Consider the following 56,407-nt stretch of genomic DNA (forward strand, 5'->3'; position numbering starts at 1 on the left):
CTCGTCAAGTATCTGGCATACGGGTGGTCGAGCCTGCGCTCGCGGCCCGCGCTGCGCGACCAGGTGGCGGCCGCGATCGCCGGTGCCCGGTACACGGGCTGGCAGGGGCTTCTCGACGCGCAGCGCGAGTACCTCGACGAATTCTGGGACTGTGCCGACGTCGAGGTGCACGGCGACGCCGACTGCCAACAGGCGGTGCGGTTCGGGCTTTTCCACGTCCTGCAGGCCAGCGCTCGCGCGGAGCGTCGCGCGATCGCGGGCAAGGGGCTCACCGGAACGGGCTATGACGGACACGCCTTCTGGGACACCGAGGGTTTCGTCCTGCCGGTGCTCACCTATACGGCGCCGCGTGCCGCTGCCGATGCGCTGCGCTGGCGGGCCTCGACGCTGGACCTGGCGCGGGCGCGGGCCGCCGAACTGGACCTCAAGGGTGCCAGCTTCCCGTGGCGCACCATCCGCGGCGAGGAGTGTTCGGCCTACTGGCCCGCGGGCACCGCCGCGTTCCACGTCAACGCCGACATCGCGATGGCCTTCGAGCGCTACCGTGTGGTGACCGGCGACGATTCCATCGAAAAAGAGTGTGGGCTGGCAGTTCTCATCGAGACCGCCCGGATGTGGTTGTCGCTGGGGCATCACGATCGCTACGGCCGATGGCGCATCGACGGGGTGACGGGCCCGGACGAGTACACCGCCGTCGTGCGGGACAACGTGTTCACCAACCTGATGGCGGAAGCGAACCTGCGCAACGCCGCCGCGGCCTGTACGCGCCACCCCGAGGCGGCACGCGAACTGGGCGTCGACACCGAGGAGACCGCCGCGTGGCGTGATGCCGCCGACGCGGTGCACATCCCCTACGACGAGGAGCTCGGCGTGCACCCGCAATGCGAGGGATTCACCACGCTGCGCGAATGGAATTTCACCGAGAACACGGAATACCCTCTCCTGCTTCATGAACCGTATGTGCGTCTCTATCCCACCCAGGTCATCAAGCAGGCCGACCTGGTGCTGGCGATGCAGTGGCAGAGCCACGCCTTCACCAAGGAGCAGAAGGCCCGCAACGTCGACTACTACGAGCGGCGCACCACCCGGGACTCGTCGTTGTCGGCGTGCACCCAGGCGGTGATGTGTGCCGACGTCGGACACCTCGAGCTGGCGCACGACTACGCCTACGAGGCGGCGCTGATCGATCTGCGGGATCTGCACCACAACACCGGTGACGGGCTGCATCTGGCGTCGCTGGCGGGAAGCTGGACCGCGCTGGTGGGAGGTTTCGGCGGCCTGCGCGACGACGAAGGCGTCCTGTCGCTGGACCCGCAGCTGCCCAGCGGTATCTCCAAGTTGTGTTTCCGACTGTGCTGGCGCAACTTTCGCGTCACCGTCGAGGCCGACCACAAGTCGGTGACCTACACGCTGCGCGACGGGCCAGGAGGCAGCCTGGAGATCCGCCACGCCGGCGAGCAGCTGGAGCTGACCACCAAGAAGCCGACGACGGTGAAGGTCAAGCCACGCAAGGCATTGCTGGCGCCTCCGCCGCAACCGCCCGGCCGTGAACCCCTGCGCCGCCAGCGGCGCTCAGAACTCGAGTCGTGAGCCGATGAGCACCGTGCGGTCCAGCGGCAGCCCGAAGTGGGCGGCGGCGTCGGCCGTGATGTAGGACGTCGCGATGAAGAGGCGTTTGCGCCACGGCGCCATCGTCGGCGCATCGCCCTGGCACAACTCGAGGCGCGACAAGAAGTAGGTGGCCCGGTCCAGATCGAGCGGCCCCTCGGTCTGCGACGGATCGATCAGGCTCAGCGCATGGGGCACGTTGATGCGCTCCATGTACCCGAAAGCCGCTATCACGTGAGTGATTCCGTCGTCGGGCACGCCGAGCGCGTCGAAGCTGATGCGTTCGGAATCCGGAACGCGGGGCACTGGCAGCGTGTTGAGCGAGATGATGACGACGTGCTCGGCGAGCACGTGGTTGTGCTCGACGTTGGCGCGCATCGACAACGGCGCCGTGTCGTCACCGCGGTTGAGGAACACCGCGGTGCCGGGCAGCCGCACCAGTGGCGGCTCTCGGGTGCCGAGCCCCTCGATGAACTCCCGCATCGGTCCTTCGGCCGCGCGCCTGGCTTTCGTGACGAGCACACGCCCTCGCTGCCAGGTCGTCATGATGGTGAACGCGGCGATCGCGATCAGCAGCGGCAGCCATGCGCCGTGCACGAGTTTGGTCATGTTGGCCGCGAAGAACATCAGGTCGACGAACAGCAGTGCGGCGCCGCCGAGGAGCACCAGCCACAGCGGCGCGCCTGCGCGGGTGCGCGCCAGATACAGGAACAGCAACGTGGTGATCGTGATGGTGCCCGTCACCGCCATGCCGAACGCGTATGCCAGCGCCGAGGAGCTGCGGAACGCGAACACCAGGATCAGCACAGCGACCAGCAGCACGCCGTTGATCCACGGGACGTAGATCTGGCCGATCGTCGACGCCGACGTGTGCTGGATACGCAGTCGCGGCAGATAGCCCAGTTGCGCGGCCTGCGACGCCACCGAGAACGCGCCGGTGATCACGGCCTGCGAAGCGATCACGGTCGCCGCCGTCGCCAACAGGATCAGCGGGATCCGCGACCACTCCGGCATCAGGAGGAAGAACGGTGCGGTGACTGTGCTTTCGTCGTCGAGCACCAGCGCGCCCTGCCCGAAGTAGTTCAGCGTGCACGCCGGCAGCACCAGACCGAGCCAGCCCAGGGTGATGGCCTTGCGGCCGAAATGGCCCATGTCGGCATAGAGGGCCTCGGCGCCGGTGACCGCGAGAACCACGGCGGCCAGCGCGAAGAAGGCGATGTGGAAGTGCCCCGTGATGAAGCCCAACGCGAACGTGGGCGAGAGTGCGCGCAGGATGTCGGGATTGCGGGCGATGCCGCCGACACCCAGCGCGCCGATCGAGACGAACCACAGGATCATCACCGGGCCGAAGAAGCGGCCGACCGCCGCGGTGCCGCGGCGCTGCACCGAGAACAGTGCGACGATGATCACGGCCGTCAGGGGAACGACGAGGTCCTTGAAGTCGGGGTCGACGACCTCGAGGCCTTCCACCGCCGACAGCACCGAGATCGCGGGAGTGATCATGCTGTCGCCGAAAAACAGTGCGGCGCCGAACAGGCCGAGCGCGGACAGCGCCAGCGTGGTGTGCCGGGTCCTGGGTCGCGAGAACTTCCTCACCAGCGTGATGAGCGCCATGATGCCGCCTTCGCCGTGGTTGTCGGCGCGCATCACCAGCGTCACGTAGGTCAGCGTGACGATCGTCATCACCGACCAGAAGATCAGCGAGACGACCCCGTAGACGTTGTCGGACGACACCGGCACCGGATGCGGATCGGTGGGGTCGAACACCGTCGCCACGGTGTAAATGGGACTGGTCCCGATGTCACCGAACACCACACCCAGTGCACCGACCACGATGGCCGGGCGCAGAACAGTCGTCTTGTCTATGGGCACCATTGTCGCTGACGCGGCCGCGATTTCGCGTTAGAACGGACGTCATGGGATTTGCGGTGGAGGCAGCACTCGACGAGCTCTATACGGCCAGACCGGAGGACTTCACCGCGCTGCGCACCACGTTGGCCGCCGCGGCCAAGAAGAGCGGCGACGCGGACGCGGCGCGGCGGATCGCCGGCAGCCGCAAACCCACGGCGGCGGCGTGGGTGGTCAATGCCTGCGCACTGCAGGGGACCGCGCGGAAGGAGCTGACCGATCTCGGGTCGCGCCTGCGCGAGGCGCACGCGGCGATGGACGGCGAGGCGATCCGCGCGCTGACCGCCGAACAGCGCAAGCTCGTCGAGGAGTTGACGCGCACCGCGCTGCGGAACAGCGGGCTCCCGTCCCCGTCCGGTGCGCTGCGTGACGACGTCACCGCCACGTGGCAGGCGGCCGTGGCGGACCCGGACGTCGCCGCGCGGCTCGGTCGGCTGGCGAAGGCCGAGCAGTGGTCCGGATTCGGCGACTTCGGTTTCACCGCCGCGGTGGGCCCGGCTCCGAGAGCGAAGGCCGAGCCCAAGCAAGCAGAGCCCAAGAAACCCGAGCCCAAGAAAGCCGAGCCGGACCGGCGGGCAATCGCGGCCGCCGAGCGCGCCAAGGCCGACGCCGACGCCGCACTCACCGAGCTGCAGGCCGACCTCGCCACCGCGCGCATGAAGCACCAGGATGCGCAGCGCAGGCTGGCCGCCGCCGAGGAGGCGCTGAAGGCCGCCGAGGACGCGTATGCGGCGGGAAAGCAGGCCGGCAAGGACGCCGCCGATGCGGTCAAGGCGGCCAAGAAGGCCGTCCGGCGCTGAACTCCCGCCGGCGGCCGCGAGCGTACGGTTCGTGACGTTCGGTCCCGAACTTTCCGTCACAAACCGTGCATTCGCGGACCCCGCTGCCGTCATCACGAGTCGAGCGATATGTTCCGAGCAACGTCGCCTCCAAGCGACGCGTAAGCGAAATGCTCAGCGCCACGCTTAAATTCGGGAGTTCGCCATGGAGCACGACATTCGCCGGGTGGTGACGGGAGCCTCGATCGGCAACGCCGTCGAGTGGTTCGACTTCGCCATCTACGGGTTCCTCGCGACGTACATCGCCGCGCACTTCTTCCCCTCGGGCAACGAGACGGCGGCGCTGCTGAACACGTTCGCGATCTTCGCCGCGGCGTTCTTCATGCGTCCGCTGGGAGGGTTCTTCTTCGGTCCGCTCGGCGACAGGATCGGCCGCCAGAAGGTGCTGGCGGTCGTCATCCTGCTGATGTCGGGCGCCACGTTGTGCATCGGCCTGCTACCCACCTACCAGGCGATCGGCGTCGCCGCGCCGCTGCTGCTGCTCGTGCTGCGATGCCTGCAGGGTTTCTCGGCAGGGGGAGAGTACGGCGGCGGCGCTGTGTACCTCGCGGAGTTCGCCAGCGACCGGCGCCGCGGTCTGACGATCACGTTCATGGCGTGGTCGGGAGTGGTCGGCTTCCTGCTCGGCTCGGTCACCGTGACGCTGCTTCAGGCGCTGCTGCCCGCCGCGGCGATGGAGAGCTACGGCTGGCGCATCCCGTTCCTGATCGCCGGGCCGCTCGGACTTGTCGGGCTCTACATCCGGCTGCGACTCGGCGACACCCCGCAGTTCGCCGAACTGAACAGGGCCGACCAGACCGCGGACAAGCCGCTGCGGGAGGCGGTCAGCACGTCATGGCGCCAGATTTTGCAGGTGATCGGCCTGTTCATCGTCTTCAACATCGGCTACTACGTCGTATTCACCTTCCTGCCAACGTATTTCATCAAGACACTGCAGTTCTCCAAGTCCGACGCGTTCACCTCGATCACCTTGGCCTGCCTGGTGGCGCTCGTCCTGATCCTGCCGCTGGCCGCTCTGTCGGACCGGATCGGACGGCGCCCGCTGCTCATCGGCGGCGCCGTCGCGTTCGTACTGTTCGGCTATCCGCTGTTCCTGCTGCTGACGTCGGGATCACTCATCGCCGCGATCACCGCGCACTGCCTGCTCGCCGCGATCGAATCCGTCTACATCTCGTGCGCGGTGTCGGCCGGTGTCGAACTGTTCGCCACCCGCGTCCGCTTCAGTGGCTTCTCCGTCGGCTACAACGTGTGCGTCGCTCTGTTCGGCGGCACCACGCCCTACGTCGTGACCTGGCTGACCGCGACCACGGGGAACTCGATCGCGCCCGCCTTCTACCTCATCGCCGCGGCGGTCGTGTCACTGGCGGCGGTGCTCACCCTGCGCGAAACCGCTGGGCGTCCGCTGGCGCAGGTGCAATCCGCGGCGAGTGCAATAGAGTCGCGACCATGAAGCTTCAGGTGTTGCCCTACGTCACCGTCGTGGTGGACGACCGGCTCCGGCGCCGGTTGCGACGTGCAGGCGAGCGGTTCCGCGTGAATGTGCGCGCATATCTGCTCAGTGCCGCCGACGATGTCGACACCGCCGTCGACACCGCCATCCGCCGCGTCGACTCGGTGGTCGCCGGAGTCAACGACAAGATCAGTCCGGAGCGCACACAGCAGCCCGCCCAACCGCCCCGGCTGAGGGTGGTCGGGGGTCAGGAAGCCTCCTAGCTGCCGGACTGGGCGCTGCGCGGTGATCTGTGCTGTCCTTGTGCAGTGATCGGCCATGGTCTTACCGTCCTGCTGGCATTCCTGGCCGCGGTGTTCCTCGCAGTCGGCATCGTCGTCCGGCAACGGGCCACCCTCGACGTTCCCGCCGAAGACGGTGTCAGCGCCGTCATGTTCCGGACCCTGCTGCGCAGGCCGCTCTGGTGGGCGGGCACCGCGTCAGCTGTCGCCGGCTTCGTCTTCCAGGCACTCGCGCTGGCCAACGGCTCGCTGCTGCTGGTGCAGCCCATCCTGGTCTCAGCACTGCTGTTCGCCCTTCCGTTGAGCGCGCGGCTGGCGCACCGGAAGGTGACCCGCGGTGAGTGGGCATGGGCCGTGCTGCTCACGGTCGCACTCGCGGTGTTCGTGATCCTCGCCAAGGCCAGTCCCGGCGATTACGAGGCCTCGCTGACGACGTCGACGGTCGTGGCGATCGTGTGCACGGCGGCGGTGCTCGCCTGCGTGATCGTCGCGACGCGCATCATCGGCTGGATCCGCGCCGTGCTGCTCGCGGTCGCGGTCGGTGTGCTCTTCGGAGTGGTGGCGGTGCTGACCAAGCTCGTCATGCACATGCTCACCCATGAGGGCGTGGTCGCCGTCCTGACGACACCCGTTCTGTACCTGCTGGGGCTGCTCGGCGTGATCGCCATGTTGATTCAGCAGTCGGCGTTCCATGCCGGCTCGCTGCAGACATCGGTGCCGACGATGCTCGTGCTGGAGCCCGTGATCGCAGTGCTTCTCGGCGCTGTGGTGCTCGGCGAGCATCTGGACGTCGGGCGCTGGGATGCCGTCGCACTCGTGGTGTCGACGATCGCGATGGCCGCGGGCACCATCGCGCTGGGCCGCGACGAAGGGGCCTACGAGGAGCTCCTCAGCGGCGGTGAGGAGTCACCTCACGCCGCGTCGGGCAAGGGATAGCCGCGGGTCTGCGCCAGGTCGGTCAGCACGGCGCGCAGCTGCTTGCGGCCGCGGTGCAGCCGCGACATCACCGTGCCGATCGGCACGTTCGTCAACGCGGCGATCTCCTTGAATTTCCGTCCTTCGACGTCGGCGTAATAGACCGCCGTGCGGTACTTCTCGGGCAGCGCCCGCATCGCCGAGACGACGGCTGGGTCGGTGGTCGCGGCCAGCACCACGTCCTCGGTGGACCGAGCCCCGCTGACCGCGCGACCGTACTCCAACAGCTGGCCGTCGCTGAATTCGTCGGTGAACTGCAGCGCGGGGCGGTGCTGCTGTTTTCGGTAGCTGCTGATGTGGGTGTTGTGCATGATCCGGTACAGCCAGCCGATCAGGTTGGTGCCCTCCTGGAAGCTGCCGAAGGCGGCGTAGGCCTTGGCGGCGGTCTCCTGCAGAAGGTCTTCGGCGTCGGAGTGGTCGCGGGTCAACTTGATGGCGTGCCGGTAGAGCTCGGCAATCAGCGGAACGGCGTCGCGTTCGAAACGGCGGGTGAGGAGTTGGTCCTCGGAGAGGTCCTGCATGGCGGTGGGCATGGTTGAACTCTCGCGCTCGCGCGGCGCCGAGTCTGCCCTGCTGGCCCCCCAAACGGTTCCGGAGAACCGGACTCCCGACTACCGGTTAACCCCCATGCCAGGAGCTCCACCGACGGATCTCGACGGTGACCACGGGGCCGTCGAGCTCGACGCGCTGATACTGCGGATACTTCGCGCGCAGCAGAGCGTAGCCGGTCGCCATTTCCACGCCGCCGTGATGAATCGTCGCGATACCGTCGGCGCGCACCCACCACAGCTGCGACCAGTCGTCGTCGTAGTGGTCGACGAGCAGGGTCACCGCGGGATTGCTCTCGATGTTCACCAGCCGCCGCAGGCGTTGCGTGGACTTGGGTTTCGCGTCGATGGCGGTGTAGAGGACATCGCGACGGGAATCGGGCACGGCGAACACGACCGGAACGAGATGCGGCACGGCGTCGGCGCCGGCCGTCGCGAGCATGGCGACGGGTGCGGCGGCGAACGCGCCGGGAGCGTCGAACCCCTCGGGTACCGGCATGGAACCAGGGTAGGGTTCGCCCTGCTGGTCGGATTCGTTCACCACGCAGTCGTGCGGCGGTAACCGCCGGGCCACTACGTGGCCTCCTGCCCATCGGAAGGTTCGGCATGCCCTTCTCCAGAGTCCTCACCGCCGCGCTCGGCGCGCTCCTCGTGACCGGCGCAGCCGCCTGTGCGCCGCCGGAGAAGGAGAGCGAAGGCGCGCAGACCGAATCCGGCGTGAACGCCGCAGAGGCGACCTCGGCCGAGGACTTCGGCGGCATGGACGGCCTTGTCGAGGCGGCCAAAGCCGAGGGCGAACTCAATGTGATTGCGCTGCCTCCGGATTGGGCGAACTACGGAGCGATCATCACCGCGTTCTCCGAGAAGTACGGCATCACGGTGAACTCCGCGCAGCCCGACGCGTCGAGCCAGGACGAGATCAACGCCGCCAACCAGCAGAAGGGCCGCAGCAGCGCCCCCGACGTGTTCGACCTCGGGCAGTCGGTCGCGCTGGCCAACACCTCGATGTTCGCGCCGTACAAGGTCGAGACGTTCGACGACATCCCCGCGGCGTTCAAGGATGCCGACGGCACGTGGGTCAACGACTACGGCGGCTACATGTCGATCGGCTTCGACTCGTCGAAGGTGCCGCCGGTGACCAGCGTCAACGATCTGCTCAAGCCGGAATACCGGGGCAAGGTCGCGCTCAACGGTGACCCGACCCAGGCAGGCGCGGCGTTCTCCGGTGTGCTGATGGTGGCGCTGTCGCAGGGCGGTTCGGCCGACGACATCGCCCCCGGCGTCGAGTTCTTCCGGAAGCTCACAGAGGCCGGCAACTTCCTGCCCGTCGACCCGACACCCGCGACCATCGAATCCGGGCAGACGCCGGTTGTGATCGACTGGAACTACACCAACGCCTCGGAGACCAAGAAGCTGCCGTCGTGGACGGTCGTGGTGCCGCCCGAGCACCCCGTGGCCGGCTACTACTACCAAGCCATCAGCAAGGACGCACCCCACCCGGCCGCCGCGCGGCTGTGGCAGGAGTTCCTCTACAGCGACGAAGGTCAGAACCTGTTCGCGCAGGGCGGCGTCCGACCGGTGCGCGCCGACAACATGGCCGCCGACGGCACCCTGGATCCGACCGTGGCGGCATCGCTTCCCGTCGTCGACGGGCCGGTGACGGTTCCGACGCCACAGCAGACCGAGGCCGCCTCCCAATACTTGTCGCAGAACTGGGCGGCCGCTGTTGGCTGATGTGAGCGTGGCCCGGCGGCTGCGGGATTCCGTTCCGCTGCTGCCGTTCCTGATCGTCGTGGTGATCTTCCTGATCATCCCGACCGTCACGGTCGTCGTCAGTTCGGTCTACGCCGACGGGGTCTTCTCGCTGGACCGCATCGCCGCGCTGTTCACCGGCACCGCGCTCACCGCCCTGGCCAACAGCGTGCTGCTGTCCGGTGCGACCGCGCTGCTCGGGGCGTTCCTCGGCGCCGTGATGGCCTGGCTGATCGTCAGCAGTCCACCCACGTCGATGATTCGCCGCAGCGTGCTGGCGCTGTGTAGCGTGCTTGCGCAATTCGGCGGAGTCGCACTGGCGTTCGCGTTCCTGGCCACTGTCGGACTCAACGGGGTGCTGACCCTGTGGGTGCAGCAGGCGTTCGGGTTCAATCTCGCGGGGTCGGGCTGGCTGTACAGCCTGGCGGGACTGATCCTGGTGTACACCTACTTCCAGATCCCGCTGATGGTGATCGTGTTCGTCCCCGCGCTGGAGGGTCTGCGCGACCAGTGGCGCGAAGCGGCGGTCAGCCTCGGGGCGTCGACGTTCGCGTACTGGCGTGAGGTGGCGATCCCGCTGCTGACACCGGCGTTCCTGGGCTCGGCACTGCTGTTGTTCGCCAACGCTTTTGCCGCGTACGCGACGGCGGCGGCGCTGGTCAGCCAGGGCAGCCCGATCCTGCCGCTGCTGATCCGCGCGTCGCTGGTCAGCGAGGTGGTGCTCGGGCAGGCGGGATTCGCGTACGCGCTGGCGCTGGAGATGATCGTCGTCGTGGCGGTGGTCATGGTCGCCTACAACCTGCTGGTGCGGCGCAGTTCGCGGTGGTTGTCATGACGCGGCGGCAATCATGACAAGGGTTGCGCGGGGCGCACTCTGGGTCATGTTCGGGTTGTTCTTTCTCTTCCCGCTGTATGCGATGGCCGACTTCTCCACCCGCAATCTGATGGCCGGCGGCCGGACCTGGCAGGCGTGGGCGAACCTGGTGTCCAACGACGCGCTGTACCAGTCGATCATCGTGTCGCTGTTGCTCGCCGTGTTCACCGTGGCGGCGATGCTCGTGCTGCTGGTGCCGACGATGATCTGGGTGCGCCTGCGGGCACCGTGGGCGAAGGGCCTCGTCGAGTTCTTATGCCTGCTGCCTCTGACGATTCCGGCGCTGGTGATCGTGGTCGGCCTGCGCAACGTCTACCTGTGGGTCACGTATTTCCTGGGCGAATCGGCGCTCACGCTGACCTTCGTCTACGTGATCCTGGTGCTGCCGTTCGCCTACCGCGCGATCGATGCGGCACTGTCGTCGATCGATCTGCAGACGCTCTCGGAGGCGGCGAGGTCGTTGGGCGCCGGGTGGCTGACGACGATCACCCGGGTGGTCGTGCCGAACATCTGGTCGGGAATCCTCTCGGCCGCTTTCATTTCCATCGCGGTGGTGCTCGGCGAGTACACCATCGCCTCGCTGTCCGGCTACGAGACGCTACAGGTGCAGATCGTGCTGATCGGCAAGAGCGACGGGCCGACGTCGGTGGCGGCCTCGCTGGCCACACTGTTGTTCGGGTTCGCGCTGCTGCTCATCCTGTCGTTGATCACGCGCGGACGGCACCGACGAGCGCTTGGAGTGACGACGTGAGTACGCAAGGTGTGGCCGTCGAATTGACCGAGCTCACAAGGGTGTACGGGACGACCCGTGCGCTCGACGGGCTGACGCTGCACATCGAGCCGGGGGAGTTGGTCGCACTGCTGGGCCCGTCGGGCTGCGGGAAGACCACCGCGCTGCGCATCCTCGCCGGGCTCGACGAGGCGACGTCGGGAACGGTCTCGGTGGGCGGCGTCGACGTCAGCCGGGTGCCTGCCAGCAAGCGGGACATGGGCATGGTCTTTCAGGCGTACAGCCTGTTTCCGCATCTGACGGTGCTCGACAATGTCGCGTTCGGGCTGAAGATGCGTGGAAAAGGTAAGCAGGACAGAATCACCCGGGCATCCGAGATGCTCGATCTCGTCGGGCTGGGTGCGTTGAGCGGGCGCTACGCCAACGAGTTGTCCGGCGGCCAGCAGCAGCGGGTGGCGCTGGCCCGGGCGTTGGCGATACAGCCGAGGGTGCTGTTGCTCGACGAACCGCTGTCGGCGCTGGATGCGAAGGTGCGCACGCAGCTGCGCGAGGAGATCCGTCGCGTGCAGCTCGAGGTCGGGACGACGACGCTGTTCGTCACCCACGATCAGGAGGAGGCGCTGGCCGTCGCCGACCGGGTCGGGGTGATGAGCCAGGGCAAGCTCGAACAGCTCGCCGCCCCCGCTGAGCTCTACGCCAACCCGGCCACGCCGTTCGTCGCGGACTTCGTCGGCCTGAACAACAAAGTGCCCGCCAAGGTTTCGGGTGGGCACGCGGCGCTGCTGGGGACCTCGGTGCCCGCGCTTCCGGGTTCGGTCGAGGGTGACGGGGTGGCCATGGTGCGCCCCGAATCAATCACCGTCACAAGCGATTCCGCAGGGACGTCGACGGTGACCTCGGTGTCGTTCCTCGGTGCCATCTCCCGCGTCAACATCGCGCTGCCCGATGGTGCGGCGATCAACGCTCAGATGGCGAGCTCGTCGGCCCGGGGGTTCGCTCCCGGTGACCCGGTGACCGTCGGCGTGGAGCCGGGCGGAGTGCTCGTCACACGTCCTTAGCCGTCAGACATCAGCGACGGGCTCGATGCCGAGATCGCGGTAGGTCACCAGCGCGTGAAACGGAATGTTGCGCTTGGCGAAGCGGCCTGCCGCGATGTCACCGCGGTCGACCATCGGAATGACGCCGGTGACCACGACGCCGAGGGGGGCGATCCGCTCCAGCGCGAGCTCCGTCGAGCCGCCCGTGCTGATCACGTCGTCGACGAGCAGCACCCTGGTGCCCTCCTCGAGCCGGGTGCCCTCAACCCACTGCTCGCGCCCGCGCTTCTTCTGCTCCTTGCGCACCGAGAACCACGCCTTGCCGGTCACCATCGCGACACCGTGCGCGAGCGGGTCGGCGCCCATCGTGAGCCCGCCAACGGCGTCGAACTCGATTCCGTTGGCCGCGGCGAGATCGGCGACCGCCCTGGACACGATCGTCAGCCGCTCGCCGGTGTCGACGGCGTACTTGCCGTCGATGTAATCGTGGCTGAGCTGGCCGCTGGCGAGCTTGAACGGCTCCTCACGGCGCTCGTGCCCGCGGGTGCGGATCAGATCGAAGGCGGCTTGCCAGGACTGTGAGCGGTCGGACACGGTGGTCATCCTAGGGGCTCTGGCGTGCTCGACGCGCCAACTCGACGGTCGCCGAACGCAATTCGTCGATCGAATCGATCGGGTCGGCATAGCCGATCCGGGTGTAGGCGAGGCCGCGGTCGGTGGTCAGCCTCAGATCGAGCCCGTAGCGGTCGGCGCCGGTACACGTCGCGGCCGTGGTGTCCGGATAGCCGCCGAGGGCGCGGGCCATCGCCGCGAGCGAATCGGCGTGGTCGGCGTTGAGGTGGGCGATGGCACCGGCGGAGTGCGGCGCGACGGGATCAGGTTCGGCTTCGGCGTAGGCGCCGCCGCTCGTCGAGTCCATCCGGCCGTAGCCGCCCACCCAGCGCACCCGTGACACCCGCAGCACCCACAGCGAGAAGTCGCTGTAGTCGATGTAGTACTTGGCTGCCGCGACCGCGGCCAGGTGCGCCTCTCGCGCAGCGTCGCGCTCGTCGCCGACGGGCGCCTCGACGCGGCCGGCGAGCGTGATCCTCGCGTTGGCCAGCGGATCCGATTCGGTGGCCGGGGCGACGATCGCGATGCTCGCCCGCGGATCCCCCGCGAGGTTGCGTCCGTGTTCGGCCAGGTTGGACACACACAGCACGGGGGCTCCGGCGAGGAGCCCGTAGGTGACGAACGACGCCCACGGGTCACCATCGGCTGTCAGCGTCGCCAGGGTGCCGCTGTTGGTGGACGCGGCGATGGTGCGCGCTTCCTCGGCCGCCGACGGGCGGACCGTGTTGACCGGCTCGGTCAACGGTGGCGGGACGGTGGGTGCGTCACCCGGGTCGCCATGGTCACGAGTCGTGCTTCCGGTCGTCACGACGGCACCCTATCTGGTGGAGGGCCACTGACGTCGCCGTTGATTAGTTGCCTTTGCGCGGCATCTGCATCGGTACCTGCCGCTTGCGCGGATGTTTTAGAATTGCAGCGGTTTCCTCCCTCGTCGAGCAACAGAACTTCCGGAATCGGGTGCACCATGGTCGGGCCTGCGCTGCGTTCCTGTGCAGTTGCTGGCGTGCTCGCCGTGACCTTCGTGTTCGGCGGCGTGGCCGCCGCGGTACCCGTCGTGGCGCAACCGGCAGACGGCGACGCCACGAGCCAGGATTCCCAAGGGCCCGGGGACACCGGCCCGGATTCGGACGAACAGAGCCCCGGCGAAGCCGATCCGGACGCCCCCGAAGAACCCAAGCAATCCGAGGAGTCGCCGGGGGAGAGCGGCCAGGTCGATGACCCGGACGAACCCGAGGTCATCCGCGACAGCGATCCCGAACCCGAACCGGTCGACCGCGGCGGTGACGGCGGGGTCCGCGAGGAGCCGGCGCCGAAACCGGCTCCGCGACCCACGGCCGTCCCGAGCTTCGAGCACTCGATCACGATTCCGTGGCTGCGGTTACCTGCCGCGGGGGAGATCCCGGCGGGCACCTGGCCGACGGCGTCGACGTTTGACACGACCGTCGCGATCCCGGTGCCGACGCTCGAAGAGTTCCTCAGGGCGCTTCGGGTCGTGCCCGCCCCCGCGCCCGCACCGGGGCCGGCGTTCCGGACCCAGCAGGAGGCGCCCCCTGTCGCCGACGCCACCACCGGGACCTCGACCGGCGGTGTCGGCGGCGGCGGAGGCGGTGGCGGTGCGATGGCGGACCCGGTGGTGGTCCGGGCGCCGCTGGTCAGCGTGCCGCGGGCAACGACGGTCGCCGGTCGTCCGACCAAGACGTCACCTGGTGCGGGGGCAGGTGCGGCGGTGCCTCCCGGCGTCACACAGCCCGGTGTTGCCGGCGTCAGGACCCCGGTGATCCGCGGCTCCGTCGCGCCGACTCCCGGTGCCACCGCCCCGCTGCCCGCGACGCCCGCAGGCGGTCAGTCGCCGCGGGTCGGCGCGTACTCGCGCGGTATGACGAGCCCGACGCTCGCCGAGATCGCCGCGGTGGCGCTGCCCGGTGTCGCCGGACTGCTGTTCCTGACCTTCAGCGGCGGCATGATCGGCTACCGGCAAGCCAACAGCGGCCGCTTCGTGCGCACGGCCGGGGCCGAGCGCTTTCTCCCCTGATTGCTTTCCGGTCGCCCTGGGTAGGTTCCAGACCATGACGCTGGCATTCGGCGAATGGATCATTCACCGGCGCTGGTACGCCGGTCGCACCCGTCAACTCGCCTCGGCCGAACCGTCTGCGGTGACGCCGCTCGGCGACGATCTGGAGCACGTCCTGCTCGACGTCGCCTATACCGACGGGTTCACGGAGCGCTACCAGGTGCTGGTCCGATGGGAGGACTCTCCCGTCGACGGCTACGGGGAGGCCGCCCTGATCGGGACCGACGGCGGCCGGGTCGCCTATGACGCGCTGTTCGACCCGCGGTCGGCGGGACATCTCCTGTCGCTGGTGAATTCGTCGGCGACGGTCGGCGGGCTGACGTTCAGCAAGGAACCGGACGTGACACTGCCGGTCGACGCACCCCCGAAGGTGTCAGGTGCCGAGCAGAGCAACACCAGCGTGATCTTCGGCAAAGACGCCATGTTCAAAGTGTTCCGTCGGGTCACGCCGGGCATCAACCCCGACATCGAGCTCAACCGCGTGCTCGCCCGCGCCGGCAATCCGCACGTGGCCACACTGCTCGGGTCCTACGAGACGACGTGGTCGGGCGACGTGTCGGAGCCCTGCGCTCTCGGCATGGTCACCTCGTTCGCGGCCAACAGCGCAGAGGGCTGGGACATGGCGACGGCGAGCACGCAGGATCTGTTCGCAGACCGCGTGGGGGGCGACTTCACCGACGAGTCCTACCGGCTCGGTGAGGCGGTCGCGTCGGTGCACGCGACGCTGGCCGACACCTTGGGAACAACAGAGGTGCAGTTCCCGGTCGAGACGTCCCTGGAGCGGCTGGCGTCCGCGGCGCAGGCCGCGCCGGTTCTCGAGGCCCACGCCGCCCTCGTCGAGCAGCGGTATCGCAAGCTCGCGGGCAGGACGATCACCGTCCAACGGGTGCACGGCGACCTGCACCTCGGTCAGGTGCTGCGCACGCCGGAGAACTGGCTGCTGATCGATTTCGAGGGCGAACCCGGCCAGCCCCTGGAAGAACGCCGCAGGCCCGATTCGCCGCTACGTGACGTTGCGGGTGTGCTGCGCTCGTTCGAATACGCCGCGTACCAGAACCGTGACCCCGAGCAGGCAGTGCGGGCCCAGGATTGGGTGGACCGCAACAGCACCGCGTTCTGCAACGGGTACACGGCGGTCGCCGGAGCGGACCCGCGCGACTCCGCCGACGTGCTGGCGGCCTACGAACTGGACAAGGCCGTCTATGAGGCCGCCTACGAGGCCCGGTTCCGCCCGTCCTGGCTGCCGATCCCGATCCGCTCGATCGACCGCATCCTGGCTGCGTAGGACACCGGTCGTCAGCGGACCAGTCGACGCAACAGCACCGAGGCGGCGGCGATGCCGAGCACCGCGGCCACGACCAGCACGGCGACGTCGAGCAACCCGTTGGCCGGGGTGCCCAGCAGGAGACCGCGCAGCGCGTTCACTTCGTAGGAGAGCGGGTTGACCGCTGACAGCCAACGCAGCCACTGCGGCATGACATCGACCGGATAGAGGGCGTTCGACGCAAAGAACAGCGGCATCGTGATCGCCTGCCCGATACCCATCAGCCTGTCGCGGTTGCGCACCAGGCCCGCCAGGGCCATCGACAGGCACGCGAAGAACGCCGAGCCCAGCACGACGATCCCCATCGCGCCCAGGATCCTCAACGGGTTGCCGGTCAGCTGGACGCCGAGCACGAACGCGAGCGCGACCACTCCGATCACCTGCACCACCGACCGGACGCCCGCGGCGAACGCCTTGCCGGTGACGATCGCCGACGCAGGCGCCGGGGTGACCATCAGCTTGGCGAGGATGCCCGCGTCCCTGTCCCAGACGATCTGGATGCCATAGAAGATCGAGATGAACAGAGCCGACTGGGCAATGATCCCCGGCGCGAGGAAGGCCAGGTAGGGCACATCGCCGGTGTCGATCACGTCGAGCCGGGAGAAGGTCTGCCCGAAGATCAGCAGCCACAGGGCCGGCTGCACCATCCTGGTGAACAGCTCGGTGCGGTCATGGCGCAGCTTCTGCAGCTCGACGAGCGCGAACGCACCGATGCGCAGTGCGGTACCGCGGACCCTGCGCCACCCGCGCGGGGCGTAGACGAGCCGGACGTCGTGGCGTGGCTCAACCGACACGCCGTGCCGTCCTCCTGGCCTGGCGCACCGCGCGGAACCCCGTCGCCGAGGAGTCTTCGGCGAGGCCTGCGCCCGCGTAGTGGCGGAAGACGTCGTCAAGCGTGGCTTCGCGGTCACCGGTCGCGATCTGCCGCTTCAATTCGGCGGGGCTGCCGACGACCTGGAGCTTGCCGTGGTCCATCAGCGCGACCCGATCGCACAGCACGTCGGCCTCCTCCATGTAATGCGTGGTCAGCAGCACGGTCATGCCGAACTCCCGCTGCATGCCGCGGACCTGGTTCCACACGCTCTCCCGCGCGATCGGGTCGAGTCCGACGGTGGGTTCGTCGAGCAACAGCAGTGACGGCTGGTTCACCAGCGCCTGCGCCAGCTCGAGCCTGCGCACCATGCCACCGGAGAACGTGCCCGCGGGCACGTCGGCGACGTCGAGCAGTTGCATCGCGTTCAGCGCATCGTCGACCCTGGCGCGCCGCTGCTTCGGCGGCACGTCGTAGAGCCTCGCGAACAGCTCCACGTTCTGGCGGCCCGTCAGCGCCGACTCGATCGAAAGCTGTTGCGGCACATAGCCGATGTTGTGCCGAATGTCCATGGTGCGGCGTCGGGAGTCCATGCCGAAGATGAGTACGCGGCCCTGCTGGGCAGGGGTCAGCGTGGTGAGCACCCGCACGACCGTCGTCTTGCCCGCCCCGTTGGGCCCGAGCAGCCCTACGGTCTCGCCGGCGCGCACCTGCAGCGTCAGGTCCTCGACCGCGGTGACATCGCCGTAGCGATGGGTCAGGTGCTGGCAGTCGATCGCGAGGTCGGTCGCCCGCTTGTCATCGGTCACTGGGCCTCCTGCGTGAGCATCCGGCCGGCCGCAAGCTGGCAACCGTGGCCACCAGGTAGGTCGCCGCCGCTCTTCGGCTCCTACACCCGGCCCGCCCGGCCGGTGGCAAACAGAAATTCCGATGCCCGCTCGGCGGCCACGGTTGCAACAGCAGTTTCAAGCTAACACACCCGTTGTCGAAAACGGGGTCAACTCGGCTGCTTAAGCGTTATGGCGCACAACGGCTTTCACGCGGCACTCAGACCGATTGCAGCACCATCACCGCACGTGCCTCGACCGTGAGCTGGGCACCTGCGGCCAGCGGCCTCGAACCCTCCATCACCGCACCGGCGACCGAATAGACCACCGGCTGCCATTTCTTACCGAATTCTGTCGGCGGCAGGGTGAAGTCGATCGGTTCGTAGTGGGCGTTGAAACACAGCAGGAACGAGTCGTCGACCACACGCTGCCCCCGCGAGTCCATGTCGGGGATGCCGTGCCCGTTGAGGAACACACCGACGGACTTCGCAAAGCCCGAGCCCCAGTCCTCGCCGGTCATCTCCGCACCGTCTGGGGTGAACCAGGCGATGTCCGGCAGGCCTTCCTGGCCGCGGCGGCCCACCGGCTTGCCGCTGAAGAAGCGCCTGCGCCGGAAGACCGGATGGTCGGCACGCAGCTGCGACACCTTGCGGGTGAACTCGAGCAGCTCGGTGTCGACGTTGTCCCAGTCGATCCAGGTGATCTCGTTGTCCTGGCAGTAGCCGTTGTTGTTGCCGCCCTGGGTGCGGCCCAGCTCGTCGCCGTGGCAGATCATCGGGACGCCCTGTGACAGCAGCAGCGTGGTCAGGAAGTTCCGTTCCTGCTGGCCGCGTAGCGCCAGGATCTCCGGGTCGTCGGTGGGGCCCTCGACCCCGCAGTTCCAGGAGCGGTTGTGGCTTTCGCCGTCGTTGTTGTCCTCGCCGTTGGCCTCGTTGTGCTTCTCGTTGTAGGACACCAGGTCACGCAGCGTGAAGCCGTCATGGGCGATCACGAAGTTGATCGAGGCGACCGGGCGGCGGGCGGTGTGCTCGTACAGATCGGCCGAGCCGGTGAGGCGGTAGGCGAACTCGTCGAGCGTGGCCGGTTCGCCCCGCCAGAAGTCGCGCACGGTGTCGCGGTACTTGCCGTTCCACTCCGTCCACTGCGGCGGGAAGTTCCCCACCTGGTAGCCGCCGGGGCCCACGTCCCACGGCTCGGCGATGAGTTTGACCTGGCTGACCGTCGGGTCCTGCTGGACGAGTTCGAAGAAGGTGGCCAGCCGGTCCACCTCGTAGAACTCGCGCGCGAGCGTGGACGCCAGGTCGAACCGGAACCCGTCGACGTGCATCTCGGTGACCCAGTACCGCAGCGAATCCATCAGCAGCTGCAGCGCATGCGGGTGGCTCACGTTGAGGCTGTTGCCGGTCCCGGTGTAGTCCATGTAGTAGCGCTTGTCGTCGTCGACGAGGTGGTAGTAGGCGGCGTTGTCGATGCCGCGCATCGACAGCGTGGGACCCATGTGGTTGCCCTCGGCGGTGTGGTTGTAGACGACGTCGAGGATCACCTCGATGCCCGCCTCGTGCAGCGCACGGACCATCGCCTTGAACTCCTGGACCTGCCCGCCCGGATTCGGGTTGGAGCTGTACTTCGCGTCGGGGGCGAAGAAACCGATGGTGTTGTAGCCCCAGTAGTTCGACAGACCCTTCTCGACCAGCGTCGAGTCGTTGGCGAAATGATGCACCGGCATCAGTTCGATGGCGTTGACACCCAGGGACGTCAGGTGCTCGATGATCGCCGGATGTGCGACGGCGGCGTACGTTCCGCGGATCTGGTCCGGGATGTCCGGATGGGTCTGCGTGAGGCCTTTGACGTGCGCCTCGTAGATGACCGTGTCGGCGTATTCGTGGCTGGGCGGGCGGTCCACCCCCCAGTCGAAGTACGGGTTGACGACCACGGACTTCGGCATGCTCGCGGCCGAATCGTCGTCGTTGCGGCTGTCGGGATCGCCGAAGTTGTACGAGAACAGCGACTGGTTCCAGTCGAACGTCCCGTCGATGGCCTTCGAGTACGGGTCGAGCAACAGCTTGTTCGGGTTGCAACGCAGCCCATTGGCGGGGTCATACGGGCCGTGTACTCGGTAGCCGTAGCGCTGACCGGGTTCGATGTTCGGGATGAAGCCGTGCCACACGAAGCCGTCGACCTCGGGCAGCGTGATGCATGCGGTCTGCTCGCCGTCGGCATCGAACAGGCAGAGCTCGACCTTTTCGGCGGCCTCGCTGAACAGCGCGAAGTTTGTGCCGTAGCCGTCGTAGGTCGCACCCAGCGGGTAGGCCTTGCCCGGCCACAACTCGAGAACGGGAGTTTGGGCCGAGGTCTGCGCGGCTGTGGTCAAAGAACACCTTCCTTCCAGTCAACGCGACCTTACGGGCCACCGGAGTGGCTCGCTTGCTCGCGCAGGCTGAACTGCCCAATTAACGGGCATCGCAAACAACGGGTCGATTCAGACGGTCACATCGACCCCGGCGGCGCGCAGCGCGTCGACGGCGTCGGCGGTCGTGGCCGGGGCGACGCCGGCGGTCAGGTTCAGCAGAACCCGCGTGGTGAAGCCGTGGGCGGACGCGTCGGCGGCCGTGGCCTTCACGCAGTAGTCGGTGGCGATACCCACCACGTCGACCTCCTCGACACCGCGTTGACGCAGCCAGTCGGCCAGGCTGGTGCCGTCGCCGTCGGTGCCCTCGAAGCCGCTGTAGGCGGCCGAGTAGTGGCCCTTGGCGAACACGGCCTCGACGGGGGTGATGTCGAGGTCCGGGTGGAAGTCCGCGCCCGGGGTCTCCGCGACGCAGTGCACCGGCCACGAGTCGACGAAGTCGGGGGTCGCCGAGAAGTGCGACCCGGGGTCGATGTGAAAGTCCTTGGTGGCCACTACATGTCGGTAACCGTGGTCGGTGGCGAGCAGGTCGCTGATGCCGCCGGCCACCGCCGCGCCGCCGTCCACGGCGAGCGAGCCACCCTCGCAGAAGTCGTTCTGTACGTCGACGATGATCAGTGCCCTCATGGCTTCACGGTATCGTCGCCGCGCTCGACACGCTGGTGCGCGGTGAGCAGCAGATGGTCGAATGTCGCACGCGGCGGCAACGTCTCGTCGTACACGAGCCGGCCGTACTCGGTCAGCAACTGTTCGGCCAGCACGCGCAACTTGACGTTGGTCTCCTGCGATCGCCACCGCAGCAGTTCGAACGCCGTCTCCTCGTCGACGCGGTAGATCAGCATCAGCATGCCCTTGACCCGTTCGATGACCGACCGGTACCCGGCGATCTCGGCCACTGCGGCCGACACCATCGCCGAGGTCTGCGCGTCGGTCGGAGTCATGTCGACATAGAAGCCGTGGGTGCCGACCAGCCGGCCCTCCTCATCGAGGAGCTGGTCACCGATGACCACGACCTCATGGGTTCGGCCACCGGTGTCGATGATGCGGTGGCGGGTCGAGAACGTGCGGTGGGTGCGCCGCATCTCCTCGAGGGTGGCCGCCACCTGCTGCCGATCGTCTGGATGCTTGTGCGACAGCACCAGTTCCGTTGTGGGCGTGACCGACCCGGGCTGGTAGCCGTGCAGGATCTGCACCTGGTCGGACCACTCCCACCGCTCGTCGGCGAAGTAGAACCGGAACCAGCCGACGCGCTCGGGCGCACCACCGGCGAGCGCCTGCTCCAGTGAGTCCTCGCGGGCCACCGGCAAATTCTAGATCAGCCGCCGAAAAGCAGATACAAACCCGTGAACGTGTAGCCGACCATGACCAGCATCATCGCGAGCTGCCCGGTGAGCTGGTGGCGCTGCGGCAGGACGGCCAGCGCGCGGTCGTGAGCAGCGATGACCCCGGCTACGTGACCGACCACCACGAACCCGACCTTGAGCGTCGCCAGCACGGCGGGATGCATCGACAGGATGTACATCACCTCAGCGTCGGCCACCCCGAACAACCGGTACACCGTCTGCTGGCCCCGCTCCACCAGATAGGTCAGGTAGTGGGCGAACACGTAGCCCAGCACGATCGGGATCAGCGAATGGGCAAGCAGGTTAGGAAGTTCCCGGCGGGTGCGCGCGTCGACTCCGCCGGTGGCGCGGGCCGCGAGGCTGAACGTCGCCGCGACGACGCAGACGAACAGCAGAAGTCCCGCAGTTCGCAGCGCGGTCGCGGTGAACGCCGAATCGGTCACCTCGTCGACGAGGCTACGTATCCGCGGCAGCGCCGAGAAGCTGTCGAACGCCGTGGATCCCAGCAGGATCGACAGCACGGCGACGACACCGGGCCGCACCGGCAGCGTCAGCAGATGGTTGAACGGATTGCCGATCGCGATCCGGCCGTCCTCGTTGCGGCGCAGCGGCGAGAAGCGGGACGCGACAACGCCGTAGACCTCGAATGGATCAGCCCGTGAGCACCAGCGACTCCCGCACCACAGCGCACCGGCCAACGTCACGGCGAGGTAGACGAGCAGCCACGTCCGGATCGCACCGAGCGATCCCGGGTCCGGACTCGCCAATTCGAGCCACACGAACGCGAACAAGCCCGCTGCGGCGGGCCAGTACCCGAGCGCATCGGGGTACCTGCCGCCGAATGTGCGGCCCCCGAGGAATTTGTGGAGCGCACGCACTGGCGAGAGCACCCGCCAGACGGGTCCGAGGGCGACCGACAGCGCGACCAGACCGACCCACATCAGCACGTAGAACACGCCGGGCAGCGGGTTCTCGGCATCCTGGGGTCCGAAGAAGGCCGCGATGGCAACCCAGACGGTGAGCAGCAGCGCCGCCGCGGCCAGCACCCAGCGCGTGGCCGGTGCGTCGACGGCGCGGGTCACCCACGCAGGCAGCGGCCGGCCGGGTCGCGCCGCGTCGAAGCGCGGCTTGCGCCATGCCAGCGCGACGACGGCGAAGGTGAACGTCAGTGCCCAGGCAGCGCCGATCAGCGCGTAGGTGAACGGAATCGGGAGATCCGCCGAGCCGCCGAGACCGTGGGCGAGAACCTGCGAAGTCACTGCACCTGGATCGTGGCGACCGTCGTGTGCAGGTCGTGCAGCTCGACGTCGACGCGGCCCGGGACGCCGACGCTGAACTGGAACGACTGAGCCGGCCCGATGGCCACCGGGAAGGTGTGCTCGGGTGTCGAATGCACGTGCAACTCGTCGGCCGCGTCGCTGTCGACGCGGATGACGATCTGCTCGTTAAGCCCCGCCTGCAGTTGCTCGTTGGTGGGAGTGACCTTTCCGCCCTTGATGGTGACGTCGATGACAAGCCGCTCAGGCGGGTTCTGGTTGTCGGTCATCTCGGTCGGGTTCACCGTGGACGAAGCGGATTGTGCTGCCGTGTCCGCTGTTTCGCCGGAGCTCCCGCAACCGGCGAGAAGAAGCGCCGCAGCGGACATCGCAGCAGACCTGATGAGGACTCGCTGTGCAGTCGTTGTCACTGTTCCCTGTCTTGGTCGGGTTTGCGCCGGTTCTTCGCGGCGATGTACACGATCACGCCGGCGACGACGATGGCGGGCGCGAACGCGGGCACCGCGAGCCAGATGGGGTGGTCGGCAAGGATCACCACCTCTGGGGTGGGCCTCATGATTGAGCGGACGGTTGATACTCGGCCTCGCTGCCGCTGGGCTCGGTGCTGTTGATACGTCCACCGCCCCAGGTGATTCCGGCGATCATCGCGAGTGTGCAGACGAGCACGACCAGGCAGCCGATGAGCCACAGGGATGCGGGGATGTCGGGGCTGCGCTCACGCTGCAGGATGGTGATCTCCGAGACGAACGGACGGGTGAACTGCGCCTCGGCGGGCACCTCCTCGGCGCCGATCCCGGGGTCGCCCGCGAGGTAGATCGGAACGGCGGTGAGCGTGCGTCCGTCATGGACGCGCAGCAGCGTCTTCCACGTGCCCGACACCGGCATCGGCTCAGTGGAGACGAAGTGGCCCGGGCCGACCTTCTCCATCGGGTCGACGAACTGACCCGTCTCGTTCGCCAGGCCGCCCTGCCAGCCGAGCACGGCCACCCAGTTCGGGTTGTCGCTGACGACGTCCGGCGGGTTGAACCGCACGTCGGCGGTCACGTAGCGGCCATCACCGGGTCCCTGCGCCTCGGTCAGCGTCACCGACGCGGTCGCGTTCTGTGGCGTGTTGTACTGCAGGCCGTTGGCCGCCGCGACGCCGATGACGAGCACGGTCAGCGCCACCAGGCCGGCGCCGAGCTTGCGTCCGGGGAGGCGCTGGCCGGTGATGACCATGCCGGCCATCGCCCCGCACGCGCCGACCAGAACCGCGACCGGGATCGACATGCCGAGCGCCTCGGGCCAGATGCTCGTCGGCCAGGCCAATGGGTAGACGGCGTTGATCCAGAAGGACTCGATGAACAGCCCGACGGTGGCGATGCCGAGACCGGAGACGGCGCCGAACAGGATCGGACGCTTCAACAGTGGCGTCAACGCGACCAGCTCGACGACCAGAGCGGCGCCGAGGTAGAGCGGAAACCAGTTGACCGGGGCGTCGAGCACGGGAGCCACCAGGAACGCCACGATGCCGCGCAGCCCGATGGCGATGACCGCCGCGATCAGCGCAGCGCCCCGGCCGAGGAAGATGCGGGCCATGACCAGCGCCAGTGCGGCGGCGGCGGCGATGAGCATCGGCTGGAAGACCTGCCGGAACTGCGGGACGCCGAAGTCGAACTCGATCTGGTACACCGAGGCGCCGATCAGGACGCCGGCGAAGGCAAGGTAGAGGACGAACTTCAGGCCGATGCCGTCACGCGGAACGTCGGGTCCGACCGAACGCTTGCCTTCGTACTCGAGATACGCGGCGGCCAGCGTCGAGAAGCCCGCGCCACCGATCATCATCAGGTGGGTCGGCCCCCACAGCGTGACGTCCTGGCCGAAGATGCGGTGCCAGATGTCGTCGAGCGGGAAGCCGAGGAGCGCGTACATTCCGCACCCGGCCATCACGATGCCGCCGACCGGCGCGTACCAGTCGTCGGTGATACGGACCGCGGCCGGCCCGGGCCGGTTCTCCGCACCGAGCGGCAGCACCATCGCCGTGCAGCCGGCGACGAAGATGCCGAACAGGCCGATGAGGATGAAGTAGTGGGCCGGATTGGCCAGCGCGCCGTCATCACGGCCGTTGCCGATGTGCAGGCTGACGTCCCAGATGAAGCCGAACAGCGCGCAGATGATCGACGACGTGAACAGTGCGACGGGCAGCGCGACCCAGGACGGCCGCTTGAACCGACGCCCCGTCCAGTCGGCGAGGCTGGTCAGCCACGTGATCTTGTGACTGCGGTGCATCCACCCGATCCACAGCAGGATCGCGGCGACGATGCCGCCTGCGACCGTGAGCGCGATGATCTCGTGAATCGCGGTGCCGCCGCCTTCGTCACCGCCCGACGGCTGAGCCAGAAGTGATACGGCCAGCTGAGAATGCTGCATTGTCGTCCCCTGCTTCGCGTGCCCGAACCCTACCGGTCGGTAATGTTGCCAGAATGCCCCCAAGTGAAACCAGGGGTACCGGGTTTTGTCGAACGCTTCCCAAAATGTGATCAAGGGCGTCAGCATGTCTGCATGCCCGGGGGGAAGACTGTCGTTGAGCTGCGCGTACATGGGGTCTCAGGCACCCCGCCGGAGGCGGTGCTGCACTGCCCGACGGAGTTTCTCACGCACGTCGCCGGAGACCGGGACGCCGGCTTCTACCGGCGTTCGGAGTGGATCGACGATGCGGCAGCGCCTCGGACGGCAGATGGCTGGCGGCGCATCATGGAGGCGTACTCGTGGGGTGGATTGACCTCGCGAAAGGCCAGCCGCGCGCTGTGGCTGTTGTTCCTGCCCTTCAGCCTGATCAACCTCGCCCACTGGATGCTCCCCGTCGCGGCCAAGCCTCGGGCGGCCGGATGGACGGTCCGACTGCTGAGGCTGCTCGCGCTGTCCTTCACCGCGACCTTGCTGGCAGCGATGGCAGCAACCGTCCTCGACATCGCGGTCTGGCAGTGCACGAGCATTCCCCATTGCAATGCCGGCTGGGGCCCCCTCGCTCTGTTGGCGTCGTGGCCCATGGGCGTTCGGCTGTCGATCGGTGCCTTGCCCCTCGTGCTGGTGATCGCTGTGCTGTGGCGCCTCGGACGAGAAGAGACGGCAGTGCCCGCGGATCCAGCACTCGCCGAGAGCACCGCGGATCGGCAATCCGAGCACGTGCTGCTCGACAACAGTGGCCCGCCGCCCGTCGCCGTCGTCACCCAGGGCGATCCTTCGCCACTGACGACGTCTACGTTCTGGAACCGCGACGAGGCGGTGGGGTGCATGCGGGCGTGCCATGTCACCGCATGGACGGCAGGCCTCGGCGCCGTGGTGCTCGCGGCGCCGGCCGCAGACAGCCGTGACGGTTTCGCCGACACGGCCTATACAGCCCTGCTCATACTGAACCTCCTGCTGCTGTGCCTTGCCGTGCTGGCCACCGCGTCGACCCGAGCGACGGGACGAGGCGGAGAATCTGCGTCGAAGCGCCTACGCCGTGGGTTGGACGTGATGCGGTGGTGGGCCCTGGGAATCCTCGCGGTGTCGCTGATCAGCGTCGCCGTCTGGTATCGACCGCAGGAACGGGAACTGCCGTCTTTCCTTCCCGGACTTCAGGTTTCCGTCATCTGGCTGACTGCCGCGCAGGCGCTGATGTTGGTGCTCATGTTGGGCACTCTGATCGCGTCGAAAGCACGTGTCGGCGCAGCGCCCGGTTACGAGCCGACGCTCAAGGGGTGCACCGCCTGGTTCGTGGCGCTGCTGGGCTGGCTGATCGGTGCGGGGTTCAGCGCTGCCGTCGGCCTCTGGACGGCCCAGACCCTCGGCAATTGGGTCTCTTCCGTCGACGAGGCGGCCGAGATCATGGCAGACCGGCGCGCGACGTTGAACGGCCCGGACGTCGTCGAGAGTGTGCGTGCCGTCACCGCTTCCGCGCCGCTGATCGTTCCGCAGGTGTATGTATGGGCGTCGGTGGCCGCATTGGTCGTCATCGTCGTCGCGTTCGTCGTCGCATTCTGTGTGTACCGGCGAGCCCTCGGTCGACGGGCTATGCATCGCACGGACGCACTGGCTCTGTCGGGCGGAGAGATCGAGACCAATGCCGCTGCAGCGGTTCTCGAGAAGATACGTCGAAGCCGACAGATCGCCACGCTGACCGACCGTGGGCCCGGGATCGCCGCCGGGCTGGCGTTGCTTGCGACCGGACTCGGGATTGCCGCCACGGTACTGCTGTATCTGGTGACGGTGCCAACGGTCAACGCCTTCGTACAAGATCGGTTGGGCGGCATATCAGTTGGCGCTACCGTCGCCATCATCGGCGGGTTCGTCGGACTGGTGGTACTGGCACTTCGCAATCGGCAGCTACGCCGCACGGTGGCCATCCTGTGGGACGTGATCACCTTCTGGCCTCGCGCCAATCACCCGCTCACGCCGCCGTCCTACGGGGGCAGGACGGTCTTCGACCTTCGGCTGCGGATGCGGGAGCTACGGGAATCGGCGGAGGGGCCAACCGAAGTCGTCCTGGTGGCCCACAGCCAGGGGTCGGTCATCGCCGCGGCGACGCTGATGCAGTCCACCGACGTCGGGGAACGCTATCCACTGTTGACGTTCGGCTCCCCGTTGCGGCGGCTTTACGCCCGCAACTTCCCGGCGTACTTCGGCAGCGAGGTGCTGGAGCAGATCAGAAGATCACCCTGCGAGAAGCGGACACCACGGTGGATCAACCTGTGGGCGTTGACCGATCCGATCGGAAGCTGGCTGTTCGGCCCCGGAACCGTCTACGTCGGAGGTGAGCCGGAGCCCAGAGCAATGGGCGACATGATCGATGATGTCGATTGCCGCATCTTCGACGTGATGCAGCTGGTGCCGCGGGTCGGTCTCTACGACGTCTCGAGTGTTGCTGCGCTGTGCGGACATTCCGGCTTCTGGGAGCGGGAGGAGTACACCAAGGCCGTGTGTGCGTTGCAGACCCTTGTCGTCGATGACGGGGGTGACGTCGTCGATGCGACCTTCAGGGCGAGCTCCGACAGGATGTGACCGTCACTTGCGCGGAGGTCGGAGCACTTTCATGGCGACCTGCATGATCGGCGACGGGAGGCGGTCCTTCATCGACAGAGCCGAGGCGCCCATCTGCGTCCGTATCGGTGTGCCGCGGCCGAAGTTCCGGTTGATCGGACCACCGGTCGGTTCCAGGTCGACGTGCAGCGGCGGCTTGCCGTCGGCCGCGCCGAGCGCATTCGAGATGACCATCCGCTGGATCTCGCTGGTGCCCTCGAAGATGGTGTACAGCTTGGCATCTCGATACCACTTCTCGACGGGGTGGTCCTTGACGTACCCGTAGCCACCCATGGTCTGGACGGCGCGCTCGGTGGCCTTCACGGCGAGCTCGCTGGCCGCCAGCTTCGACATCGACCCCTCGCCCCGTTCGAACGGCACCCCGGTCGCGGCCATCCAGGAGGCCCGCCAGGTGAGCAGCCGCGCGGCGTCCAGGCCCGTGGCGATGTCGGCGAGCGGGAACGCGATGCCCTGGTTGTCGATGATGGGCGCGCCGAACGCCTCCCGGCGGTTGGCGTACTCGGTCACGTATTCCAAAGCTGCCCTGGCGATTCCGAGAGCCTGCGCGGCGACCATCGGGCGTGTCTGTTCGAACGTACCGAGCGTCGCCGATCCCGAATGCTTACCGCCCTCCACCGCTTCGCGAGCGCGGGCCAATTTGTGGTCGAGTTTTTCCTGCCCGCCGAGAAGGTGGTCGGCCGGGACCCGGACACCGTTGAATTTCAATTCGGCGGTGTGCGAGGCCCGGCAGCCGAGCTTATCGAGCTTGCGCACCATGTCCAGGCCGGGCGTGCCACCGGGTACGACGAAGAGCGCCTGCCCCTTGTGCCCGAGTTCCTGGTCGACGACCGCGTTGACGACGTGCACGTTGGCGATGCCGCCGTTGCCGATCCACATCTTGTGTCCGTCGATGATCCAGTCATCACCGTCGCGGCGCGCCGTGGTCCGCAGATTGCGGACATCGCTGCCGCCCTCCGGTTCCGAGATCGCCAGCGCGGCGAGCTTGAGATCGCCGGGGGTGCCGAAGCATTCCGGCGCCCACTGCAGCATCTGCTCCGGGGACGCCGCCTGACCGATCGCCGACAACGCCAGGGCCGGCATCACGACTGCCAGGCCGATGCCCGCACAGCCCCAGAACAGCTCTTCCATGAACATCGGCAGCGACAGACCGGAGGGGTCTCCGATCAGATCCCGGTAGAACAGTGGACTGTAAAACCCTCTCGACGCCGCCTCTTCCAGGACCGGCCACGGGAACTCCTGGCGTTGGTCGTAATCCGCGGCGACGGGACGGACAACCTCTTCGGCGAACTCGTGCGCGCGCCGTGCGAGGTCGTGCTGGGCTGCGGTCGGGGTGATGTTGAAGGTCATGAGGAACTCCCGGGTTGAGTGCACACGTGTTCACTGGTACCCAGTTCGTCCCTGGGGGAACCCGGCTCCGTCCACCCGCTCGGCCACCGCGTGATCGCCAGGGTCGGGGGACGCGCGCAGCCCGGTTACGACGCCGTCGCGATTGCGTTCGGGCTGGTTCTGCGACATCTTCGTCTTGCCCTCGACCGAGGTGATCCGCAGCTCCACCCCGACGATTCCCTTCAGCTGGCCGGCGAGGAAGGGCTCGGGTGCGTCGGAGACCTGCCACGGATCGGCGCGATTCTGCTCGTGGTGTGCGGTGAGCCGGGTGACGAGGCCGCGCACCCAGCCAGAGTCGTCATGGGCCACCAACTCACCGTGGACGGTCAGGACGTCGTAATTCCAGGTCGGCACCACCTTTCCCGTCTCCGCCTTGGTGGCGTAGAACGACGGCGAGATGTAAGCCTGCGGCCCGGCGAAGATGGCGACCGTCGCCCCGCCGGCAGCCTTCCAGTGCGGGTTCGCCCGGGCCACATGCCCGATCAGCGAGTGCCGGTGCGAGTCGTACAACAGGGGCAGGGGTGTCACCAGCAAGCCGTCGCCGGTGTGGGTGACCAGGTGGGCGAACCCGCCTCGGTGCAGCGCGACGCTGATCTGCGCATCGGAGAGCGCGAACTTCGGCGGGATGTACATGGTTCACCAAGGTTAGGACGGAGCCTCCCGCGTCGGGGCGTCGTCGGTTTCGGTCTTGGGCGCCGCGGTGACCCACTCCGGTGGCGCTTTGAGGCCGGCCAGGGCGAGGCTGCTCAACCCCATCAGGACCATGGTGAGGATCAGGAAGTTGGTATAGCCGTCGAAGTGGTCCGAGGTGGCGCCCGCCGCGAGCGGACCGAAGGCCGTGCCCAGGGACAGGGCCGCCACCAGGCCGCCGAACAGCCCACCGAAATTCCTCAGCCCGAAGTAGCGCGACGCGAGGTAGGCGATCACGTCCACCTCGGCGCCGAGGGTGAGACCGAACAGCGCCGCGGCGACCGTCTGGCTGATCGGGCTGTCGCCGTCGATCAACAACGCCGCACACCCGAGGATCGGCACCAGGTAGGCACACGCCCCGACCACCCGCCCGGGGAAGCGATCCAGCAGAAGGCCGACGCCGAGCCTGCCCAAGATGGAGAAGATTCCGACAAGCGCCGCCGTCCCCGCCGCCGCGACCGGACCCGCGCCTGCGTCGCGCAGGATCGGCACCAGATGCACGACGATGCCGAGGGTGGTGAATGCGAACAGCCCGGCGGCGATCAGCAGTTTGTAGAACGTCACCGACCTCAGGCCTTCGGCCAGTGTCAGACCGGGAAGCTCGACGGCCGGGAGCTGGGGTGTGCCGGCATCCAGCAGAGGTGCCGCGCTCGTCCTGTCGTCCTGCGCGCCGCGGAAGAAGAGCCATACGGCCACCAGGACGAACCCGCCCCACAACGCTGCCAGGCCGAAAAATGCTCCGCGCCAACCCCATTGGCCGATGAACATGGTGGCCAGAGGCGGGAAGACCGCCGCGGCCAGCGAACCGCCGGACAGGGTCACCGCGAATGCCAGACCGCGCGACGTCTCGAACCGGCTCGCGACCGCCGATGTCCAGACCGTCGTCTGAACCCAGAACGAGGCGAAAGCCAGGACCGCCCAGAGCAGCAGCCAGTTCGACATCGACCCGGTGGCCGTTCCCATCAGTGCGAAGGCCAGCGCCATCAGCAGCACACCGACGAGCCCCACCCTGCGCGGACCGAGCCGATCGACCATGAGGCCGATCGGGAGCGCCGCGACGGCCGCGGCCATCCCGACGATGGTCAGGCCTACCGACGTCTCGGCGCGGCTCCAGCCGAACTCCTCCTGCAGCGGAGCCATGAACGCGCCGAGGCAATAGACGTGGATGACGCCCATCGAGTAGCCGAGCCCGGCCGCCACGGGCACGGGGCCGTAGCGCCGCCATTCCGCCGCCGTCGTGCTGTCGAACCGCGCCACCGAACCCCCTGTGCTGAGCGAGTGCTCAGGAGTCTAGCCAGCTCTGGCCTCGGTGATCCGGCGTTGTGCCTCGCCGACAGAGATGCGCAGGCGCCGGGCGAGCACTTCGGCCCACGGTGCCCCGGCGAACTCGACGGGCGGGGGACCGGCGACCATCTGGCCCAGCAATCGCCGCTGCAGCACGGACAGTTGCTTCGTCACGGTGTCCAGTCGGACGAGCAGTGCGCGTTGATCGGCCGGCTGCAGTGACTGGAAGGGCAGCGAGGCCAGCGCCCGGTGAGCGTGGTCCACGGCGTCCAGCGCGGACATCACTTCTTTCTTCGAACTCATGTTCGACAGCGTAGGCAGGGGGTCCGACAGGCGTGGATACGCTGGCGTCATGGCCAGAAAGTTCGCGACCGCCGACGCGGTCACCCTGCCCGAACTGCTCGACTTCGTCCGCCCGCGGCACCGCATGGTGCTCACGACGTTCCGGGCCGGCGAATCGCTACAGAGTTCACCGGTCACGGGGGGCCTCGATGCCGACGGCCGCATCGTCGTGGCGACCTATCCTCAGCGGGCCAAGACGGCCAACATCCGCCGCCGACCCCGCGCGAGCGTCATGGTCCTGTCGGACGAGTTCGACGGACCTTATGTCCAGGTCGACGGGCATGCCGAAGTCGTCGACCTCCCCGAGGCCGTGGAGCCGCTCGTCGAGTACTTCAGGTCCGTCGCGGGCGAGCACCCCGACTGGGAGGAGTACCGCAAGGCCATGATCGATCAGCGCAAGTGCCTGATCAGGGTCACTCCACAGCGGTGGGGACCGGTCGCGACCGGCGGTTTTCCGCCAAGGTGAGCAGCCCGCGCAGCGGGGCTGGACGGAAGGCCGGACAGGACTTGCGTGCGCGACTGTGGTAGTCAGAGCTAGCGGACGGATTGCGTCAGCTAGCACGTCAAACTATAGTCTGGACACATGTCCAGGAGGGTTCGGATTTCTTGCTCCACACAATTCGGCCAGCTCAGGGCCGCTCTCCGGGATTTGTGAGCTGACTATGCGCATCGCGTTGCTGTCGTACCGAAGCAAGACCCACTGCGGTGGTCAAGGCGTCTACGTCCGGCATTTGAGCCGCGGGCTTGTCGAACTCGGGCACGACGTCGAGGTCTTCTCCGGTCAGCCCTACCCCGAGATTCTGGATCCCCGGGTGCGCCTGACGGAGGTGCCAAGTCTCGACCTCTACCGCGAGCCGGACCCGTTCCGCATCCCGCGGCCCAGTGAGATCAAGACGAGCATCGATCTGGAAGAACTCCTGACGACCTGGACGGCGGGCTTCCCGGAGCCCAAGACGTTCAGCATGCGGGCCGCGCGTTTACTCGCAGCCCGCCGCGGCGAGTTCGACGTCGTCCACGACAACCAGTGCCTCGGCAGCGGCCTGCTGGAGATCGCAGCGTCGGGGATGCCGGTGGTGGCCACGGTGCACCACCCGATCACCCGTGACCGGGTGCTCGAGGTCGCCGCGGCCAAATGGTGGCGCAAACCTCTGGTGCGGCGGTGGTACGGGTTTGCCGAGATGCAGAAGGACGTCGCGCGCCAGATTCCCGAGCTGGTGACCGTGTCGTCGACATCGGCCGCCGACATCGCCGACGATTTCGGAGTCAGTCCCGACCAGCTGCACGTCGTGCCGCTCGGCGTCGACACCCAGTTGTTCGAGCCGTCGCAGCCGCGGGTGCGCAACCGCATCATCGCGATCGCCAGCGCCGACGTACCGCTCAAGGGTGTGAGCCATCTGTTGCACGCTGTCGCGCGACTGCGTGTCGAGCGTGACCTCGAACTGCAACTCGTGGCCAAGCTCGAGCCCAATGGGCCGACCGAGAAACTGATCGCCGAGCTCGGCATCTCCGACATCGTGCACAGCTCGAGCGGCCTGTCGGACTCCGAGTTGGCCGAGCTTTTGTCGTCGGCTGAAGTCGCTTGCATCCCTTCGCTTTACGAAGGATTCTCGCTGCCCGCGGTGGAAGCCATGGCCAGCGGCACCCCGATCGTGGCGAGCCGAGCCGGCGCGCTTCCGGAGGTCGTCGGATCCGACGGCGAGTGTGCCCGACTGGTCAAGCCGGCCGATGTGGCAGAGCTGACCGCCGTCCTGGGCGAATTGCTGGACTCGCCAAGGGAATTACGCAGATTGGGCGACAACGGCAGGCGCCGTGCGCTCGAAGTGTTCAGTTGGGAATCTGTCGCCGCGCAGACCGTCGCGGTGTACGAGAGGGCCTGTGAGAGGGTCGCGACATGCTGACCGTGGACTACGACCTGCTCGGCGTCGGCGCCGGGACGAAGGTGATCGACGTCGGGTGCGGCGCCGGTCGCCATACGTTCGAGGCGTTCCGGCGCGGTGCCGATGTCATCGGATTCGACCAGAGCGTCTCGGATCTCAACGACGTCGACGAGATCCTGCAGGCGATGAAGGAACAGGGCGAGGTGCCCGCATCGGCCAAAGGTGAGGCCGTCAAGGGCGATGCCCTCGACCTCCCGTACGCCGACGGCACCTTCGACTGCGTCATCGCCTCAGAGATCCTGGAGCACGTTCCCGCCGACGACAAGGCGATCTCGGAGCTCGTCCGCGTGCTCAAACCCGGTGGTTCGCTGGCCATCACCGTGCCCCGCTGGCTGCCCGAGAAGATCTGCTGGGTGCTCTCTGACGAATACCACGCTAACGAGGGCGGCCACATCCGCATCTACCGCGCCGACGAACTGCGCGACAAGGTGCTCGCGCACGGTCTGACCCTGACCCACACCCACCATGCCCATGCTCTGCACTCGCCGTACTGGTGGCTCAAATGTGCTGTGGGAACGGAGAAGAACAGCCACCCGGCGGTGACCGCGTATCACAAGCTGCTGGTGTGGGACATGATGAGCCGGCCGTGGCTGACGCGCACCGCCGAAGCTGCGCTCAACCCGCTGATCGGCAAGAGCGTCGCGCTCTATTTCAGAAAGCCGCCTGCTGCCGATGCCTGACATTCCCGGCGTGCCGGGCGTGTTCACGCCGGCGCAATGCCGGCAGACAGCCGAATCCATTGCCGCGACGCAAGAGTCGAGCGGCGCGATTCCGTGGTCGGTGGGCGGTCACACAGATCCGTGGGACCACGTCGAGAGCGCCATGGCGCTGACCGCGGCGGGTCTTCTCGAACCCGCCCGTGCCGCGTTCGAATGGTCGCGCGCCACGCAGCGTCCCGACGGCACCTGGCCCATCCAGCTCCGTGACGGGGTTGTCGAGGACGCCAACAGCGACACCAACTTCTGCGCCTACATCGCGACCGGCGTCTGGCACCACGTGCTCGTCACCGGTGATCGCCAGTTCGCGCTGACGATGTGGCCGGTGGTGGCCAGGGCCATCGACTTCGTTCTCGAACTACAGTCCAGCACAGGCGAAATCGCATGGGCGCGCGGTGCGGGCGGCGACGCCGACGAGGCGTTGCTGACGGGATGCGCGAGCATTCACCACAGCATCCGGTGCGCCCTGGCGCTGGCCGACCTCGTCGACGATCCGCGGCCCGAGTGGGAGGTCGCGGTGGGCAGGCTCGGACATGCGATCGCCCACCACCCCGACGCGTTCGTCACCAAGGACCGCTGGGCGATGGAGTGGTACTACCCGATTCTGGGCGGGGCGCTGCGCGGGTCGCAAGCGCACGCACGCATCGACGAGCGCTGGGACGACTTCGTCGTTCCCGGCCTGGGAATCCGGTGCGTCGACGACCGTCCATGGGTCACCGGGGCCGAAACCTGCGAGCTGGTCATGGCTTTGGATGCGCTGGGCCAGCGGGCCCGGGCCCATGAGCAGTTCGCGGCGATGCACCACCTGCGCGAGGAGGACGGGTCGTACTGGACCGGCCTGGTCTACGACGACGGCAAGCGCTGGCCCGTCGAGCGAACGACGTGGACGGGCGGAGCTGTGATCCTGGCTGCCGACGCATTGTCGGGAACCACCCCGGGAAGCGGCATCTTCCGCGGCGCGGAGTTGCCGAGAGGCCTTGAGGGCGACTACGACTGCGAGTGCGCGACCAGCGATCGCTAGAGCTCGCCCGCCCGGCCCGACACACGCTCGAGGACGCGCATGGAACCCGTCGCGAGGACTTCTCGGAACGCGCCGGTGTCCAGCGCGCGCCGGTAGATCAGGTACGGGGCCTGACCCCCGTCGGCAGGATCGGGGAAGACGTCGTGGATCACCAGCGCGCCGCCGACATCCACCCAGCGGGCCCAGCCGTCGAAGTCGCGGTTGGCCGCCTCCTCGGTGTGGCCACCGTCGATGAACAAGAGCCGCAACGGAGTTCGCCATCCCCGGGCCACTACCGGCGAACGTCCGACGATGGCGACGACGTGATCGTCGAGCTGCGCGGCGTCCAGAGTGTGGCGCATGGTGGGCAGGGTGTCGAACAGTCCGGTCACCGGATCGACCATCGACGAATCGTGGTACTCCCACCCGGCCTGATGCTCCTCGGAGCCGTGATGGTGATCGACGGTGTAGACCAGGCCGCCGGTCTGCTGGGCGGCGGCGCCGAGCATGACCGTCGACTTGCCGCAGTAGGTCCCGATCTCGACGCCCACGCCGTCGGCGAGGTAGCGCACGGCGGTGTCGTACAGGGTGCGCCCCTCGTCGACGGGCATGAAACCGGTCACCCGCTCGGCGAGTTCGAACAGGGTCGCGGCCGCCGGCGGAAGCGCAGTCTGGGTGTCGTCCATCGCGCCCAACTTACCGTTGCTGGGCCGTCACGGACCCTAGTGGTTCCCCAACAGGTGTAGTAGCGTCCGGACATGTGTCCGATCCGACCCTGGAGTCGACTCGGCGGCGACTGACGGCCCGGCAGGCCGACACCGTGGACCGGCTCGGCCGCGCGGCTCTCGACCTGCTCAGACGGGACGGCTTCGCGGGCCTCACGGTGCGGCGGGTGGCCGCGGAGGCCGGTGTCGGAGCCGCCACCGCCTACACGTACTTCTCGTCGAAGGAGCACCTGGTCGCCGAGGTCTTCTGGCGGCGACTGACGGCCTCGCCGTGTGTCGAGCACGAGTCGGGCGATCAGGCGACCCGGGTGACAGAGGTGCTCGCGCACATCTCTCTTCTCGTCGCCGACGAGCCCGAATTCGCCGGTGCGGTGACCACCGCCCTGCTGGGCAGGGACCCCGACGTCGAGGTGTTGCGTCAGCGCATCGGACGCGACATCCGCGACCGGCTGTCCAAGGCGCTCGGACCCGACACCGATCCCGGGGTCATCGACGCGCTCGAGATGCTCTATTCGGGTGCCCTCGTCCGCGCGGGCATGGGCTACTCGTCCTATCAGGAGATCGCGGCCAAGCTGGAGAAGGCGGCGCGGTTGATGCTCGGCTGAGGCCGTCAGTGAGGACCGAGCAGGGCGGTCGCGGCGGTGACCGCCGGCTCGGCGATGCCGTGGATGTCGCGGCCGTCTTCGACGAAAAGTGCTGTCAGCTCGCGTAATCCGCCGAGCAGGATCAGCGCGATCGAGGGTGCGATCGGGTCGAGCCCGGCGCGACGGAAGCCGTCACTGCTGGTCAGCGCGACAAGCATGTCGGTGAGGTCGCGCATGACCCGGCGGTGCAGGGGGCGTGCCACCGCGCCCAGAGCCGGCGCCTCGCGGATCCAGCACAGCGTGATCGCCGGCCGGGCACCGATGTGGTCGACGTAGGCCCCCACGGCCTGACGAATCTGAGCCTGCCAGTCGGCGTCGGCGTCCACGGTGGCGTTGATGCTGGCGATCAGGTCGGCGTTGTTCCTGCGCAACAGCTCGATCAGGCACGCCTCCTTGCTGGCGAACTGTTCGTAGAAAGTCCGCTTGGAGGTTCTGGCCTGCCGCACGACGTCGGCGACGGTGGTCTCGCGGTAACCGCGGTCAGCGATCGAGGAGGCAAGGCCGTCGAGCAGGCGGTCAGCCGTCGTGGAGGCCGAAACCGCCGTCTGAGCCGTCGTCATCGAAACCTTTTCCCAACCCTTGCGTCCCGCTGGTACCAACCGGTACCGTACCCGACATGACAGCGGTACACAGCAGTACCAAACAGTCGGAGGTCCGGCTGCCACCCGCGCCGCGCATTCCGCGAGCGCTGCAGGCGATCGGCTTCTCGGTGTCGCGCAAGTGGACCGTCAACCAGATCGCGCGACGGCACGGAGACATCTTCGCGATGAGGCTGCCCGTCTTCGGCCGGACCATCATGGTCGCCGACCCGGCGCTGGCCAAGCAGTTGTTCATGGCGAACACCGACGACGTCGGCAACATCCAACCGAACCTGTCGCGCGTTCTGGGCCCCGGTTCGGTGTTCGCACTCGACGGGACCGACCACCGCCGTAGGCGCAAGCTCCTGACGCCACCGTTCCACGGCAAGAGCATCAAGAACTACGAGCGGATCTTCGAAGAGGAGACGCTGCGCGAGACGGCGAGCTGGCCCGAGGGCCGGCCCTTCGAAACTCTCGAACCGATGATGCGGATCACGCTCAATTCGATCCTGCGGGCGGTGTTCGGCGCCGACGGTGCGCATCTCGATGAGCTCCGGCGGATCATCCCGCCGTGGGTGACCCTCGGGTCGCGGTTGGCGGTGCTGCCCACGCCGCAACGGACCTACGGCCGCTTCAGCCCGTGGGGCCGGTTGGCGACCTACCGGCGCCGCTACGACGAAGTGATCGGCCGGCTCATCGATTCCGTCCAGGCCGACCCGAACTTCGAAAATCGCGACGACGTCCTGGCACTGCTGCTGCGCAGCACCTACGAAGACGGGTCGACGATGTCGCGGCAGGACATCGGCGACGAACTCCTCACCCTGCTGGCCGCGGGCCACGAAACCACCGGCGCGACATTGGGCTGGGCGTTCGAGCGGATCAGCCGGCACCCCGAGGTGCTGGCGGAGCTGGTGGCCGAAGCCGACACCGACGGCAACGAATACCGGCAGGCAACCATCCTGGAGATCCAGCGGTCCCGCACCGTCATCGACTTCGCGGGCCGCCACGTGTACGCGCCCACCTTCGAGCTCGGCGATTGGGTTATCCCGCAGGGCTATTCGATCGTCGTCGCGATCAATCAGGTGCATCAGCGGGTGGAGGAGTTCGCCGATCCCGAGCGTTTCGACCCGCAGCGCTTCGTCGGTCAGCGCCCCACCAACTTCTCGCACATCCCGTTCGGCGGCGGCACCCGCCGCTGCGTCGGCGCGGCGTTCGCCAACGTGGAAATGGATGTGGTGCTGCGAACGGTGCTGCGGCACTTCACAATCGAAACGACCACCGCGCCGGGGGAGAAGATGCACTCCCGAGGAGTGGCCTACACCCCCGCCGACGGCGGTCGTGTCATCATGCGCCGGCGGCCCACGGCGGAGCCGTGAATCAGACTCCAGCGCGCTTCGGCAGCTTCCATCCCGCGCGCGGGAAGTGGCACGTGTACCCGCTGGGGTAGCGCTCCAGGTAATCCTGGTGCTCGGGCTCGGCCTCCCAGAAGTCCGGTGCCGGACTGACTTCGGTGACGACCTTGCCGGGCCACAGCCCCGAGGCGTCGACGTCGGCGATGGTGTCCAGCGCCACCTGACGCTGTTCGTCGTCGACGTAGAAGATCTCCGAGCGGTAGCTGGTCCCGACGTCGTTGCCCTGCCGGTTCTTCGTCGTCGGATCGTGGATCTGGAAGAAGAACTCCAGCAGCGCCCGGTAGTCGGTCTTCGCCGGGTCGTAGACGATCTCGATCGCCTCGGCGTGGCCGGGGTGGTTGCGGTAGGTCGGGTGGTCGTTCTGACCGCCGGTGTAACCCACCCGGGTGGACACGACACCGGGCTGCTTGCGGATCAGATCCTGCATGCCCCAGAAGCATCCGCCTGCCAGGACCGCTCGCTTGTAGTCGCTCACGCTTGCTCCTCATCGGTGGCTTTGTCAGAAGCACTGAACAACCCACGGTACTGGCCGTAGCCCTGGGCCTCGAGGTCGTCGAGGTGGACGAAGCGCAGCGCGGCGGAGTTGATGCAGTAACGCAGTCCGCCCTGATCGCGTGGACCGTCTGTGAAGACGTGGCCGAGGTGGCTGTCCCCGTGTGACGACCGCACCTCGGTACGGATCATCAGATGCGAGAAGTCGCGCTTCTCCAGCACGTTCTCAGCCTCGATCGGGCGGGTGAAGCTGGGCCACCCCGAACCGCTCTCGAACTTGTCGACCGAGGCGAACAACGGCTCACCCGAGACGACGTCCACGTAGATGCCCGGCTCGTGATTGTCCCAGTACTCGCCGGTGAAGGGCCGCTCGGTGCCGTTCTCCTGAGTGACGCGGTACTGCTCGGGAGACAGGGCGTTCACAGCGGCGGGATTCTTGTTGTAAAGCGCAGTCATAGCGCTCGTATAACCCCGCGGAGCGGGCGTTTAATCCGCAGGCCACCCCGCCGCCGCTAGGCTTTTCGGCATGCGGGTCTGCGCCGTCGTGATCGCTGTCATCGTCGCACTCGTCACGGGTGCCGTTCCGGCCTCCGCCCAGGGGCCCGACCCGATGCCGATACCCGAGACACCGCCGGGCGGCCCGGTGTCGGTGTTCCTCGACGATCCCGCGATCGTGAACGCCTACCCGACACGTCCACAGGCGTGGAGCCGCCTTCCCGGCGATACCGGGGTGCGCCTGCACTTCACGATCGGGACGCCGGAGTGCTACGGCGTGACGGCGACGGTGTCGGAGACCGCCGAGCAGGTCATCGTCGATCTGCGCACCGGCACTCTGCCCGCTGCCGTCGACCGGGCGTGCATCATGATCGCGCTGTCGGGTGGCCTGGATGTGCCGCTGAACAACCCGCTTGGAGATCGTCAGGTTCTCAGCGCGACCTGACCCACGGCCGGCCCGCCCTCGACAACGCACGGTAGAACGTGTTCTATTTTGTGCTGTGACGGGCAACACTTTCACGCGCGACGAGCTGGCCGAGGCGTTCGCCGAATTCGAGAAGACAGTTGATCGCGCGGCCCGGACCCGCGACTGGGATCCCTGGGTTGACCAGTACAGCGACGACATTCTCTATATCGAGCACGCCGCAGGGACGATGCGCGGGCGCGACGAGGTGCGCCCCTGGATCTGGCGGACCATGGAGACGTTCCCCGGCAGCTACATGACGTCGTTCCCGTCGCTGTGGAGCGTCATCGACGAGGACACCGGGCGCATCATCTGCGAGCTCGACAACCCGATGCGCGACCCCGGAGACGGCACGATCATCAGCGCCACCAACATCTCGATCGTCACCTACGCCGGCGACGGAAAGTGGCGCCGGCAGGAGGACATCTACAACCCGCTGCGGTTCGTCTCGGCAACCGTGAAGTGGTGCAGGAAAGCCAGCGAGCTCGGAACCCTGCCCGACGAGGCCGCCGAATGGATGACCAAGTACGGGCCCCAGCGATGACGGATTCATCTCCCGTCGCTCCGCTCGCCCCGGTTCTCGTCATCGGCGCCAACGGCTACCTCGGCAGCCACGTCACCCGCCAACTCGTCTCCGAGGGGCGAGACGTGCGGGTGATGGTGCGCAAAGGTGCCAACACGATCGGCATCGACGACCTGGAGGTCACGCGGTACCTCGGCGACATCTGGGACGACGACGTCCTCCGGGAGGCGATGACCGGCTGCGAGGTCGTCTACTACTGCGTCGTCGACACCCGCGGATGGCTGCGCGACCCGGCGCCGCTGTTCCGCACCAACGTCGAGGGCACCCGCAACGTCCTCGACATCGCGGTCGAGCCCGAAGTGGCCACCGGCTTGAAGAAGTTCGTGTTCACCAGCAGCTACGTCACCGTCGGGCGTCAGCGCGGACGGGTGGCCACCGAGGCCGACGTCATCGTCGATCGCGGGCTCACACCGTACGTCCGATCGCGTGTTCAGGCGGAGAACCTGGTGTTGCAGTACGCACGCGACCGCGGCCTGCCCGCAGTCGCGATGTGTGTCTCGACGACCTACGGCGGCCGGGACTGGGGCCGCACCCCGCACGGCGCGATCATCGCGGGCGCGGCGTTCGGCAAGCTGCCGTTCGTGATGAGCGGTATCGAACTCGAAGCCGTGGGCATCGAGGATGCGGCCCGTGCGCTGATCCTCGCAGCGGAGAAAGGCCGGGCGGGGGAGCGCTACCTGATCTCGGAGCGGATGATCTCCAACGCCGAGGTGGTCCGAATCGCGGCCGAAGCAGCCGGAGTTCCGGCGCCGACGAAGAAGATCCCGCTCGCGCTGTCCTACGCGATGGCCGGCCTGGGGAGCGCCAAGGCAAGACTCACAGGCACCGACGAACGGCTGTCGCTGGGCTCGCTGCGCCTGATGCGTGCCGAAGCACCCGTGGACTGCGAGAAGGCCAAGCGCGAACTCGGTTGGCAGCCAAGACCCGTCGAGGAATCCATCCGCGACGCCGCGCAATTCTGGGTCGGGCTACGCGGCGCCAAGAAGGCCCGCACGAGCTAGCGTCGCCGGGCTCGTCCTGACCGCAGTTCGACCGCTACGCCTGCGGCTAGGCTCGACGGGTGCTCACTCGATCGCCTGTCAACGGCCACGTGTCCCACTGGTTCGACGGATTGCCGATCAGCCGCGGACCGCTACCGGGCAGCCGCGACGCCGACGTCTGCATCGTCGGCGCGGGCTACACCGGTCTGTGGACGGCGTACTACCTCAAGCGGGCCGACCCGTCGCTGCGCATCGTGGTGCTCGAAGCGCGCTTCGCCGGGTACGGGGCCTCCGGCCGCAACGGCGGTTGGCTCTCCGGGCTGGTTCCCGGCGACCGTGAGCGCATGGCACGTCAGTACGGCCGCGACGGCGTGGTGGCCTGGCAGCAGGCACTCAACGACGCCGTCGACGAAGTGATCGACGTGGCCGCGACGGAAGGCATCGACGCGGGCATCGTCAAGGGTGGCACGCTGGAGGTCGCACGCAACGCCGCCCAGGCCAAGCGGCTCGCCTCAGCCATGCAGGCCGAGCGCGCGTGGCAGGTCGACGGCGTCGAGTGGCTCACCAAAGACGCTGCGTCACAGCGTATTCAGCTCGACGGTATGGTGGCGGCCTATTACAATCCGCACTGCGCGCGTATACAGCCGGCACAGCTGGCCCGCGGCTTGGCCGACGCCGTCGACCGTCTGGGCGTCGTCATCTACGAACGCACCCCGGTCACCGAGATCGCGGCAGGCATGGCGAGGACGCCGTGGGGCACCGTGAGCGCCCCCGTGGTGCTGCGGGCCACCGAGGGTTTCACCGCGACCCTGCCGGGCCTCAAGCGCCGGTGGTTGCCGATGAACAGCTCGATGATCGCGACAGAGCCTCTCCCCGTTGAGGTCTGGGACCGCATCGGCTGGGAGGGCCGGGAAACCCTGGGCGACACCGCACACGGCTTCTTCTACGCGCAGCGCACCGTCGACAACCGCATCGCGATCGGCGGGCGCAGCGTGCCCTACCGTTACGGCTCACGCATCGACCGGGACGGCCGGGTGCCGGGCCGCACCATCAAGAACCTGACCGCCACCTTGCACAGCATCCTGCCGCAGGTGTCCGGCGTGCCGATCGCACACGGATGGTGCGGGGTGCTCGCCGTGCCGCGTGACTGGGAGGCGACCGTCGACTTCGATCAGGCGACCGGGCTCGGCTGGGCCGGCGGATACGTCGGACACGGTGTGACCGCGACCAACCTCGCGGGACGCACCCTGACCGATCTGGTGCTCAAGCGCGAGTCCGACCTGACCCGGTTGCCCTGGGTGGGCCACGAATCGAAGACCTGGGAACCCGAACCGCTGCGCTGGATCGGCGTCCGGGGGATGTACCTGGCCTACAAGGCTGCGGACTGGCACGAGGCACGCGGGACGAAGAGGACCTCGCCGATCGCCGTCATCGCGGACAAGATCGCAGGCCGTCCGCACTAGGAACGCGTTACGCGCATCCGGCGTTGAATGGTGTCATGACCGAACGCCACATCCTTGAGCCCACGGCATCGCACCCGATCACCGTGACCCCGACCGGCAAGCACGTCGTCGTGCGCGTGCGCGGCGAAGTCGTTGCTGAAACAGACGCCGCACTGACCCTGCAGGAATCCAGTTACCCTGCGGTGCACTATGTTCCGATGGACGATGTGGCCGCCGAACTGCTCCGGCCCAGCGACACCGAGACGTACTGCCCGTACAAGGGTGACGCCTCGTATTTCGACGTCGTCGTCGACGAGGACACCGTCAGCGACGCGATCTGGACGTACCGGCAGCCGTACCCGGCCGTCGCGCAGATCGCCGGCCACGTCGCGTTCTATCCGGACAAGGCCGATGTCGTAGTGGGCACCTAGGCTGGCGTGATGCGCAGTACGGCCAGCGTCGTGTTCGCCGGGCCGGCGAGCCCGGGGTGGACGTTGTCGCCGCTGCGCAGGGGCCGGGCCGACCCCTGCTATCACGACGCCGCCGACGGCTCGATCTGGCGGACCAGCCTGATGCGTACCGGGCCCGTCACCGCGCGCATCACCCGCGGCGCCGTGGGCACCGTCGAATGCGAGGCCTGGGGTCCCGGCGCCGTCGAGTTCACCGAGACGCTGCCCGCCCAGCTCGGTGCCGAGGACGACGCCTCCGGCTTCGCCCCCGAGGATCCGACGGTGGCCAAGGCCCTGCAGAAGTCTCCGCACCTGCGGCTGGGACGGACCGGGCGGGTGCTGGAGGCGTTGGTGCCCGCAATCCTCGAACAACGGGTGGTCGGCAAGGACGCCCGGCGCGCATGGCGGAAGCTGGTCAGCAAGTATGGGGCCCCGGCGCCCGGGCCGACGCCCGTCAACCTGCGGATCTTCCCCACAGCCGACGCCTGGCGTCGTGTCCCGTCGTGGGAATTCCACCTCGCCAACGTCGACCCCGGACGGGCGCGCACGATCATCGGCTGCGCCCAGCGCGCAGATTCGCTGGAACGCCTGGTCGACCGATCGCCGGAGTCGGCGCGCGCGGCATTGATGTCGCTGCCCGGCGTCGGGATCTGGACGGCCGCGGAGGTGGCTCAGCGCGCATTCGGGGACGCCGATGCGCTCTCGGTCGGTGACTACCATCTGGCCAAGATCGTGGGCTGGACCCTGCTGGGCCACCCGATCGACGACCCCGCGATGGTCGAGCTGCTCGAACCACTTCGGCCCCATCGGCACCGAGCCGTACGGTTGCTGGAAGTCAGTGGGATGACGGTCAATCCGCGTTTCGGGCCAAGGCTTTCCATACCTAACCTCGCCGATCTGTGACCTCGACGTCACGGGTGATTACCTGTCTATCCACCCGGGTACACGTCGCGGGACAGTCGATCGTGCGAAGGAGCTAGCAATGACTGCGTTCACCGTTCCCGGCCTTTCCGACAAGCAGGGAGCCGAAGTCGCCGAGCTGCTGCAGAAGGCGCTCAGCAGATACAACGACCTGCACCTGACACTCAAGCATGTGCACTGGAATGTCGTGGGCCCCAACTTCATCGGCGTGCACGAGATGATCGACCCGCAGGTCGATCTGGTGCGCGGGTACGCCGACGAGGCCGCCGAGCGCATCGCCGCGCTGGGACAGTCCCCGCTCGGTACCCCGGGTGCGATCCAGAACGACCGCACGTGGGATGACTACTCCGTGAACCGCGACACCGTGCAGGCCCACCTTGCCGCACTGGACCTGGTGTACGTCGGCGTGATCGAGGACACGCGCAAGAGCATCGAGCGTCTCGGTGAACTCGATCCGGTCTCCGAGGACATGTTGATCGGTCACGCCGCGGAGCTGGAGAAGTTCCAGTGGTTCGTGCGCGCCCACCTGGAGAATTCCGGTGGCGAGCTCGTCAACGAGGGTGCGACGTCGGAGAAGGCGGCCGCATCGAAGGCCAAGGAGGCCTGACCCGCCTCCCCCGCAGTAGACCTGTGCTGCCGCCGGGGAGCGCGTCGTCCCACACCGGGTGGTCGGCGCGCTCCCCGGCGGTTTTCAGCGATAGGCCGTGACGCGGGCGAGCAGCGCGGTCCGACCGTCGCTGCCGACAGCCTCGGCTTCGGCGACCCCGCTGCTGCGTCCGGTGTGGATCGGTTTCGCCCGGTAGTGCGCGTCCGCGCCTCCGTGGAAGGGGCGCAGGTAATTCACCCGTAGGGACGCAGTGCGGTACGGCTCGGCGCCCGTGTCCCGGTTCAGGACCGCCGAGCCCACCAACTCCAGTCCCATCGCGGACACCCCGCCGTGAACGGCCCCGACGCTGTTGTTCAGCACCGGATCATCCCGTTGGACCAAAACTGCTGCGGCACCACCGGTTTCGCCGACCCCGACGGCCATCAACTCATCGAGGCGCGTACCGGGCAGGGAGCCTCCCGGCCCCTCCGGCCACGGTGCGAGCGACGCGGGGACGGTGATGTAGAACGAACGCACGGTCGCCGTGGCGATGACCTCGGCACCGACACTCAGTTCACACAACCCCAGCGCGGCTCGCCCCTTGCGTCCCAGCGGATGCGCAATTGCCAGGACGGGCTCGTCCGCGGCGGCGGCGATGACCTCGGCGGCCTCCGGCACCACCTCGAGCGACAGTTCGCTGGACACGGTCCACTCCTGCGCGCCCCTGCGCGCGTGGTTGATCAGGCCGCCGGTGTGATCGACGAGCATGGCCAGGGGCGCGATGGACGGGTGGCCGGTCAGCGGATTGAGCAGTCCGGCGGCAGGGATGGTCGCCACGCAGCGGTCGAGGCCCTCCTCAGGGGTCTCGATTCCGAAGCGGCCCAGCGGCGTATTCAACGGGTACGGCACACCTGCAGCCTGCCATGCGGGGGGTGCGGCCGCGATGCGCGGACCCCACCGGGGCGGGCAAAAGTGTTGGCTTGCAGCCACTTACGTTGAGACGGCCGTTCCATGACGTCACCGCGGCCGCATCGACGGCTTCCAGGACCGTTTCTTAAGAATCCGGAAAGGCTTTGCGCAAAGTGATATGGCGTCGTCCTTGCACTACAACTCGATCTATGCCGCTACCAGCAAACTATTAGCGACGGCGGCGCACAGGTGTGACGTATCCCTCATCGGTGAGGTGCAAGCCGGTTGTAGCTGAAAACCGGCCAACGGCAACGTTATTCACTCGTTATGCAGCTTGCCGCCGTTTGCGGCCGCCGGCCACTCGGCGAACTTTGTTAGGTAGGGCTAAGTTGGCATGTCAGGGGCCTTTTGTCATATCGTTTTGTCCACTTGTGGCGCGTGGAAAAAGGGCCGTCGTTCAGTGCTGCACGAAGGGCCCTCCACCGCCAGACCGGCTAACACTCTCGGCAACGGTTGCCATTCGTGATTTCGAGTCGAGAAGTGTGCTTTCAGAGGTAGGTGGGAATGGCGCCCAGTCGTCAGGGCTCTTATTGCTCCTCGCGTCCGCAGGGCCTTTACAACCCCGCGTTCGAGCACGACTCGTGCGGTGTCGCGATGGTCGCCGATATCCACGGCCGCCGTAGCCGCGACATCGTCGACAAGGCGATCACTGCGCTGCTGAACCTCGAACACCGCGGCGCCCAGGGCGCCGAGCCGAACACCGGCGACGGTGCGGGCATCCTCCTGCAGGTTCCTGACGAGTTCTTCCGCGCCGTCGTCGACTTCGACCTGCCCGAGCCCGGCAGTTATGCCACGGGCATTGCATTCCTGCCACAGTCGTCCAAGGACGCCGCGATGGCCTGCGAGTCCGTCGCGAAGATCGCCGAGGCCGAGGGTCTGCAGGTGCTCGGCTGGCGCGACGTCCCGACCGATGATTCGTCACTGGGCGCCCTCGCTCGCGACGCCATGCCGACGTTCCGTCAGGTGTTCCTCGCCGGCGCGTCCGACATGGAGTTGGAGCGGCGCGCCTACGTCGTCCGCAAACGCGCCGAGCACGAGCTCGGAACCAAGGGCCCCGGTCAGGACGGCCCGGGTCGCGAGACCGTGTACTTCCCGAGCCTGTCTGGGCAGACGTTCGTCTACAAGGGCATGCTGACGACACCGCAGTTGCGGGCCTTCTACCTCGACCTGCAGGACGAACGGTTGACCAGTGCGCTGGGCATCGTCCACTCCCGCTTCTCGACCAACACCTTCCCGTCCTGGCCCCTGGCGCACCCGTTCCGCCGCGTCGCGCACAACGGTGAGATCAACACCGTCAACGGCAACGAGAACTGGATGCGTGCGCGTGAGGCGCTGATCAAGACGGACGTGTTCGGTAAAGGAAAAGATCTCGACAAGATCGTTCCCGTCTGTACCCCGGGCGCATCGGACACCGCACGCTTCGACGAGGTGCTCGAGCTCCTGCACCTTGGCGGCCGCAGCCTGCCGCACGCCGTGCTGATGATGATCCCGGAGGCCTGGGAGCGGCACGAGTCGATGGACCCCGCACGCCGGGCGTTCTACCAGTACCACTCGTCGCTGATGGAGCCGTGGGACGGCCCCGCCTCGGTGTGCTTCACCGACGGCACGGTCATCGGCGCGGTCCTCGACCGCAACGGTCTGCGCCCCTCCCGGATCTGGGTCACCAGCGACGGCCTCGTCGTGATGGCGTCGGAAGCCGGTGTCCTCGACCTCGACCCGGGCACCGTCGTCCAGAAGCTGCGCCTGCAGCCCGGCCGCATGTTCCTCGTCGACACCGCGCAGGGCCGCATCGTGTCCGACGAGGAGATCAAGGCACAGCTGGCCGCCGAGCAGCCGTACCAGGAATGGCTCGACAAGGGCCTGTTCCAGCTCGACGAGCTGCCGCCGGGCGACTACGTGCGGATGCCGCACCACCGCGTCGTCCTGCGCCAGCAGATCTTCGGCTACACCTACGAGGAGCTGAACCTTCTCGTGGCGCCGATGGCGCGCACCGGCGCCGAGGCGCTGGGCTCCATGGGCACCGACACCCCGATCGCGGTGCTCTCCGCCCGGCCGCGGATGCTCTACGACTACTTCCAGCAGCTGTTCGCCCAGGTCACCAACCCTCCGTTGGACGCCATCCGCGAAGAGGTGGTGACCAGCCTCGCCGGCACCGTCGGCCCCGAAGGCGACCTGCTGAACCCGACCGCCGACTCGTGCCGCCAGATCGTTCTGTCGAACCCGATCCTGCGCAACGCCGAGCTCTCCAAGCTGATGTGCGTCGACCCCGACCACGAGATCCGCGGCCACAAGCACGGACTGCGCGCCGCCGTCATCCGCTGCCTGTACCCCGTGAATCGCGGCGGCCAGGGCCTCAAAGAGGCGCTGGACAACGTCCGCGCCAAGGTGTCGTCGGCGATCCGCGACGGCGCCCGCATCATCGTGCTGTCCGACCGCGAGTCCGACGAGTCGATGGCGCCGATTCCGTCGCTGCTGTCCGTCTCGGCCGTCCACCACCACCTCGTCCGCGACCGGACCCGCACCCAGGTCGGCCTCGTCGTCGAGGCGGGCGACGCCCGCGAGGTGCACCACATGGCGGCCCTCGTCGGCTTCGGCGCCGCCGCGATCAACCCGTACATGGCGTTCGAGTCCATCGAGGACATGGTCGACCGCGGCGTCATCACCGGGATCAGCAGCGACCAGGCCAAGGCCAACTACGTCAAGGCCGCGGGCAAGGGCGTGCTCAAGGTGATGTCCAAGATGGGCATCTCCACCCTGGCGTCCTACACCGGCGCTCAGCTGTTCCAGGCCATCGGCATCAGCCAGAAGGTGCTCGACGAGTACTTCACCGGGCTGGCCTGCCCCGTCGGCGGCATCGACCTCGACGACATCGCCGACGACATCTCCACCCGGCACGCCCTGGCGTACCTGGACCGACCCGACGAATGGGCGCACCGCGAACTCGAGGTCGGCGGCGAATACCAGTGGCGGCGCGAGGGTGAATACCACCTGTTCAACCCCGACACCGTCTTCAAGCTGCAGCACTCGACGCGCACCGGGCAGTACGACATCTTCAAGGAGTACACCCAGCTGGTCGACGACCAGAGCGAGCGCATGGCGTCGCTGCGCGGTCTGCTGAAGTTCCGCGACGGCCAACGCCCGCCGGTCCCGCTGGACGAGGTCGAGCCCGCCAGCGAGATCGTGAAGCGCTTCTCGACGGGCGCGATGAGCTACGGCTCGATCTCGGCCGAGGCCCACGAGACGCTCGCGATCGCGATGAACCGCCTCGGTGGGCGGTCGAACTCGGGCGAGGGCGGCGAATCGGTCGCGCGCTTCGACCGCGACGAGAACGGCGACTGGCGGCGCAGCGCGATCAAGCAGGTGGCGTCGGGCCGGTTCGGCGTGACGTCGCATTACCTGACGAACTGCACCGACATCCAGATCAAGATGGCCCAGGGCGCCAAACCCGGTGAGGGAGGCCAGCTTCCGGGTCACAAGGTGTACCCGTGGGTCGCCGAGGTGCGTCACTCGACGCCCGGTGTCGGCCTCATCTCGCCGCCCCCACACCACGACATCTACTCGATCGAGGATCTCGCGCAGCTGATCCACGACCTGAAGAACGCCAACCCGCAGGCCCGTGTGCACGTCAAGCTGGTCTCCGAGAACGGCGTCGGGACAGTGGCGGCCGGCGTGTCGAAGGCGCACGCCGACGTCGTCCTGATCTCGGGTCACGACGGCGGCACCGGTGCGACGCCGCTGACGTCGATGAAGCACGCAGGCGCACCGTGGGAGCTCGGCCTGGCCGAGACCCAGCAGACGTTGCTGCTCAACGGACTTCGCGACCGCATCGTCGTGCAGGTGGACGGTCAGCTCAAGACCGGCCGCGACGTCGTGGTCGCCGCGCTGCTCGGCGCCGAGGAGTTCGGCTTCGCGACCGCTCCGCTGGTGGTCGCCGGCTGCATCATGATGCGCGTCTGCCACCTCGACACCTGCCCCGTCGGCGTGGCCACGCAGAATCCGCTGCTGCGCCAGCGCTTCAACGGCAAGCCCGAGTTCGTGGAGAACTTCTTCCTCTTCGTCGCCGAGGAAGTCCGGGAACTGATGGCGCAGTTGGGTTTCCGCACCGTCAACGAGATGGTCGGGCAGGTCTCCGCACTTGACACCACGCGGGCCGCCGAGCACTGGAAGGCCCACAAGCTGGACCTGGCGCCGGTGCTGCACGAGCCCGAGTCGGCGTTCATGAACCAGGACCTCTACTGCAGCTCGCGTCAGGATCACGGTCTGGACAAGGCCCTCGATCAGCAGCTCATCACGCAGAGCCGCGAGGCGATCGACCATGGGACCCCGGTGCGTTTCTCGACGACCATCGCGAACGTCAACCGCACCGTCGGCACGATGCTGGGCCACGAGGTCACCAAAGCCTATGGCGGCCAGGGGCTTCCGGACGGCACGATCGACATCACGTTCGAGGGTTCGGCCGGCAACAGCTTCGGTGCGTTCGTCCCCAAGGGCATCACGCTGAGGGTGTACGGCGACGCCAACGACTACGTGGGCAAGGGATTGTCCGGTGGCCGGATCGTGGTGCGACCGCCCGAGGGCGCTCCCGAGAACTACGCGGCCGAGGACAACATCATCGCGGGCAACGTGGTGCTGTTCGGTGCGACCAGTGGGCAGATGTTCCTGCGCGGTCAGGTCGGGGAGCGGTTCGCCGTGCGTAATTCCGGCGCCCACGCGGTGGTGGAGGGAGTCGGCGACCACGGCTGCGAGTACATGACCGGTGGCCGGGTCGTCATTCTCGGTCCGACCGGGCGGAACTTCGCGGCGGGCATGTCCGGCGGCATCGGCTATGTCTACGACCCCGACGACGCTCTCGCCGGCAACCTCAACTCGGAGATGGTCGAACTGGAGGATCTCGGCGACGTCGACTCCGAAGACGCCGTGTTCGTCCACGACATGATCCAGGCGCACGTTGACGCCACCGATTCCCCGGTGGGGCAACAGATCCTGGCGGGATGGAACGGATCGGAATTGTCCAAGTTCAAGAAGGTCATGCCGCGCGACTACAAGCGTGTGCTGCAGGCGATCGCCGAAGCCGAACAGAGCGGTGCCGACGAGAACGGCGTCGCCGAGGCGATCATGGCGGCCGCAAATGGCTGACCCACGCGGATTCCTCAAGAACACCCACCGCGAGACGCCGCAGCGCCGTCCGGTCGACCTTCGTCTGAAGGACTGGCGAGAGGTGTACGAAGACTTCTCCCACGACACGCTCAAGGCGCAGGCGAGCCGTTGTATGGATTGCGGTATCCCCTTCTGCCACAACGGTTGTCCGCTGGGCAACCTGATCCCGGAGTGGAACGACCTGGTGCGCACGGGTCGTTGGCGCGACGCCATCGAACGCCTGCACGCCACCAACAACTTCCCGGAGTTCACCGGCCGGCTGTGCCCCGCTCCGTGTGAGGGTTCGTGCGTGCTCGGCATCAACCAGGATCCGGTGACCATCAAGCAGGTCGAGGTCGAGATCATCGACAACGCCTTCAAGGAGGGCTGGGTCGTCCCGCTGCCCCCGACCAAGCTGACGGGCAAGACCGTCGCGGTAGTCGGCTCCGGGCCCGCGGGATTGGCCGCCGCGCAACAGCTCACGCGCGCCGGCCACAAGGTGACGGTGTTCGAGCGCGACGACCGCATCGGTGGTCTGCTGCGCTACGGCATCCCTGAGTTCAAGATGGAGAAGCGCCACATCGACCGGCGTCTCGACCAGATGCGGGCCGAGGGCACCGAATTCCGGGTCGGCGTCAACGTCGGTGTGGACATCACCGCGGCGCAACTGCGTTCGGAGTTCGATGCGGTGGTGCTGGCCGGCGGGGCAACCGCGCGACGGGATCTGCCGATCCCCGGCCGAGAGCTCGACGGCATCCACCAGGCCATGGAGTTCCTGCCGTGGGCCAACCGGGTGCAGCTCGGCGACCCCGTCATCGACGAGAACGGGCAGCCGCCGATCACCGCCAAGGACAAGAAGGTCATCATCATCGGCGGTGGCGACACCGGCGCCGACTGTCTGGGCACGTCGCACCGCCAGGGCGCGGTCAGCGTGCACCAGTTCGAGATCATGCCGCGGCCGCCCGAGACGCGTGCCGATTCCACGCCGTGGCCGACCTACCCGCTGATGTACCGCGTCACCTCGGCGCACGAGGAGGGTGGCGAGCGCGTCTACTCCGTCAACACCGAGGAGTTCTACGGCGAGGACGGACGCGTGAAGGGCCTGCGCGGCTACGAAGTCGAGATGAAGAACGGCAAGTTCGAGAAGGTGGAAGACACCGACTTCGACATGGAGGCCGACCTCGTGCTGCTGGCGATGGGTTTCACCGGGCCGGAGCGGGAGGGGCTGCTGACCGACCTCGGCGTGGAGATCAACGAGCGCGGCAACGTCGGACGCGACTCAGTGTTCGCGACGTCGGTGCCTGGCGTCTACGTGGCCGGCGACATGGGCCGGGGGCAGTCGCTGATCGTGTGGGCGATTGCCGAGGGCCGGGCCGCAGCATCCGCGGTGGACAAGTACCTGATGGGCAATTCGGCGCTGCCTGCGCCGATCAAGCCCACCGCGCTGCCGCAGCGTTAGCTCTCCGGCCTGCGCCCCGGCTCGGGCATTGTGACCGAAAATTGACCTTCGGCGCTGCGTTGTGTGGATCCCACAATGGCGGTTGGACTGCGGTGATCTTGATATCACGAATCGATCTCGCGAAGTCACATTGGTCACTCCAGTCACAATAAAAACATCTGACGATTGATCGGCGTGGCTTCGCGAGTTTGCCGAGACCCCGGTATCTAATGACTTGGTGAGGAAGCTGGGGTAACGTGACTCCCCGGTTCAGCTATCGCACACCGCAGGAGTAATCGCCATGTATCTCAACCCGATTACCCGGTCACGGGTGGGTCGAATCGCCTGGACATTGTTCCGTCACCCGGTCAAGAGCCGCGAGTTCCCCGCAAAGGCAGAGCGGCTGATCACCGCCGACGAACTCCTTCGCTACGGCGTCTAGCGAACCCTGGCTCGGCCGAAGGCCGGGTCTGTACCGCGTGTGATCGAACGTTTGCTTGTTCGTTATCGTTTCGTGATCGTCAGCCGTCTTTGCTGGTGAGCAATCCCGAGGCGCTGATCTTGTCGGCCAATGGCTCCAGCACCGCGGGATCGTACGGCGGCGGCAGATAGATGATCGCGAGATCCAGTCCTTCTCCACCCAGGGCCGCAGCCTCCTCGATGACCTTGTCGTAGTCCCGGTCTTCGCCCAACCGGACGTGGGCCGAGAGCATGATCTCCTTCGGGTCGCGGCCGATGTCGGCGCAGTGCGCGGCCAGCACGTCGCGCTTGCGGGCGAACTCCTCGGGGGTGCCGCCGACGAAGTTCCAGTGGTCTGCGTACTGCGCGGTGATCCGCAGCGTCCGCTTCTCGCCGCTGCCGCCGATGCAGATCGGTGGATGAGGCTGCTGGGGTCCCTTGGGCTCGTTGCGGGCGTCCTTGAGTTGATAGAACGTGCCGTCGAACGTCGTGGTCTCCTGGCTCAGAAGACCCTTGAGAACCTGACACGCCTCCTCGAACCGATCGAACCGCTCCTTGATGCTGCCCAGCTCGATGCCGTAGGCGCCGGACTCCTCCTCGTTCCACCCGGCGCCGATGCCCAGCTCGAGACGGCCGTCGGAGACGATGTCCAACGCCGAGGCCATGTTGGCGAGTACTGCGGGATGGCGGTAGTGGATACCGGTGACGAGCACGCCGACCCGCAGGCGCGTGGTGGCCTGGGCGAGGGCGGTGAGGGTGATCCAGCCTTCGAGGCAAGGCCCCTTCGAGTCGGAAAAGATCGGGTAGAAATGGTCGAAGGTCCAGCCCGATTCGAAGACATCGATCTGGTCGGCGGCCTTCCAGATGGCGAGCATGTCGGACCATGTGGTGTTCTGCGGGGAAGTTTTGAAGGCGAATCGCACGTCCACCGAGGCTAGTCCTGATTCCTGAAAGCGCGCGATGAGTCCTGCCGGGTGTGCTGGTCTGTATCGGCATGATCGATATGACTGCGGCATGCGTTGGCACGGCGGAACTGCTGGGCCAGGTGAACGATGATCAGCTGGCGGCGGCCACCCCGTGTGGCTCGATGGATCTGGGCGCGGTGATCGCGCACATCGGTGGCCTGTCGCTGGCGTTCGAGGCGGCGGCGCGCAAGGAGTTCGGCGAACTGACCGACACTGCGCCCGAGATGGGTGACGGTCCGGACGCCGACTGGCGGACGTCCTACCCCGGACATCTCGCGCGCCTCGCCGAGGCGTGGCGAGAGCCGGCGGCCTGGGAGGGGATGTCGCGAGCGGGCGGTGTCGACTTCCCGGCCGACGTCGGGGGGCTGATCGCACTGACCGAAGTCGTGGTGCACGGCTGGGACGTCGCGGTGGCGGCGGGGTTGCCCTACGACGTGCCCGACAAGATGCTGACCGCGGTCCGCGATCACGTGGCGTCCTTCTCCGGCGGTGAGCCCATCGAGGGATTGTTCGGCGCAGCTGTGCCGGTACCCGACGATGCGCCGCTGATGGATCGCGTGGTCGCGCTGACCGGCCGGGATCCCGCCTGGACTAGCTAGGTTCGGATCGGGGCACACTGGAGTCATGGACCCGGTCACCGCGCTGCGCCAGATCGCCTATTACAAGGACCGCGCGCGCGAAGACTCCCGCAGGGTGATGGCCTACCGGAACGCCGCCGATGTCGTCGAAGCGCTCACCGACGCCCAACGCGAGAAGCACGGCGCGGCCAACAGCTGGCAGACGTTGCCGAAGGTCGGGCCCAAGACAGCGAAGGTCATCGCGCAGGCGTGGGCCGGCCGCGAACCCGACGCACTCGTCGAACTCCGTGAGTCGTCACAGGATCTCGGCGGCGGCGACATCCGCGCCGCGCTGCGCGGCGATCTGCACGTGCACTCGAACTGGTCCGACGGATCCGCGCCGATCGAAGAGATGATGATGGCCGCCCGCGACCTGGGACACGAATACTGCGCCCTCACCGACCACTCACCGCGCCTGCGCATCGCCAACGGCCTGTCTCCGGATCGGCTACGGCACCAGCTCGACGTCATCGACGAGATCCGCGAAAAGGTGGCTCCCATGCGGATTCTCACCGGGATCGAGGTCGACATCCTCGAAGACGGCTCCCTGGACCAGGAGGACGAACTGCTCGAACGTCTCGACATCGTCGTCGCCAGCGTGCATTCCAAACTCGCCATGGACGCCCCGGCGATGACCCGCCGCATGCTCACCGCGGTCGCCAACCCCCACACCGACGTTCTCGGCCACTGCACGGGCAGGCTCGTCACCGGGGGCAGGGGGGTGCGGCCCGAGTCGAAGTTCGACGCCGAGAAGGTGTTCGGCCTGTGCCGCGACGCGGGGACCGCAGTCGAGATCAACTCACGCCCCGAGCGCCGCGACCCGCCCACCCGGTTGCTCGAACTCGCCATGGAGATCGGCTGCGTCTTCTCGATCGACACGGACTCCCACGCCCCGGGCCAGTTGGAGTTTCTCGGCTACGGCGCCCAGCGCGCGCTTGACGCAGGACTCGAACCCGAGCGCATCGTCAACACCTGGCCCGCCGACACCCTGCTCGACTGGACGCGCGCCGGCTAGCCGAATTCGGCGGCCAGCAGTCGTGCGGCGGCGGCGCCCGTCGGCTGGGTGCCCTCGCCGAGAACCGTCAGGTGTACGTCGTCGGCGCCGGCCTCGCGCAGCCGATCGGCACGCTCGACGACGTCGGCAGGCCCGCCCAAGGACACCAGCGAATTCACCAGATCGTCGCTGAGCGACGCGATGTCGGAGTCCGAAAAACCCTGTCGCGTCAGCGATTTCCGGTAGCTGGCCATCGCCGTCAGAAGTCGCAGCGGCTTCCGCGCGGTGGCCCGCGCGGCCGCAGCCCCCTCGTCGAGTGCCTGCCGAGCCCCCCGCCGTTGATCCACAGCGTGCCGAACCCGAGCCCGTCGACCGGCAGCGCGGTAGCGTCCCAGCGCAATGGGGGTCATGGCAGGACCGAAAGACCTCAACCGAGATTGAGGTCAACACCTCATCAGTCGGGCAGCATAGGCATCTCCAATCCGGGGTCGCGGCCCACCAGGACGCCGCGCGTCAGCGCTGCAGTGCCATAGCGTCCCCGCACCTTGTCGATCGCCAGGTCGATCGTCAGCGAGTCCCTGGCTTCTGCGTCGGCAAGCGGCAACTCCAGCTGCTGGGCACCCTCGCGGTCGATGTTGCGCACCGCGAACCCGATCAGCGTCAGCCCACGCTCGGTGATCAGGGGCTCCGCCGCCGCGACCAACCGCCGGGCTGCACCGAGTATTGCGTCGGTCGACGCCGTCGCCCTCGGCATCGTGTGCGATCGGGTCACGCGGCCGAAATCGTCGAACCTCAACCGCAGCACCACGGTTCGCCCCGTTCGGTCGGCCTTGCGCATGCGTCGGGTGATCCGGTCGATCAGGTTGACGACGACCGCGTCGACCTCGTCGGCAGTCATCGAGTTGCCCGACCGCCCCAGCGCGCGTTGTGCCCCCACCGAGCGGCGCCGCTGGCCCGTCACCACCCGGC

55 protein-coding genes (2 of these 55 running past the window's edge) are annotated in these 56,407 nt (G+C 67.6%); 29 read left to right on the forward strand and 26 right to left on the reverse strand.

Annotated features, from left to right (window positions below; all coding sequences use genetic code 11):
• Nucleotides 1-1,590: the 3' portion of a glycoside hydrolase family 65 protein gene (locus tag ACAG24_RS01410; RefSeq protein ID WP_370471748.1), read on the forward strand. Its footprint begins 777 nt before the window's first position; only the last 1,590 of its 2,367 coding nucleotides appear in the window; its start codon lies beyond the left edge, outside the window; it ends in the stop codon at nt 1,588-1,590.
• On the opposite strand, the gene ACAG24_RS01415 is transcribed toward ACAG24_RS01410, so the two are convergent.
• Nucleotides 1,573-3,480 (reverse strand): potassium transporter Kup, encoded by a 1,908-nt coding sequence (locus tag ACAG24_RS01415; protein ID WP_370470915.1) that lies wholly within the window; start codon nt 3,478-3,480, stop codon nt 1,573-1,575. The two genes, ACAG24_RS01410 and ACAG24_RS01415, sit on opposite strands and share 18 nt — an antisense overlap.
• A gap of 44 nt (nt 3,481-3,524) precedes the next feature.
• On the opposite strand from ACAG24_RS01415, the gene ACAG24_RS01420 reads away from it, so the two are divergent.
• From ACAG24_RS01420 to ACAG24_RS01435, 4 genes are all read left to right on the forward strand, one after another.
• The gene (locus ACAG24_RS01420) at nt 3,525-4,316 is read left to right on the forward strand and encodes a hypothetical protein (protein WP_370470916.1); all 792 of its coding nucleotides are present in this window, start codon (nt 3,525-3,527) and stop codon (nt 4,314-4,316) included.
• A 184-nt stretch (nt 4,317-4,500) separates the two neighbouring features.
• Nucleotides 4,501-5,805 carry an MFS transporter gene (locus ACAG24_RS01425; protein WP_370470917.1) on the forward strand — a complete coding sequence of 435 codons (1,305 nt, stop codon included), beginning with the start codon at nt 4,501-4,503 and terminating at the stop codon, nt 5,803-5,805.
• Entirely contained in the window at nt 5,802-6,068 is a 267-nt protein-coding gene (locus tag ACAG24_RS01430) for a hypothetical protein (protein ID WP_370470918.1), read from the forward strand. Before ACAG24_RS01425 ends, ACAG24_RS01430 begins: the two co-directional genes overlap by 4 nt.
• Nucleotides 6,069-6,113: 45 nt before the next feature.
• Nucleotides 6,114-7,022 carry a DMT family transporter gene (locus ACAG24_RS01435; RefSeq protein WP_370470919.1) on the forward strand — a complete coding sequence of 303 codons (909 nt, stop codon included), beginning with the start codon at nt 6,114-6,116 and terminating at the stop codon, nt 7,020-7,022.
• Here the strand turns inward: ACAG24_RS01435 and ACAG24_RS01440 are convergent.
• Nucleotides 6,998-7,594: a sigma-70 family RNA polymerase sigma factor gene (locus ACAG24_RS01440; protein WP_370470920.1), complete on the reverse strand. Its 597-nt coding sequence runs from the start codon at nt 7,592-7,594 to the stop codon at nt 6,998-7,000. The two genes, ACAG24_RS01435 and ACAG24_RS01440, sit on opposite strands and share 25 nt — an antisense overlap.
• A gap of 85 nt (nt 7,595-7,679) precedes the next feature.
• The gene (locus ACAG24_RS01445) at nt 7,680-8,108 is read right to left on the reverse strand and encodes a TIGR03668 family PPOX class F420-dependent oxidoreductase (protein ID WP_370470921.1); all 429 of its coding nucleotides are present in this window, start codon (nt 8,106-8,108) and stop codon (nt 7,680-7,682) included.
• 107 nt (nt 8,109-8,215) lie between these two features.
• On the opposite strand from ACAG24_RS01445, the gene ACAG24_RS01450 reads away from it, so the two are divergent.
• The 4 genes from ACAG24_RS01450 to ACAG24_RS01465 are packed head-to-tail and all read left to right on the forward strand — an operon-like array spanning nt 8,216 to nt 12,023.
• Nucleotides 8,216-9,343 (forward strand): ABC transporter substrate-binding protein, encoded by a 1,128-nt coding sequence (locus tag ACAG24_RS01450; RefSeq protein WP_370470922.1) that lies wholly within the window; start codon nt 8,216-8,218, stop codon nt 9,341-9,343.
• Nucleotide 9,344: 1 nt separating this feature from the next.
• Nucleotides 9,345-10,196 (forward strand): ABC transporter permease, encoded by an 852-nt coding sequence (locus ACAG24_RS01455; protein WP_370471749.1) that lies wholly within the window; start codon nt 9,345-9,347, stop codon nt 10,194-10,196.
• 13 nt (nt 10,197-10,209) lie between these two features.
• Nucleotides 10,210-10,986: an ABC transporter permease gene (locus ACAG24_RS01460; RefSeq protein WP_370470923.1), complete on the forward strand. Its 777-nt coding sequence runs from the start codon at nt 10,210-10,212 to the stop codon at nt 10,984-10,986.
• Nucleotides 10,983-12,023, forward strand: a complete 1,041-nt coding sequence (locus ACAG24_RS01465; protein WP_370470924.1) for an ABC transporter ATP-binding protein — start codon at nt 10,983-10,985, stop codon at nt 12,021-12,023. Before ACAG24_RS01460 ends, ACAG24_RS01465 begins: the two co-directional genes overlap by 4 nt.
• 3 nt (nt 12,024-12,026) lie before the next feature.
• On the opposite strand, the gene pyrE is transcribed toward ACAG24_RS01465, so the two are convergent.
• The gene (gene pyrE, locus ACAG24_RS01470; RefSeq protein WP_370470925.1) at nt 12,027-12,605 is read right to left on the reverse strand and encodes an orotate phosphoribosyltransferase; all 579 of its coding nucleotides are present in this window, start codon (nt 12,603-12,605) and stop codon (nt 12,027-12,029) included.
• A gap of 1 nt (nt 12,606) precedes the next feature.
• Nucleotides 12,607-13,422 carry a HugZ family pyridoxamine 5'-phosphate oxidase gene (locus tag ACAG24_RS01475; protein WP_370470926.1) on the reverse strand — a complete coding sequence of 272 codons (816 nt, stop codon included), beginning with the start codon at nt 13,420-13,422 and terminating at the stop codon, nt 12,607-12,609.
• A gap of 195 nt (nt 13,423-13,617) precedes the next feature.
• On the opposite strand from ACAG24_RS01475, the gene ACAG24_RS01480 reads away from it, so the two are divergent.
• Both ACAG24_RS01480 and ACAG24_RS01485 read left to right on the forward strand, forming a co-directional pair.
• Nucleotides 13,618-14,646: a hypothetical protein gene (locus tag ACAG24_RS01480; RefSeq protein WP_370470927.1), complete on the forward strand. Its 1,029-nt coding sequence runs from the start codon at nt 13,618-13,620 to the stop codon at nt 14,644-14,646.
• A gap of 34 nt (nt 14,647-14,680) precedes the next feature.
• Complete coding sequence (locus ACAG24_RS01485; RefSeq protein ID WP_370470928.1) at nt 14,681-15,970, forward strand: maltokinase N-terminal cap-like domain-containing protein; 1,290 nt, start codon at nt 14,681-14,683, stop codon at nt 15,968-15,970.
• 11 nt (nt 15,971-15,981) lie between these two features.
• On the opposite strand, the gene ACAG24_RS01490 is transcribed toward ACAG24_RS01485, so the two are convergent.
• The 9 genes from ACAG24_RS01490 to ACAG24_RS01530 form a co-directional block, all read right to left on the reverse strand.
• Entirely contained in the window at nt 15,982-16,803 is an 822-nt protein-coding gene (locus tag ACAG24_RS01490) for an ABC transporter permease (RefSeq protein WP_370470929.1), read from the reverse strand.
• Nucleotides 16,793-17,629 carry an ATP-binding cassette domain-containing protein gene (locus ACAG24_RS01495; RefSeq protein WP_370470930.1) on the reverse strand — a complete coding sequence of 279 codons (837 nt, stop codon included), beginning with the start codon at nt 17,627-17,629 and terminating at the stop codon, nt 16,793-16,795. The genes ACAG24_RS01490 and ACAG24_RS01495 overlap by 11 nt, the downstream gene beginning before the upstream one ends.
• Nucleotides 17,630-17,867: 238 nt before the next feature.
• Complete coding sequence (gene glgX / locus ACAG24_RS01500) at nt 17,868-20,018, reverse strand: glycogen debranching protein GlgX (RefSeq protein ID WP_370470931.1); 2,151 nt, start codon at nt 20,016-20,018, stop codon at nt 17,868-17,870.
• 108 nt (nt 20,019-20,126) lie between these two features.
• Nucleotides 20,127-20,681 carry a nicotinamidase gene (locus ACAG24_RS01505; RefSeq protein ID WP_370470932.1) on the reverse strand — a complete coding sequence of 185 codons (555 nt, stop codon included), beginning with the start codon at nt 20,679-20,681 and terminating at the stop codon, nt 20,127-20,129.
• The gene (locus ACAG24_RS01510) at nt 20,678-21,355 is read right to left on the reverse strand and encodes a PAS and ANTAR domain-containing protein (RefSeq protein WP_370470933.1); all 678 of its coding nucleotides are present in this window, start codon (nt 21,353-21,355) and stop codon (nt 20,678-20,680) included. Before ACAG24_RS01510 ends, ACAG24_RS01505 begins: the two co-directional genes overlap by 4 nt.
• A 14-nt stretch (nt 21,356-21,369) precedes the next feature.
• Nucleotides 21,370-22,656: a hypothetical protein gene (locus ACAG24_RS01515; RefSeq protein ID WP_370470934.1), complete on the reverse strand. Its 1,287-nt coding sequence runs from the start codon at nt 22,654-22,656 to the stop codon at nt 21,370-21,372.
• Entirely contained in the window at nt 22,653-23,042 is a 390-nt protein-coding gene (locus ACAG24_RS01520) for a hypothetical protein (RefSeq protein ID WP_370470935.1), read from the reverse strand. Before ACAG24_RS01520 ends, ACAG24_RS01515 begins: the two co-directional genes overlap by 4 nt.
• 38 nt (nt 23,043-23,080) lie before the next feature.
• On the reverse strand, nt 23,081-23,230 hold the full coding sequence (locus ACAG24_RS01525) for a hypothetical protein (RefSeq protein ID WP_370470936.1): 150 nt from the start codon (nt 23,228-23,230) through the stop codon (nt 23,081-23,083).
• Nucleotides 23,227-25,083, reverse strand: a complete 1,857-nt coding sequence (locus tag ACAG24_RS01530) for a hypothetical protein (RefSeq protein WP_370470937.1) — start codon at nt 25,081-25,083, stop codon at nt 23,227-23,229. Before ACAG24_RS01530 ends, ACAG24_RS01525 begins: the two co-directional genes overlap by 4 nt.
• A gap of 132 nt (nt 25,084-25,215) precedes the next feature.
• Here ACAG24_RS01530 and ACAG24_RS01535 point away from each other — a divergent pair, with 132 nt between their 5' ends.
• Entirely contained in the window at nt 25,216-27,696 is a 2,481-nt protein-coding gene (locus ACAG24_RS01535) for a hypothetical protein (RefSeq protein WP_370470938.1), read from the forward strand.
• Nucleotides 27,697-27,699: 3 nt separating this feature from the next.
• Here ACAG24_RS01535 and ACAG24_RS01540 read toward each other — a convergent pair whose 3' ends face one another.
• Genes ACAG24_RS01540 through ACAG24_RS01555 form a run of 4 tightly spaced genes read right to left on the reverse strand, consistent with a single transcriptional unit; the run spans nt 27,700 to nt 31,398 of the window.
• On the reverse strand, nt 27,700-29,082 hold the full coding sequence (locus tag ACAG24_RS01540) for an acyl-CoA dehydrogenase family protein (RefSeq protein ID WP_370470939.1): 1,383 nt from the start codon (nt 29,080-29,082) through the stop codon (nt 27,700-27,702).
• 30 nt (nt 29,083-29,112) lie between these two features.
• Nucleotides 29,113-29,754, reverse strand: coding sequence for an FMN-binding negative transcriptional regulator (locus tag ACAG24_RS01545; RefSeq protein WP_370470940.1), 642 nt, complete (start codon nt 29,752-29,754; stop codon nt 29,113-29,115).
• Nucleotides 29,755-29,766: 12 nt separating this feature from the next.
• A complete protein-coding gene (locus ACAG24_RS01550; RefSeq protein ID WP_370470941.1) occupies nt 29,767-31,068 on the reverse strand; it encodes an MFS transporter in 1,302 nt (433 codons plus the stop codon).
• 33 nt (nt 31,069-31,101) lie between these two features.
• The gene (locus tag ACAG24_RS01555; protein WP_370470942.1) at nt 31,102-31,398 is read right to left on the reverse strand and encodes a DUF222 domain-containing protein; all 297 of its coding nucleotides are present in this window, start codon (nt 31,396-31,398) and stop codon (nt 31,102-31,104) included.
• Between the two features lie 49 nt (nt 31,399-31,447).
• On the opposite strand from ACAG24_RS01555, the gene ACAG24_RS01560 reads away from it, so the two are divergent.
• The 4 genes from ACAG24_RS01560 (at nt 31,448) to mmpH (ending at nt 35,111) form a co-directional block, all read left to right on the forward strand.
• Nucleotides 31,448-31,903: a PPOX class F420-dependent oxidoreductase gene (locus ACAG24_RS01560; RefSeq protein WP_370470943.1), complete on the forward strand. Its 456-nt coding sequence runs from the start codon at nt 31,448-31,450 to the stop codon at nt 31,901-31,903.
• A gap of 196 nt (nt 31,904-32,099) precedes the next feature.
• A complete protein-coding gene (gene manT / locus ACAG24_RS01565) occupies nt 32,100-33,335 on the forward strand; it encodes an MMP alpha-(1->4)-mannosyltransferase (RefSeq protein ID WP_370470944.1) in 1,236 nt (411 codons plus the stop codon).
• Nucleotides 33,329-34,054 carry a class I SAM-dependent methyltransferase gene (locus tag ACAG24_RS01570; protein WP_370470945.1) on the forward strand — a complete coding sequence of 242 codons (726 nt, stop codon included), beginning with the start codon at nt 33,329-33,331 and terminating at the stop codon, nt 34,052-34,054. Before manT ends, ACAG24_RS01570 begins: the two co-directional genes overlap by 7 nt.
• On the forward strand, nt 34,047-35,111 hold the full coding sequence (gene mmpH / locus ACAG24_RS01575; protein ID WP_370470946.1) for an MMP endo-(1,4)-3-O-methyl-alpha-D-mannosidase: 1,065 nt from the start codon (nt 34,047-34,049) through the stop codon (nt 35,109-35,111). The genes ACAG24_RS01570 and mmpH overlap by 8 nt, the downstream gene beginning before the upstream one ends.
• On the opposite strand, the gene ACAG24_RS01580 is transcribed toward mmpH, so the two are convergent.
• Nucleotides 35,108-35,776 (reverse strand): class I SAM-dependent methyltransferase, encoded by a 669-nt coding sequence (locus tag ACAG24_RS01580; RefSeq protein WP_370470947.1) that lies wholly within the window; start codon nt 35,774-35,776, stop codon nt 35,108-35,110. The two genes, mmpH and ACAG24_RS01580, sit on opposite strands and share 4 nt — an antisense overlap.
• A gap of 74 nt (nt 35,777-35,850) precedes the next feature.
• Between ACAG24_RS01580 and ACAG24_RS01585 the strand changes: the two genes are divergently transcribed.
• Nucleotides 35,851-36,420 (forward strand): TetR/AcrR family transcriptional regulator, encoded by a 570-nt coding sequence (locus ACAG24_RS01585; RefSeq protein ID WP_370470948.1) that lies wholly within the window; start codon nt 35,851-35,853, stop codon nt 36,418-36,420.
• Between the two features lie 5 nt (nt 36,421-36,425).
• Here ACAG24_RS01585 and ACAG24_RS01590 read toward each other — a convergent pair whose 3' ends face one another.
• The gene (locus tag ACAG24_RS01590; RefSeq protein ID WP_370470949.1) at nt 36,426-37,019 is read right to left on the reverse strand and encodes a TetR/AcrR family transcriptional regulator; all 594 of its coding nucleotides are present in this window, start codon (nt 37,017-37,019) and stop codon (nt 36,426-36,428) included.
• A 56-nt stretch (nt 37,020-37,075) separates the two neighbouring features.
• Between ACAG24_RS01590 and ACAG24_RS01595 the strand changes: the two genes are divergently transcribed.
• Nucleotides 37,076-38,413 (forward strand): cytochrome P450, encoded by a 1,338-nt coding sequence (locus ACAG24_RS01595; protein WP_370470950.1) that lies wholly within the window; start codon nt 37,076-37,078, stop codon nt 38,411-38,413.
• Nucleotide 38,414: 1 nt separating this feature from the next.
• Here the strand turns inward: ACAG24_RS01595 and msrA are convergent, their stop codons facing one another.
• Both msrA and msrB read right to left on the reverse strand, forming a co-directional pair.
• On the reverse strand, nt 38,415-38,924 hold the full coding sequence (gene msrA, locus ACAG24_RS01600) for a peptide-methionine (S)-S-oxide reductase MsrA (protein ID WP_370470951.1): 510 nt from the start codon (nt 38,922-38,924) through the stop codon (nt 38,415-38,417).
• Complete coding sequence (gene msrB, locus ACAG24_RS01605; RefSeq protein ID WP_370470952.1) at nt 38,921-39,397, reverse strand: peptide-methionine (R)-S-oxide reductase MsrB; 477 nt, start codon at nt 39,395-39,397, stop codon at nt 38,921-38,923. The genes msrA and msrB overlap by 4 nt, the downstream gene beginning before the upstream one ends.
• Before the next feature lie 70 nt (nt 39,398-39,467).
• On the opposite strand from msrB, the gene ACAG24_RS01610 reads away from it, so the two are divergent.
• The 7 genes from ACAG24_RS01610 (at nt 39,468) to ACAG24_RS01640 (ending at nt 44,881) form a co-directional block, all read left to right on the forward strand.
• Complete coding sequence (locus ACAG24_RS01610) at nt 39,468-39,881, forward strand: hypothetical protein (protein ID WP_370470953.1); 414 nt, start codon at nt 39,468-39,470, stop codon at nt 39,879-39,881.
• Between the two features lie 55 nt (nt 39,882-39,936).
• A complete protein-coding gene (locus tag ACAG24_RS01615) occupies nt 39,937-40,443 on the forward strand; it encodes a nuclear transport factor 2 family protein (RefSeq protein WP_370470954.1) in 507 nt (168 codons plus the stop codon).
• Entirely contained in the window at nt 40,440-41,483 is a 1,044-nt protein-coding gene (locus ACAG24_RS01620) for an NAD-dependent epimerase/dehydratase family protein (RefSeq protein WP_370470955.1), read from the forward strand. The genes ACAG24_RS01615 and ACAG24_RS01620 overlap by 4 nt, the downstream gene beginning before the upstream one ends.
• A gap of 59 nt (nt 41,484-41,542) precedes the next feature.
• Nucleotides 41,543-42,925 carry an NAD(P)/FAD-dependent oxidoreductase gene (locus tag ACAG24_RS01625; RefSeq protein ID WP_370470956.1) on the forward strand — a complete coding sequence of 461 codons (1,383 nt, stop codon included), beginning with the start codon at nt 41,543-41,545 and terminating at the stop codon, nt 42,923-42,925.
• 35 nt (nt 42,926-42,960) lie between these two features.
• A complete protein-coding gene (locus ACAG24_RS01630; protein WP_370470957.1) occupies nt 42,961-43,335 on the forward strand; it encodes a DUF427 domain-containing protein in 375 nt (124 codons plus the stop codon).
• Nucleotides 43,336-43,344: 9 nt separating this feature from the next.
• Nucleotides 43,345-44,256, forward strand: a complete 912-nt coding sequence (locus tag ACAG24_RS01635) for a DNA-3-methyladenine glycosylase family protein (RefSeq protein WP_370470958.1) — start codon at nt 43,345-43,347, stop codon at nt 44,254-44,256.
• Nucleotides 44,257-44,335: 79 nt separating this feature from the next.
• Nucleotides 44,336-44,881, forward strand: a complete 546-nt coding sequence (locus tag ACAG24_RS01640) for a Dps family protein (RefSeq protein WP_370470959.1) — start codon at nt 44,336-44,338, stop codon at nt 44,879-44,881.
• A gap of 84 nt (nt 44,882-44,965) precedes the next feature.
• Here ACAG24_RS01640 and ACAG24_RS01645 read toward each other — a convergent pair whose 3' ends face one another.
• Nucleotides 44,966-45,769, reverse strand: coding sequence for a PaaI family thioesterase (locus tag ACAG24_RS01645; RefSeq protein ID WP_370470960.1), 804 nt, complete (start codon nt 45,767-45,769; stop codon nt 44,966-44,968).
• 564 nt (nt 45,770-46,333) lie between these two features.
• Here ACAG24_RS01645 and gltB point away from each other — a divergent pair.
• Nucleotides 46,334-50,965 (forward strand): glutamate synthase large subunit, encoded by a 4,632-nt coding sequence (gene gltB, locus ACAG24_RS01650; protein ID WP_370470961.1) that lies wholly within the window; start codon nt 46,334-46,336, stop codon nt 50,963-50,965.
• Nucleotides 50,958-52,424 (forward strand): glutamate synthase subunit beta, encoded by a 1,467-nt coding sequence (locus ACAG24_RS01655; RefSeq protein WP_370470962.1) that lies wholly within the window; start codon nt 50,958-50,960, stop codon nt 52,422-52,424. The genes gltB and ACAG24_RS01655 overlap by 8 nt, the downstream gene beginning before the upstream one ends.
• Nucleotides 52,425-52,924: 500 nt before the next feature.
• On the opposite strand, the gene ACAG24_RS01660 is transcribed toward ACAG24_RS01655, so the two are convergent.
• Complete coding sequence (locus ACAG24_RS01660; protein ID WP_370470963.1) at nt 52,925-53,785, reverse strand: LLM class F420-dependent oxidoreductase; 861 nt, start codon at nt 53,783-53,785, stop codon at nt 52,925-52,927.
• A gap of 71 nt (nt 53,786-53,856) precedes the next feature.
• On the opposite strand from ACAG24_RS01660, the gene ACAG24_RS01665 reads away from it, so the two are divergent.
• Both ACAG24_RS01665 and ACAG24_RS01670 read left to right on the forward strand, forming a co-directional pair.
• On the forward strand, nt 53,857-54,426 hold the full coding sequence (locus tag ACAG24_RS01665) for a TIGR03086 family metal-binding protein (RefSeq protein ID WP_370470964.1): 570 nt from the start codon (nt 53,857-53,859) through the stop codon (nt 54,424-54,426).
• Nucleotides 54,427-54,451: 25 nt separating this feature from the next.
• Nucleotides 54,452-55,459, forward strand: coding sequence for a PHP domain-containing protein (locus tag ACAG24_RS01670; RefSeq protein ID WP_370470965.1), 1,008 nt, complete (start codon nt 54,452-54,454; stop codon nt 55,457-55,459).
• Here the strand turns inward: ACAG24_RS01670 and ACAG24_RS01675 are convergent.
• Together ACAG24_RS01675 and dinB are read right to left on the reverse strand one after the other, a co-directional pair.
• The gene (locus tag ACAG24_RS01675) at nt 55,456-55,848 is read right to left on the reverse strand and encodes a hypothetical protein (protein WP_370470966.1); all 393 of its coding nucleotides are present in this window, start codon (nt 55,846-55,848) and stop codon (nt 55,456-55,458) included. The genes ACAG24_RS01670 and ACAG24_RS01675 overlap by 4 nt on opposite strands.
• 44 nt (nt 55,849-55,892) lie before the next feature.
• Nucleotides 55,893-56,407: the 3' portion of a DNA polymerase IV gene (gene dinB / locus ACAG24_RS01680; protein ID WP_370470967.1), read on the reverse strand. The gene runs 694 nt beyond the window's last position; only the last 515 of its 1,209 coding nucleotides appear in the window; the start codon falls outside the window, past its right edge; the stop codon is at nt 55,893-55,895.

It is taken from the genome of Mycobacterium bulgaricum (assembly GCF_041287165.2).
GTDB classification, from domain to species: Bacteria; Actinomycetota; Actinomycetes; order Mycobacteriales; family Mycobacteriaceae; genus Mycobacterium; species Mycobacterium bulgaricum.

Coding starts and splice junctions, on each gene's coding strand:
- gltB (WP_370470961.1), top strand. CDS start 46,334: ATGGCGCCCAGTCGTCAGGGCTCTTATTGCTCCTCGCGTCCGCAGGGC.
- ACAG24_RS01525 (WP_370470936.1), bottom strand. CDS start 23,230: ATGAGGCCCACCCCAGAGGTGGTGATCCTTGCCGACCACCCCATCTGG.
- ACAG24_RS01530 (WP_370470937.1), bottom strand. CDS start 25,083: ATGCAGCATTCTCAGCTGGCCGTATCACTTCTGGCTCAGCCGTCGGGC.
- ACAG24_RS01445 (WP_370470921.1), bottom strand. CDS start 8,108: ATGCCGGTACCCGAGGGGTTCGACGCTCCCGGCGCGTTCGCCGCCGCA.
- ACAG24_RS01640 (WP_370470959.1), top strand. CDS start 44,336: ATGACTGCGTTCACCGTTCCCGGCCTTTCCGACAAGCAGGGAGCCGAA.
- ACAG24_RS01570 (WP_370470945.1), top strand. CDS start 33,329: ATGCTGACCGTGGACTACGACCTGCTCGGCGTCGGCGCCGGGACGAAG.
- ACAG24_RS01555 (WP_370470942.1), bottom strand. CDS start 31,398: ATGAGTTCGAAGAAAGAAGTGATGTCCGCGCTGGACGCCGTGGACCAC.
- ACAG24_RS01540 (WP_370470939.1), bottom strand. CDS start 29,082: ATGACCTTCAACATCACCCCGACCGCAGCCCAGCACGACCTCGCACGG.
- ACAG24_RS01595 (WP_370470950.1), top strand. CDS start 37,076: ATGACAGCGGTACACAGCAGTACCAAACAGTCGGAGGTCCGGCTGCCA.
- ACAG24_RS01635 (WP_370470958.1), top strand. CDS start 43,345: ATGCGCAGTACGGCCAGCGTCGTGTTCGCCGGGCCGGCGAGCCCGGGG.
- ACAG24_RS01665 (WP_370470964.1), top strand. CDS start 53,857: ATGATCGATATGACTGCGGCATGCGTTGGCACGGCGGAACTGCTGGGC.
- ACAG24_RS01545 (WP_370470940.1), bottom strand. CDS start 29,754: ATGTACATCCCGCCGAAGTTCGCGCTCTCCGATGCGCAGATCAGCGTC.
- ACAG24_RS01460 (WP_370470923.1), top strand. CDS start 10,210: ATGACAAGGGTTGCGCGGGGCGCACTCTGGGTCATGTTCGGGTTGTTC.
- ACAG24_RS01620 (WP_370470955.1), top strand. CDS start 40,440: ATGACGGATTCATCTCCCGTCGCTCCGCTCGCCCCGGTTCTCGTCATC.
- ACAG24_RS01505 (WP_370470932.1), bottom strand. CDS start 20,681: ATGAGGGCACTGATCATCGTCGACGTACAGAACGACTTCTGCGAGGGT.
- ACAG24_RS01655 (WP_370470962.1), top strand. CDS start 50,958: ATGGCTGACCCACGCGGATTCCTCAAGAACACCCACCGCGAGACGCCG.
- ACAG24_RS01450 (WP_370470922.1), top strand. CDS start 8,216: ATGCCCTTCTCCAGAGTCCTCACCGCCGCGCTCGGCGCGCTCCTCGTG.
- ACAG24_RS01580 (WP_370470947.1), bottom strand. CDS start 35,776: ATGGACGACACCCAGACTGCGCTTCCGCCGGCGGCCGCGACCCTGTTC.
- ACAG24_RS01430 (WP_370470918.1), top strand. CDS start 5,802: ATGAAGCTTCAGGTGTTGCCCTACGTCACCGTCGTGGTGGACGACCGG.
- ACAG24_RS01675 (WP_370470966.1), bottom strand. CDS start 55,848: ATGACCCCCATTGCGCTGGGACGCTACCGCGCTGCCGGTCGACGGGCT.
- ACAG24_RS01535 (WP_370470938.1), top strand. CDS start 25,216: ATGCCCGGGGGGAAGACTGTCGTTGAGCTGCGCGTACATGGGGTCTCA.
- ACAG24_RS01425 (WP_370470917.1), top strand. CDS start 4,501: ATGGAGCACGACATTCGCCGGGTGGTGACGGGAGCCTCGATCGGCAAC.
- ACAG24_RS01670 (WP_370470965.1), top strand. CDS start 54,452: ATGGACCCGGTCACCGCGCTGCGCCAGATCGCCTATTACAAGGACCGC.
- pyrE (WP_370470925.1), bottom strand. CDS start 12,605: ATGACCACCGTGTCCGACCGCTCACAGTCCTGGCAAGCCGCCTTCGAT.
- mmpH (WP_370470946.1), top strand. CDS start 34,047: ATGCCTGACATTCCCGGCGTGCCGGGCGTGTTCACGCCGGCGCAATGC.
- ACAG24_RS01440 (WP_370470920.1), bottom strand. CDS start 7,594: ATGCCCACCGCCATGCAGGACCTCTCCGAGGACCAACTCCTCACCCGC.
- ACAG24_RS01610 (WP_370470953.1), top strand. CDS start 39,468: ATGCGGGTCTGCGCCGTCGTGATCGCTGTCATCGTCGCACTCGTCACG.
- ACAG24_RS01420 (WP_370470916.1), top strand. CDS start 3,525: ATGGGATTTGCGGTGGAGGCAGCACTCGACGAGCTCTATACGGCCAGA.
- ACAG24_RS01485 (WP_370470928.1), top strand. CDS start 14,681: ATGACGCTGGCATTCGGCGAATGGATCATTCACCGGCGCTGGTACGCC.
- manT (WP_370470944.1), top strand. CDS start 32,100: ATGCGCATCGCGTTGCTGTCGTACCGAAGCAAGACCCACTGCGGTGGT.
- ACAG24_RS01520 (WP_370470935.1), bottom strand. CDS start 23,042: ATGTCCGCTGCGGCGCTTCTTCTCGCCGGTTGCGGGAGCTCCGGCGAA.
- ACAG24_RS01560 (WP_370470943.1), top strand. CDS start 31,448: ATGGCCAGAAAGTTCGCGACCGCCGACGCGGTCACCCTGCCCGAACTG.
- ACAG24_RS01630 (WP_370470957.1), top strand. CDS start 42,961: ATGACCGAACGCCACATCCTTGAGCCCACGGCATCGCACCCGATCACC.
- ACAG24_RS01590 (WP_370470949.1), bottom strand. CDS start 37,019: ATGACGACGGCTCAGACGGCGGTTTCGGCCTCCACGACGGCTGACCGC.
- msrB (WP_370470952.1), bottom strand. CDS start 39,397: ATGACTGCGCTTTACAACAAGAATCCCGCCGCTGTGAACGCCCTGTCT.